Consider the following 51953-nt stretch of genomic DNA (forward strand, 5'->3'; position numbering starts at 1 on the left):
AATGCACCATCAAACCCTGGGATCAAACATCTAGGATGCGTTGATATTCAGGTGAGGCCGGCCTGACCTGAATCTCAACGCATCCTAGGTCGCGATGTTCTCAGGCCGCCAGTTTGCGCGTCGTGCCGAGCGCCTCTTCGACCGTGTCAAGGAACATCTCGGCGCAGGCTTTCCAGCTGTAGCGCATGGCGCGCTCGCGGGCCTGGGCGCGGTCGACGTTGAGCGCGGCAAGCGAGGCCTCGCGCAAATCGTTCGACACCGCGCCGCCAAAACCGTCGCCGACGATGTCGATCGGACCGGTCACCGGATAGGCGGCGACCGGCGTGCCGCTGGCCAATGCCTCGATGATGACGTTGCCGAAAGTGTCGGTGCGGCTGGGGAAGACGAAGACATCGGCCGAGGCGTAGATTTCGGCCAGTTCGTCATTGGGACGATGGCCGAGGAAATGCACCTTCGGATATTTCGCCTTCAGCTTGGCAAGCTCCGGACCTTCGCCGACGATCACCTTGCTGCCGGGCAGGTCGAGATCGAGGAAGGCGGAGAGGTTCTTTTCGATGGCGACGCGGCCGACGCAAAGGAAGACCGGGCCGGGGAAGCCGAGGTCCTTGCGCTTGTCGGGCCGGAAATGGTCGGTGTCGACGCCGCGTGTCCAGGGCCTGAGCTTGTTGAAGCCGCGCGCCGAAAGATCGTCGGCGAGCGACTGGGTGGCGACCAGCGTACCCTGGCCGGAATTGTGGAAAGCGCGCAGCCAGCGATAGGCCCAGCTCTCCGGCACCGGCAGTCGGGCGCTGAGATATTCGGGAAAGCGGGTGTGGTAGCTGGTGGTGAACGGCCGGCCGGCATTGCGGCAATAGCGTCGCGCCATGATGCCCAGCGGCCCCTCGGTGACAATGTGGATGTGGTCGGTCTTGTAGCCGTCGATCAGGCGTGCGACATGGCCAGGCGTGGTCAGCGCCAGGCGGATGTCGGGGTAGGTCGGCAAGGGCAAGGTGCGAAAGATGTTCGGGGTCAGGAATTCGACCGCGACGTCGAAGGACTTCAGGGTCTCGGTGAGCCGCTCCAGCGTGTGGACGACGCCGTTGACCTGCGGGCGCCAGGCGTCGGTGACCATCAATATGCGCATGGCGGCCCTTTGCTCCGGATGTCTGCGGTTGCCTTGAAACGATGCCGGAACGGCGACCATGCGGCCGCCCTCGCTTCGCTCCAGCGCACCCTGGCGGGCACGGGGTCAAAGTGAGGCGGCAAGGACGAATCTAGTGCGGTCGCGCGCTTCATGCGCGCTCTTGACCATGGTTTCATGACGGGCGGATGAAGCAGACCGTGATCCAGAAAAGTCGAAACCGGTTTTCAGGCAAGATCATGCTCAGATAGTCAAATAGAAATCAGGCCGGAACCTTGATCACGGCGCGCAGGCCGCCCATCGGACTGTCGTCGAGCGTGATGTCGCCGCCATGGCTGCGGGCAATGTCACGAGCGATCGACAGGCCGAGCCCGGTGCCGCTGGCGTCGAGGTTGCGGGCCTCGTCGAGCCGCACGAAGGGCTTGAATACGTCTTCGCGCCTGTCGGCCGGAATGCCTGGCCCATTATCGTCGATGGTGACCAGAAGCGAGCCGCGGCCATGGTTGGCGGTGACCTCCACGGTCCGGGCATAGCGGAAGGCATTGCCGATGACGTTGGACAGCAGCCGCGCGAAGGCGTTCGGCCGCACATGCACGGTCGCATCGCCGGAAAGCGTCGTCGACAGTCTGCATTTGCGCAAGGCAGCTTCCTCGCCGAGCTTCTGGAAATAGGCTTCGAGATCGAAACGTCCCGGATCCTCCGAGGCCTCGCCGCGGGCAAAGGAGAGATAGCCTTCCAGCATCGACTGCATGTCTTCGATGTCCTGGTCCAGCGCCGCCTTGGTCTCGGCCTTGCCGCCGGCCAGCGCCAGCTGCAGCTTGAAGCGGGTGAGGATGGTCCTGAGATCATGGCTGACACCGGTCAGCATGGCCGTGCGCTGCTCGATCTGACGCTCGATGCGCTCGCGCATCTGGATGAAGGCAAAGCCGGCGCGGCGCACCTCTTCGGCCCCGCGCGGGCGAAAATCGCGCGGCATCGGCCGGCCCTTGCCGAAGCTTTCGGCTGCCTCGGCAAGCGCCAGGATCGGCCGGATCTGATTGCGCAGGAAGGGGATGGCGATCATCAGGAGCACCAGCGAGGTGCCGACCATCCAGATCAGGAAAATGTGGGTGTTGGAGGCATAGGCTTGGCTGCGGCGCACGAAGACGCGCAGCACCTTGTTCTCGAGCTGGACGCGGACCTCGACAATGTTGGAATTGCCGACCGTGTCGATCCAGAATGGGCGGTTGATCTGGCGGGTAATTTCGGCGGAGAGAACATCGTCGAGGATCGAGAAGAACGGTTTTGGACCGGGCGGCGGCAGCGGATCGGGCGGCAGGAGATCGACCTTCAGCTGCATGCGGTCCTGCGCGATGCGGATGATGTTGGCGTAGTCGGCGTCGTGCGGGTAGGTCTCGATCAGGTCGATGATGGCAGCGATGTCGCGCACGGTGGCCTGCGACAGGCGTTGCGTCACGGTTGCCCAGTGACGCTCCATGAAATCGAAGGCGACGACCGACTGTAAAAGGATCATCGGCGCGATGACGATGATCAGCGAGCGCGCATAGAGGCGCTTGGGCATGTAAAGCGAAACGAGGCGCCAGAACCTGTTCCAGAGGCGCGACACCGCCTTGAGCGCTCGCGTGGCGCGTGCGCTCAAGCCGTCATTGTCCGGCTGTTCCAGTTCCGTGGTCGCCATTGGCTCTTTTCATCCGTCGGCGATATTAGACTAGGATGACGTTTGGCTGAATCCTCATCCTGGTCTAACTCTTTGTTGGAGCATAATCCTTTCCGAAAACCGGTTCCCACTTTTCGGGATCATGCACTTGAGCCGCCGCCGGTATTCTATTCCACGCTGAGCCGATACCCAATACCGCGCACGGTCTGCAACCAGACCGGATTGGACGGATCGCGCTCGATCTTGCGGCGCAGCCGGTTGATCTGGACGTCGATGGTGCGCTCGCCGACTTCCGAATCGTCGCCGACCAGTTCGTGGCGGGGGATGGTTTCGCCGGCGCGCGCGGCGAAGATCGCCAGGATCTCCTGTTCGCGGTCGGTCAGCTTCAGCGCTTCGCCGCCGCGCTTCAATTCGCGCCTGGCGATCTGGAAGGTGTAGGGACCGAACACCAGCTGTTCGACCTTGGGCGTCGCCGCGGGGCCGCCGCGGCGCAGGATATTGTTGATGCGCAGGATCAATTCGCGTGGGTCGAAGGGCTTTGGCAGGTAGTCGTCGGCGCCGGCTTCGAGCCCCGAGATGCGGTTGTCGGTCTCCGACAAGGCCGTCAGCATCAGGATTGGCACGTTCTTCTCGGCGCGCAGCGCCTTGGTGAGATCGACGCCGCTTTCTCCCGGCATCATGACATCGAGCACAAGCAGGTCGAAGTCGAGGCCGGCGAGCTTGCGGCGGGCCTCGCCGGCATTGCCGGCGACGGTGACGCGAAAGCCGTTTTCGGTCAGGTATTGCTTGAGAAGATTGCGGATACGGGTGTCGTCGTCGACCACGAGCAGATGCGGCGCATCGTCGTCCGGTGCGGCCGCCTGGTCGACCCTCTCAGTGCTCTCCATGGCTTTTCCCTGACATTTTTGCGGACCCAACGTCGATCTGAGCTCTCAGTTCCGGATTGACCATCGCTTCGAGGAAGCGTTCCACCAAGGTCCGTTCGGCGGCGCCGGAGTCTTCCAATGCAGCACGGATGCGGCGCGACTGTGGCCGCGCCAGCGCCAGCGCCAGCGCACGGCCCTTGGCCGTCGGATAGAGTTCGCGCTGGCGGCGGTCGCGCGGGCCCTGCAACTGCACGACGTGATCGGTGTCGATCAACTGCTTGAGCACACGCGCCAGGCTCTGCTTGGTTATCTTCAGCACATCGAGCAGTTCGGCGACGGTCAGGCCCGGCCGGCGGTTGACGAAATGCAGCACGCGGTGGTGGGCGCGGCCGAAGCCGTAGTCGGCCAGGATCTGATCGGGATCGGAAGTGAAGTCGCGATAGGCGAAGAAGAAGAGTTCGATGATGGCGAAGTCGATGCCGTCCTCGCTAGTGATCGCGGTCCTGATCGGTTTTCCTGCAGCTGGGCTTTTATCCGTCATCATTTCTCCATGGGAACGGGAGATTATGTCAGTACTATTGACGTAATTTCCCTGCAATGGTAATTTTTGACAAGCTTTTGGGCGGAATGCGAACGAAAAGGCAAGGCAGGCCGGTTTTTCCGGAACTTCCTGAGTTTGCCAGAGCGCGATTATCCGCTTACGCTTCGAGACACCGGCCGGCGTCTCCAATCACATGGCGCGGCCAAAAAGAACACGCAACGACATTGATATGCGGGCTGAGGTCCGCGGGAGGTTACCATGGCATCCGTTCCCTTCGATCAACTGGACGGCTTCATCTGGATGAATGGCGAGTTCGTCCCGTGGGGAGACGCCAAGATCCACGTGCTGACCCACGGCCTGCACTACGCCAGCGCGGTCTTCGAGGGCGAGCGCGCCTATGGCGGCGAGATCTTCAAGCTCAACGAGCATACCGAGCGCCTGCATGAATCGGCGCGCCTGCTCGGCTTCAAGATTCCCTATTCGGTGGCCGAGCTCAACGACGCCTCGACCACGCTCCTGAAGAAGCAGGGCTTCCAGGACGCTTATGTCAGGCCGATCGCCTGGCGCGGCAGCGAGCAGATGGGCGTTTCGGCGCAAAACAACCGCATCAACGTCGCCATCGCCATCTGGCAGTGGCCGAGCTATTTCGACCCGGCGCAGAAGTTGAATGGCATCCGTCTCGATGTGGCGGAATGGCGTCGGCCCGACCCGCGCACCGCGCCGTCGAAGTCGAAGGCGGCGGGCCTCTACATGATCTGCACCATGTCCAAGCATGCCGCCGAGGCCAAGGGCTACGCCGACGCCATGATGCTCGACTGGCGGGGCCAGGTCGCGGAAGCGACCGGCGCCAACATCTTCTTCGTCAAGGACGGCAAGATCCACACGCCCAAGCCCGACTGCTTCCTCGACGGCATCACCCGCCGCACGGTCATCGGCCTGGCCAGGGACCGCGGCCTGGAAGTGATCGAACGCGCCATCATGCCGGAAGAACTGGAAGGCTTCGAGCAATGCTTCCTGACCGGGACGGCGGCGGAAGTAACCCCGGTTTCGGAGATCGGCCCGTACCGATTCGAAGTCGGCGAGATCGCCAAGAATCTCATGAACGACTATTCTATGGCCGTTCAACCCAAGCATGCTATCGCCGCAGAATAACGAAAGTCACAGCTTTTCGCGCAAGCAGGGGCGGTTTTCGGGCCGCCCTTTTTATTTCAGCGTTTGTGCATTTGACTTTCGTCCAATTCGGCGTCTCATGATCGTGTCGGCCCGGGAGGCTGGCAGCTATGGAGGGACTAATCATATGGACATGAACACGCTTCTTCCGATCATCGTTCAGATCATTACAGGCATTATCGGTGGTCAAGCGGTCGGTGCGGCGATCAAGACGGCGGCGATGGGTCAGCTTCCCAAAATCCTGGGCGGCGCCATTGGCGGCGTCGGCGGTGCGGCGATCCTGGGCAGCCTGCTCGGCCACGGGGTTGATCCGGCGGCGGCCGCGGCGGCAACGAGCGGCCTGGGCAGCTCGCTCAACCTGCAGAACATCGTCGGTGGCGCCGGCGGCGGCGCGATCCTGACCGGCATTCTCGGCGCGGTCATGGGCGCCATGAAGAAATAAGCCTGCCATCTCGGGCCGGCAAATGGGCGGCTTCGGCCGCCCATTTCTTTTGCAGCGACCGACCGTTCGTCTTTGCGGGGCTGGACGCTCCAGGCCCGCGCCTCTACATCACCGCTGACACAGCGAAAGGACGATCATGGGTCAGCTCAATGCCGGCATCGTGCCGGTCACACCGTTCCAGCAGAACTGCACCATCCTGTTCGACATGGACGACAAGCATGGCGTGGTGGTCGATCCCGGCGGCGACATCGACAAGGTGCTGGCGGTGTTGAAGGACAATGCGATCACGGCCGAAGCGATCTGGATCACGCACGGCCATATCGACCATGCCGGCGGCGCCATGGAGCTGAAGGAAACGCTCGGCATCGAGATCATCGGCCCGCATGAAGCCGACAAGATGCTGCTCGACAATCTGGAGAACCAGGGCAGGCGCTACGGCATCGACGGTGTGCGCAATTGCATGCCCGATCGGTTCCTTACAGAAGGCGAGACGGTGTCATTTGGCGGCCATGTGTTCGAGGTGCTGCATTGCCCCGGCCACGCGCCTGGCCATGTCGTCTACTACAACCGCGCCGCCAAATTCGCCCATGTCGGCGACGTTTTGTTTCGCGGCTCGGTCGGCCGCACCGACCTGCCGGGCGGCGACCATGCGGCACTCATCGCCTCGATCAAGGACAAGCTGTTGCCGCTTGGCGACGACATCGGCTTCATTTGCGGCCACGGTCCGGGTGGGCGCTTTGGCGAGGAACGACGGACCAACCCGTTTTTGACCTGAAATCGGATCTGGACCGCTCCTGGGTTCCAAAGCCCAACAGGCTGATAACAAAAAGCGCCGACCTTGCGGCCGGCGCTTTTTGTTTGGGGCAGGGAAGCCTCAGTTGGCGGTGCAGAAATGCTGTTCGCCGTCACTGCCGGTGAAGGTGCCGGTGCGGGAATTGAAGGTGCGGTAGCGGTCAGAGCAGTATTCGTACCAGCCGCGGGTCCACGGTTCGGCATAACGGTCGGCGTAGACCACCTGCGGTTCCGCGTAGTAGCGGCGCACGCGCACGTCTCGACCGTAATAGCCGTCATCGTAATAACGGTCGGAATCGGGCGGCGGCCGGTCATTGGCCAATGCGCCACCGATCAGCGCGCCAGCGGCAAGGCCGAGAACGCCCGCTGCTACAGCGTCGCCATTGCCATGGCCGTGATGATGCCAACGGCGCCAGTCATCGGCATTGGCCACCGAAAAGGTCCCCAGCGTGGTGGCGACCACGGCTGCGGACAGCACGGCTGTCTTGAAAATTCGGTTCATCTTGGTCTCCTTCGTACCGGACCGTGCAGTTTTGCAGGGGATGCGGTCCGGCTTTACGAATGACTAATATGGGACCGTGGCTGAACGGGGGCTGAACGAAAATTTGACCGCACACGTTCTTTAACGGCATCAAAAGCCGCACTTCGGGGCGCGGGACCGATTTGCCGGCGCCGGCGTTGGCCTGAAGCCGGTTCAGCCGACCGACAGGTTGACGGCCTTGGGTCCCTTGCCGCGCTTGTCCGGCTCGGTGTCGAATGTCACTTTCTGCCCATCTTCGAGACCGGGAAGACCCGACGCCTGCACGGCCGAAATATGCACGAAGACATCCTTCGCGCCATCATCCGGTGTGATGAAGCCGAAGCCCTTGGCATGGTTGAAGAATTTGACGGTGCCGGTCTGCGGCATGGGAAGCTCCTTTGATCCCATAAACTCCAGTCTCGGGCCGGCAAATGCCCGAGCGGAAATTTGTCCTTTATTTTAGCGCCATCGGCAAGTGAAAGTTTTGCGGGCACTTAAAGCAGGTCGCGCTTTAAGTGCTTGTTATGATGCGCGTCATTGGCTCTCACCCGGATGAACTCTCGGGTGACAATCGTTTATGCTGCCGTTTATGCTGCGCCACGGACATGAAAAAGGCGCGGCGAAAAATGCCGCGCCTTCAAAAATCTGTTTGCCTGTCCAAGTGCTGGTCAAGCTCCTCGTTCGCCCGTCCGCCTGGGACGTGCGGCGTGCCGATCGCTCAGGCTGCGCGCAGGTTGACCGCCTTCGGGCCCTTGCCCATGCGGTCCGGCTCGACGTCGAAGGTGACCTTCTGGCCGTCGACCAGCGTGCGCAGGCCCGAGGCCTCGATCGCTGAAATATGGACGAACACGTCCTTGGCGCCGCCGTCGGGCGTGATGAAACCGAAGCCTTTGGTCGCATTGAAGAATTTAACGGTGCCGGTCTGGGCCATTGGGGAAACTCCTTCACCCGTTCAGTCTTGGTGGTCCTGCCCGCCACCTGGCGTCGAGGGCAGTTCCTGGTGGTTGCTTTCGGCAGTCATGCATTGGCGCATGGTCAAACCCCCCGCCGAAAAACGGGGCCGTCAGAGATTCACAGTATCGGGGAAAGGTCGTCCAAAACGTTCCGCTCTCCGGGTCGCAAATGCCCGAACACAGAATTTATCGCACGGAAACGTGAAGGTTGCAAGATAGCGCCGCGGGCCGCCGCACTGGGCGCATCCCGACGCAAAATCGACCGGTCAGAGCGTCGACCGGCCGCAGATAGGCTTCGTTGCCTGAGGGGTCATCGGCCCACAGCCCCGGTCATGCATGGGCCAGAGGCGGTAAATTGCCAGCGGCGCGCGGCGAGGCCCGACCGATCCCGGTGTCATTCCCAGACTGTGGCCGCGAACGGGGTTGCAATTGGCAGTGGAATGGCGAGGATCGTGCCATAGGCGACTGATTTAAATCTTGTTTTGATCGATATCATTATCAGCGAACCGCCGGCCAGTCTTGGGCGGTATGCAGCGGGACGGGGATCGAGGGAGAGACGATCATGAGGTTTCTTGCGGCAATCTTTTCACGGCGAGGTTTTACCATCCTGTTCCTGTCGGCAATTCTTGCCGCTTGTACGGTCGTCGTCGATGACGGGCCGGGGCCGCGCCCGCGTCCGCCGCGCCCTGAACCGCAATTCTGCACCAAGCAGTACGAACCGGTCTGCGCCCGGCGCGGCGGAGATCGCCAGACCTTCGCCAATGCCTGCCTTGCCGACAGGGCGGGTTACCGCATCGTGCGCGACGGCCCCTGCCGCGACGGCGGAGATGGTGGCGGCGAGCAGACCTTCTGCACCCGCGAATACGCGCCGGTGTGCGGCCGCCGGCATGGCGAGATGCGCACCTTCTCCAACGCCTGCCAGGCCCGTGCCTCGGACTACCGCATCGTCGGCGACGGGCCGTGCTGAGAAGAGTAGGAACGCCTCACCCATCCACCCCGACATAGGCCTTGCTCTTCAGCAAGGCCGCCAGATGAGCCGCATTCGACGCCGCCATCTCGACCATGCCGGCGACCGTCTTGGGGGTTTTCGGCAGGTCGACGTAATTGACGTCGCCCATGGCTTCGCCGACCCAGTAGACGCCGCCATTGGCGGGGATGGTGAAGCCAACGTCGTTCAGCGCCTGGAAGCATTCCGCGTGGCAATGGTGCGCACCGTCCTCGTTGCCGACGATCGCAACCAGTGCCACCTTACCGGCGGCCGGCATGCGGCCCTTGTCGTCGGTCTCGTCCAGAAAGGCGTCCATGCGTTCCATCACGCGCTTGGCGACGCTCGACGGCTGGCCCAGCCAGATCGGCAAGCCAAGGATGAAGATATCGGCGGCGACGATCTTTTCGCGCAGGCAAGGCCAGTCGTCTCCCTCGCCCATGTCGGAGAGCACGCCCGGCTTGATGTCGTGATCGAGGGCGCGCACGACCTCGCCCTTTACGCCATGCGGCTTCAGGGCTGAGAGCAGATCGGCGACGATCTTGTCCGTGGACGATTTCTCCTTGTCGTCCGAGACTTTGAGCGAGCAATTGATGGCGAAGGCGATGAGGGGCATTTGCGCGAACTCCTGCGTGCGGCTGTGCAGGCTAACGTCGCGATTGGCTTGTGGTTGCGCACTTTGCGGACAGTCCGGACCGTTCGCACGCCGGGCCACACTCTTGAATCTCTCCCCGGCATGGCTTAGGTCCCGCAGGCGTATAAACACGGCAGGTGTCCCATCAACAGAGATCAGAGAAGAGCAGCGGGTGCGGGAGCCAGGTCTGGCGCGGCCAAATCTGGCGCGGGAGGCCAGCCGCCGCTGGGCCTCGACCAGTATGTGCAGCAGGCGCTGCAGCTGCATCAGGCGGGGCGCCGGCAAGAAGCCGAAGCGATCTACCGGCAGGTGCTGGCGCGTCAGCCCAAACACGCGGCCGCGGCGCATTTCCTGGGGTTGCTGCTGCACCAGACCGGGCGCAGCGAAGAAGGGATGGATTTGCTGGAACAGTCGGTTCAGCTGCAGCCGACGAGCCCCGACTTCCTCAACAATCTCGGCACGGTGATGCGCGATCTGGGCCGTGTCACGGCGGCGATCGATTTCTTCCGCGGCACGGTGGATCTGCGGCCGGAGCAGCTTGCGGCGCGCGACAATCTCGGCTCGTCGCTGAAGCAGATCGGCCGGTTCGATGAGGCCGAGGACATTTATCGCGGCACGGTGCAGCGCAACCCATTCCACGTGCGTGCGCGTATCGGGCTTGCCGAAACCTTGCAGGAAACCGGACGCCTCGACGAGGCGCTGGCTGTCTTCCAGGAGGCACTGACCATTCGTCCCAAAGACGCCGACCTGCTGCACGGATTGGGCGTCGGCCTGATGGAGAAGGGCAAGCTCGACGAGGCGACCGAGCTGTTCCGGCAGGCGGTGGCGATCCAGCCCGCCATGGCCCGCGCCTGGCTGATGCTGACGCAGGTCAAGCGCCAGAAGGAGCGCGATGCCGAATTGGCCGGCATGGAGGCGCAGCACGCCAAGGCGCCTCAGGACAGCCTGGCACGCATGCAGCTGTCGTTTGGCCTCGGCAAGGCCAATGACGATCTCAAGGATTATGGCAAGGCTTTCGACTACTTCGCCGAGGGCAATGCCATCCGTCGCAAGGGCATCGACTATGACCCGGTGAAGACGCGCGCCGAATTCGAGGCGATGAAGACGGTATTCGATGCCGGCTTCTTCGAAAAACACAGACCGAGCCCGATCACCGACGATGCGCCGATCTTCGTCGTCGGCATGCCACGTTCGGGTACGACACTGGTCGAACAGATCATCGCCAGCCACAGCCAGGTCCATGGCGCGGGCGAGCTCGGCATCTTGAAGACGGCGGTCGGCAAGCAATTCCCGTCGAACATGCCGGGCGGCTTCCCCTGGGGCCTGGCCGACACCGACGATGCGGATTTCGCCGAGGCAGGCCAAGCCTATCTCGACATGCTCCATGCCCGCTATCCGCATATGCGCCACGTCACCGACAAGATGCCGGGCAACTTCCTGCTCGTCGGCTTCATCCACATGATGCTGCCGAAGGCCAAAATCATCCACTGCGCCCGCGATGCGGCGGCGACATGCCTGTCGATCTACAAGGTGCATTTCCGCGGCGACAGCCATCGCTATGGCTATGACCTCGGCGAGCTCGCCGATTTCCACAATCTCTATACCGACATCATGGCGCATTGGCACACGGTGCTGCCCGGTGTCGTGCACGATGTGCGCTACGAGGATTTCGTCGCCGACCAGGACGGGCAGAGCCGGGCGCTGATCGACTACCTCGGCCTGCCATGGGAGGATGCCGTGCTGGCGTTCCACCAGACCGACAGGCCGGTGCGCACGGCGTCGGCCGCGCAGGTGCGCCAGCCGATGTACCAGGGTTCGGTCGATTTGTGGAAGCGCTATGGCGACCGGCTGAAGCCGCTGCTCGACAAGCTGGATTAGCACACCGATAGTCGGTCGGCCCGAAGCGACTGGCCGACCTAACGAGGGTTTCGGTCGATCACAAAGGGCTGCAATCTACCCCTGCCGTTGCACCAGTTCCTCAAAGCTCAATGAACGGCTGGAAGCCGCCGAAGATCATGCGCTTACCGTCGAATGGCATGGCGGACCAGTTCATCTTGAGACGCTCGTCGGCCATCACCTTGGCCATGACCGCGTCGCGGCTCTGTCTGGACTCGTAGACGACCCAAGCGAAGATGACGACCTCGTCGTCCTTGGCCTGCACCGCGCGCGGGAACGAGGTCAACTCGCCGTAAGGCACGTCGTCGCCGACGCATTCGACATAGGCGAGCGCGCCATGCTCCATCCAGACGGCACCGCCATTCTCAGCCATTTTCTTGTACGCATCGAGATTTGCCTTCGGCACGGCAAGCACGAAGCCATCGACATAGGACATGGTGGTCTCCTGTTCGCTGAAATCGGGCGCCGGGTCGGCGGGGATACGACCCGGCGCGGTGGGGCGCATCCCGCTCGGCGAGGGGCGCGCGCTAAAAAGCTTATTCCGTCGGTGCGTTCATTGCCCAGGCGACGCCAAAGGGATCCTTCACCTGGCCCCAGCGGTCGCCCCAGAACATCACCTGCAGCGGCGTGACGATCTCGCAGCCGGCATCGACGGCGCGCTTCCACCAGGCGTCGATATCATCGTTGCCGAGATGGAGCTGCAGCGTGTAGCCTTGTGCGGCCTGGTGCGGATGGCCGTGTTCCGGATAGGCATCGCCCAGCATCAGTGTCGAGCCGTTGATGTAGAGATGGATATGCATGGTGCGGCCTTTTTCATCCGCTGGATAGGCAAAGACTTCCTCGGCCCCGAAAGCCTTCTTGTAGAACTCGGCGGCCTTGATGGCGCCGTCGACCTGCAGATAGGGGGTCAATCCGCCAAGCACCTTTGGCCGGGGTGGGGTCTGGTCGGTCATTCTCGTGTTCCTCTTCACGTTTGGTTTGGCCTTGCGGACCATAGGACGGACGAGGTGACGGCAATCCTACAGGGTCCCGACAATTTTTCGCCAAGCCGGCATCGTCGGGCAACCGGCCGGCTCGAGGGGCGAGTGCGTGGGCTGGCCGGCAACGGTCATATGACCTCCTTGGCCGAGGACGTGGCCGAGCGACGGCTGTCGCGGGCATCGAAGATTTCCGGAAAGCCGATATCCCTGCGCAGTTCGGCCGGCAGCGACAGCAGCATGCGTTCGCCGCGGTGACGGGCGCGCGCCGCGGCATACCGGGTTGCGATGCGACCGATGGATGACAGGACGGACATGACGAATTCTCCCTGGGTTGGCGCCGGCATCATCGTGTCGGCATTCCAAGGACGAGACAGCGACGGGCGATACGACAGACCCGGAGAATTTTTTAGAGGCCTCTGTCACCGGCGCGAGGCGCTTACTTCAGGCGGCAGTCTCCAATCGTTCGATCGTTTCAAGGTCGGCTCTCTTGGCCTTCCCCTCGACGGCGAGATCATAACTTGCCTGCATGTTCATCCAGAACTGCGGCGTGGTCCCAAAAAACTTCGCAAGGCGCAATGCGGTATCGGGCGTTACCGGTGTCGTCTCGCTGGCCAGGCGCTCGATGCGCGTGCGCGGCACATGCAGCTTTTTGGCCAGCGTGTAAGGCTTCAGACCAAGCGGTATGAGATACTCTTCGCGGAGAATTTCTCCGGGATGGATAGGCGGGTTGATATCAAGCATTTGGGACCTGCCTTTCAATGGTAGTCGGCTATTTCGACATCTTCTGCTTGCCCATCCACCCAACGAAAGCAGATGCGAAACTGATCGTTGATGCGGATCGAATGCTGACCGGCACGGTTGCCTTTCAACGGCTCAAGCCTGTTGCCGGGAGGCGTCTTGAGATCTGACAGTTCGGCGGCGTTGTCGATCATGTACAGCTTCCGTTGGGCCGGTCGGACAAGATCCGACGGGAAGCCTTTTGGAGCCTTGCCATTTGAAACGGCTTCGCTGGTCTTGTCCTTGAATGAACGTATCATCCGTGGGCCCCGACAGACGTACCATAACATGATACGTTCCAGGAATCAACAGTACGTCTCATGAAATGATACCAAAGGCCGACCTGTCAATTGGCAATGCATCTGTCTCCGCCACTCAGTTGGTTCCCTCAGCTACCTCGCGGAAGAAATCTTCGGGATCTTCGACCTCGGTCAGCTTCCGCTTCTCGATGAGCCAAAAGCGGTTGCCGATGGCGCGGATGAAGGAGCGGTCGTGCGAGGCGAGAACGCAACTCGCCTGGTGCTTGAGCAATTCCTCCTCCAGCGCTTCCTGGCCGTCAATGTCGAGATGGTTGGTCGGCTCGTCGAGCAGATAGAAATTGGGATTGGCGAGCCTGAGCGCCAGCATCATCAGCCGCGCTTTCTGGCCGCCGGACAGCACGCCGATCTTTCTCTCCTGCATCTCGATGACCACGCCGGCGCCGGCAAGCAGCGAGCGGGCGCGCTGTTCGCCGACATCGTAACGGCGCGAGACCATCGCCAGCGGCGTGTCGTCGCCGCTGATGCCCGACAGCGCCTGGTCGCTGTAGCCGAGCACGGTCGACGGCGTCACCTTCACATTTCGCACGGTGTCCGGTTCGACAATGGCGTTGCGGATCGAGGTGACGAAGCGCGACTTGCCGACGCCGTTGCGGCCGAGCAGCACGATACGGTCGCCCTGGCAGATGTGGCGCTTGCCCGTCTTGAACAGCAGCGTGCCGTCCGGTGTTTCCACCGCCGCGTCGTCGAGCGTGATCAGCACCTTGGCGTGCGTTCCGCGATTGGCGAGTTTGATCGCCCCCGCCGATTTTTCGCGATGCGCCGGATTGGCGGCCTCTTCGAGCTTTTCCGCGCGCTGGTTGAGCTGCTTGGTCTTGACCGTCAGCAGGTCGCTGCCCGAATTGATGCCGATGTTGTTGAGCTTGGCCGCCTGGCGGCGCAATTGCTGCGCCACCTTCATGTCGCGCTGGAATTTTCGCTCGGTCGAGGCATCGACCTCGTCCAGCGCATCCCTGGCCCACGAGTAGGGGAGGGAAAACACCGGCGACTGCTCCGGGCGCAGGAACAGCGTCCGGTTGGTGGTGGCGTCGAGGAAGGCGCGGTCGTGGCTGGCGATGATGACAGGCACCTCGCGAGGCAACGCATTCAGCCATGTCTCGAGTTGGCTGATGCGGGCGAGATCGAGATGGTTGGTCGGCTCGTCGAGCAGCAACATATCGGGATCGGTGACCCAGACGCGGGCGATCAGCGCCAGCCGCTGCCAGCCGCCGCTCAGCGCTTGTATTGGCCGCTCGCGCATCGGCTCCGGCACGTCGAGCGAATCGAGAACGACATCAACACGCCACATCTCGCTGTCGGCCTGTTCCGGCGGCAAGGCGTCCGCTACCACCTGATAAAAGGTGCGGCCGAGCAGAGCAGGGGCAACGGACTGCTCGACATGGCCGACACGCAGGCCGCGCGTGCGGGTGATGTCGCCTGTCGTCGGCTCCAACTCGCCGGTCAGGCATTTGAGCAAGGTCGACTTGCCGCGGCCGTTGGCGGCGACGATGCCAAGTCGGTCACCGCTGCCGATGCTGAGGTCGAGATTGGAGAAGAGCGGCGCACTCATGGTGACGCCGAGGGATTTGAGGCTGATCAGGGCCATTCTTGATTTCTCTGGTCTGTCCGGAAAATCCGGCTCGATGCACTTTGACGGTGCGCGTGCCGGCGATCAGGCCAGGCATTGCGGCACCACGAAGGGCAGACCAAAAATCGAAGCGGGAAAAACCCGGACCGTCCCTGGTCAGCCCTGCAAGCTGGCTTGCAGGGCAGAAATCGGGCCACGCTGACGATGGTGACGAAAAAACGTAAACACGTGAGCCCTCCTTTCAAGACAAGACGTTGAGTGTGGGGGCTGACTACACCAAAGGCGGAATAGGTGGCAAGGGGAGGGTGGTGCGGCGCCTGCCTTCTTTCCCTGAGGAAGAAGGGCGCTCTACCGTCCCGGCCTGCCTGTCTTCCCCGGCCTGCGCTTTTCTCGGCGGGCGTCGCCTGGGTCCTCGTAGGAGCCGATGCCGGAGCGCTGACGGACAATTGGTTTGTCGTCGCGATCCTTCGCGCCCCCTTCTGTCCTGCCGGACATCTCCCCCACGAGGGGGGAGATTGGCTGTGGCTTTGCCGGCACTTTTCCCTCGACTGGTTTTTCCGTGCGGCGCACCGTCATCTCGTCCAGTGAGTTCTTCTTGAACAGCGGCTTGGTGGGCTCGCCGGGAATGCCGAAGTCCGAACCATGCGCCTCCTGCGCACTCTGCTTCTTGAACAGCGAACGCGACACCGCGCCTGATGGTGTCGGCATGTCGGTACCAGGCCCCATATCGTCGAGCGATGGCTTGGCGAACAGCGGCTTCTTCACCGGCACGGCGCCGTCGGCGCCCATCTCGTCGAGATCGGGCTTGCGGAAGAGGTTGGGCCGGGAGGCCTTGGCCGCCTCCTCGGCGGCGCGTGCCTGGTCGAGCTTGCGGAAACGTTCCTGTTCCTCTGCAGTACGATGTTTGGCCACGCCCTTGTTGTGCTTGCCCTTTTCGCGGCCTGACGCCGGACTTTGGCCTTCCACCTCGCGCGCCAGCGGATCGTCGGAGATGGATAGTTCCATCTCCCGCAGCCGCTTGATCTCGTCGCGGATGCGGGCCGCCTTCTCGAAGTCGAGATTGGCGGCGGCGTCGCGCATCTGCTTGTCCAGCGCGTCGAGATGGGCCTTGAAATTGTTGCCCATCATGGCGCCCGCACTGTCGGTGAACTGCGAGATGTCGGCGCGGACATGGTCCTTCTCGTAGACCGAGTCCAGAATATCGGAGATGCGCGACTTGACCGATTCCGGCGTGATGCCGTTGGCGGCGTTCCATTCCATCTGCTTTTCGCGGCGCCGGTTGGTCTCCGCCATCGCCCGTTCCATCGAGCCGGTGACCTGGTCGGCGTAGAGGATGACCTTGCCGTCGACGTTACGGGCGGCGCGGCCGATGGTCTGGATCAGCGATGTTTCCGAACGCAGGAAACCTTCTTTGTCGGCATCGAGGATGGCAACGAAGCCGCATTCGGGAATGTCGAGGCCTTCGCGCAGCAGGTTGATGCCGACCAGCACGTCGAAGGCGCCAAGCCGCAGGTCGCGCAGGATCTCGATGCGCTCCAGCGTGTCGATGTCGGAGTGCATGTAACGAACGCGCACGCCCTGCTCGTGCAGATATTCGGTGAGGTCCTCGGCCATCCGCTTGGTCAGCACGGTGACCAGCGTGCGGTAGCCGGCGGCCGTCGTCTCGCGGATTTCGCCGACGACGTCGTCGACCTGGCTCTTGGCCGGGCGAACCTCGACCGGCGGATCGATCAGCCCGGTCGGGCGGATGACCTGCTCGGCGAAGACGCCGCCGGCCTGTTCCATTTCCCAGGCGCCCGGCGTCGCCGAGACGGCAACCGAGAGCGGCCGCATGGCGTCCCATTCCTCGAAGCGCAGCGGCCGGTTGTCCATGCAGGAGGGCAGGCGGAAGCCATACTCGGCCAATGTCGCCTTGCGCCTGAAGTCGCCGCGATACATGCCGCCGATCTGCGGCACGGTGACGTGGCTTTCGTCGATGAAGACCAGCGCGTTGTCGGGAATATATTCGAACAGCGTCGGCGGCGGATCGCCGGGCTGACGTCCGGTGAGGTAGCGCGAGTAGTTCTCGATGCCGGCGCAGGAGCCGGTGGCTTCCAGCATCTCCAGGTCGAAGCGGCAGCGCTGTTCCAGCCGCTGCGCTTCCAGCAGACGGCCGGCGCGCTCGAGTTCCACCAACCGGAGCTTGAGTTCTTCCTTGATCGACTTGATTGCCTGGTTGAGCGTCGGGCGCGGCGTCACATAGTGCGAATTGGCGTAGATCTTGACGCTTTTCAGCTCGCCGGTCTTCTGGCCGGTCAGCGGATCGAACTCGGTGATCGCCTCGATCTCGTCGCCGAACATCGAAATGCGCCAGGCGCGGTCCTCAAGGTGGGCCGGGAAGATTTCGATCGTGTCGCCGCGCACACGAAACGAGCCGCGGACGAAATTGATGTCCTGCCGCTTGTATTGCTGCGCGACGAGGTCGGCGAGCAGGGCGCGCTGGTCGAGCCGGTCGCCGATCTGCATCTGGAAGGTCATCGCCGTGTAGGTCTCGACCGAACCGATACCGTAGATGCATGATACCGAGGCGACGATGATGACGTCGTCGCGTTCGAGCAGCGAACGCGTCGCCGAATGGCGCATGCGGTCGATCTGCTCGTTGATCGAGGATTCCTTCTCGATGAAGGTGTCTGTGCGCGGAACGTAGGCTTCCGGTTGGTAGTAATCGTAATAGGAGACGAAATACTCGACCGCGTTGTCGGGGAAGAATTTCTTGAACTCGGAATAGAGTTGCGCGGCCAGCGTCTTGTTGGGCGCCAGGATCAAAGCGGGCCGCTGCGTCTCCTCGATCACCTTGGCCATGGTGAAGGTTTTGCCCGAGCCGGTGACACCAAGCAGCACCTGGGTGCGGTCATTGTTGTCGACGCCCTCGACCAGGTCCTTGATCGCGGTCGGCTGGTCACCCGCTGGCTCGAAATCCGACACCATCTTGATGGTGATGCCGCCTTCCGACTTTTCCGGCCGGGCAGGGCGGTGCGGTGTCCACAGCACGCCGTCCTTGTGCAGTGGATTGCCGGACTCGATCAGCGCCGACAGTGCGGCCACCGTGGCGGTGACGCCACTGGACGACATCGTCTCGGCTTCTTCCAGCGAGATGTCGAGCCCGGCGACCGGATTGAGGCCGGCCGCCGTCCGCTCTCTTGCCGATGCGGCGCCGCCCATCGAGGTGCCGCGCGCGGTGCGGCCCGGCGCGGCGGAGCGTTCTGGAATCTTCTTCGGCGATTTGGCGCCGCCACCTTTGCCCGTGGTGCGTCCTTCGCGTTCCGCCTCCTGTTCGATCTGCTCGGCCCAGTCCGCGATCGAACCGGACAGCGGCGTGCCCGACAGTTCGGCCTGCGGCATCTCGGCGAAGCCGCCTCTGTGCAGCGGCTCCGAGGCGTCGAGGAAGTCGGTCAGCGGGCTGCGCCGCTTCGGCGCGGCGCGGTCGTCATTCGCCGTCGGCGGCGTTCTTCTATCAGGGGATTTGGCCATGTCCCGAATATGGGAGGTCTTGGCGAAAATGGAAAGAGCGCGATGAAAGCAGGCGTGCTGCCGGCTGCGGTTCCTGACAGCAGGCTGTCAGGAGCCGGGAGGTGTCGCGCGCTTGCCCCCGGGGTCAGGCGCCGCGCGCGTTGTCCGCCACGCGGGTCGGCGATCCGTTCAAGCGCGGCACCACGACGAGCCGGGTGACCTTGCCCTTCTTGAAGGCGGCGAGGAAGCGGGAATAATCCCTGAAGACGACGCAGCCATTGGACTCGGCGCGGCCGCCGCGCAGCATGTAGGTATGCGCGAGCAGGCCGGTGCGGTTGTATTTGTTGCCGCCGCTCGTCGGGGTCAGGCGGATGGCCTCGACGCCATGGAAGCGCGATTCACGCAGCGACAGATTGTAGGTGTTGGGCGGTGTCGGGCCGCGATCCTTCACGTCGACATAGCGTGGCTGGTCGACCATGGCGCCTAGGCCGGAATGCGCCTCGAGCCGCTGGCCGTCGGGCATGTAGACTGTCTTGGCGCTGATGTCGTAGACGGCGACGCCGTGGCCAGCGCCGCTTCCGGCGCTCGGGCCGTTGAACAGGTTCCTGAACGCCTGGCCGAGGCCGCCCGAAGGCGTGTCCGGTTTGGCGTAGGCCAGCACGTCGCCACCGTCGCGGGTCCGGCCTTGCCGGGCCGGCTGCCTGGCTTGCTGCACGGGCTTCGGCTGGGGCGCCGGCTTCTGCTCCAAAGTCTTGGGCTGTGCTGCCGGCTTGTCCTCTTCCACCACCCTGGCCCGCTGTGGCGCGTCATATTGCGGGCGGCGGGTCGGCAGCGGCACATCGTCGGTGAGCGCATCTGGCAGCGAGGCGGAGTCGCCGGGCTGTTGCTGCTGGGTCTCGACCGGCGCAACCGCGACATCAGGCGAAGATTCGGTCATCGGCAGCGGCGAGGCGAAGGCTTCGTCCTCGACAGGCATCGACTCGACCAGGGCAAGCGCCAGCTGCGCGTTATCAGGCGTTTCCGACTGGGCAAAGCCCATCGGCGCCGGCGCGGTCTGCACCACCGAACCCGTATCGGCGCGGGCGAAACGTTCCGCAGCCGGAGCCGGCATGTCGTTGGACAGGCTGGCCATGACCTGGACGGACGGCACGAGGGACGCCTCGGTGATCTGCGGGGCGGCGCTGGAAATCACGGGACGGGTGCTGGCCGCGGTCGCCGGCTTTCCCGCGCCGGCGAAGGCAGCGGCGAGCTTTGTCGGCGACAGCGACGCTTCCATCAGCTCGAAGCGCTGCTGCGATTTCGACTTCGCCGGCGTTGACTTGGCCTGTGCCACTAGGCGCCCGGATTTCTCCGCATGTGAGGTTACCGCCGCCAGCTTGAAGCAGCTGGCGCCGCACTGCACGGCATGGTCGTGCAGCGCCTGCGTGCCGCCATGGGCATTGGCCATCACGAAGGGCGCGGAAGAGCTGAGGAAATGCTGTTTCAGCGGATCGGCGAGAGCCAGCGAGCCCGGCATGGACAGCGTCTGCGGCAGGCCGCTCGACGTGGCCGACAGCGAGGCGCCGACGGAACTGAGACCAACCATGGTCCCGATCAGCCACAGGCCAACGGCAGCGCTGGCGCCGGGCACCGCGACCCAGCGGACGATCCGTTCAGGGTTGAAGGATGAGGAACGTGGCGCGTCGCAGGCGGTGTCGCCCTCCCAACGCTTGTCCCCGACAATTTTTCTACTCAAGAACGCCATGCAACCAATCTTGCTCCAATCGGCTCCCACGTCCGCGGCTGTGATAGCCGCGACGACCATTCTGTGAGTGATCCCAGGTGGTCCCCGACGCGTTTGCCGCGCCTGTCGTTAGTTGCCGATTGCTTCAAAATATGGACAAAGTTGGTTAACCAATCCCTCTCAAAACCAATGGAGAGACGTGGACTTTGTGCCGAAAAAGGCTTGTCCACGACCATGCACGCGGTATTGCAGCCCTTCCAAGGCTGTTTTGCTGCCTGTTTTTGCCTGCCGAGTCAAGCAAAACAGCCTCTGCTAATCTTCGCAAAAAGACGCTTGGGGGCTTTCCGCGACAATGAGGCACGCCGACGTGCGTCGGCCGCGCCGCTGCAAACACCACCGGCGTCCGCAAATACTGTTGCCGTCCTGCCACAATTTTTCGGCCCGGAGGATCGCCCTCCCGGCGGCCGATTGACTCGTTTTGGGAGGCGGTGCACTCCGGTCAGGTGCTCGGTTTAAGATGGCAAAGGCTACTTTTGGAGGCTTTCCATGAAGCGTCGGGACGTCTTGGCGCTGTCGGCGGGAGCTGCGGCGTTTTCCATTCTTCCGGCCGCCGTCAAGGCTGCCGTACCGGTTCCCTATGACCGCAATGCGGAGGTGCCGTTCAAGGACAAGAAGTCGTTCATCGACTGGATGGTGGCCAATCGCGGCGAGGATCCGAAATTGCTTGCGGAGCGCTTCGATCGCTTCCAGATCATGGTCTACAACAAGGACGTCCTGGACGACCGCAACAAGCGCGCCTTCCTGCTGACGCCACGCGAGGAGTTCGTGCTGCCGCAGAATCTGGGCCGCGCCTATGACCATGCCTTCCTCGACATCGGTTATGGTGTGACGATTTCAGGCCCGCATCTGGTCGGGCGCATGACGACGTCCATCGACGTGCAGTTCGGCGAGTCCGTGCTCGAGATCGGCACCGGCTCGGGCTACCAGGCGGCCTATCTGGCCAACCTCACCGACAGGGTGCACACGATCGAGATCATCAATCCGCTGGCGCAGCGCACCCGCCGTACCTATGACGGGCTGATCGAACGCGGCTACGGCGAGTTCGGCTCGGTCACCAGCCGCAATGCCGACGGCTATTATGGCTGGGAGAGCGTCGGTCCGTTCGACAAGATCATCGTCACCTGCGGCATCGACCATATTCCGCCATCGCTGCTGCAGCAGCTCAAGCCCAATGGCGTCATGGTCATTCCGGTCGGTCCGCCGGGCGCCCAGCATGTGCTCAAAGTGATCAAGCAGCAGCTTGCCGACGGCACGTTCAACATCGTCCGCTCGGACATCTATAACGGCAAGGTGGTGCCTTTCGTGCCTTTCACCAAGCTGGAAGGCGACCAGATCGTCGGCACGCATAACGGCTGAGTTGCCGCGCGGCGGCACCGGCCTTGCTGAATTTCGCATCAAGGGGCCTGAATGGCAGCCGTCGTATCGATCTCTCGACCAGGCATCGCTTCGCTGGAGGCGCCAAGGCTTGCGCACTATCTCGCGGTCGGGCTGATCGCCGGCGCCATCATCGCCCTGCAGATCGCAGTCATGCGCGTGTTCGCCGTGGGCAGTTGGTCGCATTTCGGCTCGCTGGTGGTCAGCCTCGCCATGCTCGGTTTCTCCTTGTCCAGCGTCGTCATCTTTGCCGGCAAGGGCTGGTTCGACCGCCACTGGCAAGGCGCGGCAACAGTGGCCCTGTTGCTGGTCGGCCCGCTCGCCGTCGGCTCCAACCTCATCGCGCAGACGGTGCCGTTCAATGCCATCTTCCTGGTTTCCGATCCCCAGCAGAAATGGCGGCTACTCGCCAATTTCCTGCTTTATCTCCTGCCGTTCCTGGCCGGCGCCTTCTTCCTCGGCATCGTCTTCCTGAAAAGCCGCACCGCCTTCGGCCGCGTCTATTTCGCCGACCTCACCGGCTCGGGGCTTGCCGGCCTCGTCGTGCTGGTGTCGCTGTATCTGTTCGCGCCCGAAACCATCATCGTCGTTCCACTGCTGCTGTGGGCCGGCGGCTCGCTCTTGTGGTTCATCGCGTTCGGCGCGTGGAAGAGCGTTGTTGCCGGTGCCGTGGTCGCGGCGCTGTCGATATCAGGCTGCCTCATGCTGCCCGGGCTCACAGGCATACCCGACATCACCGTCTCGCAATACAAGGGCGTCGCCTATGCCCGCAATTTCCCGGACGGCAGGCGCATCTACCGCAGCGTCTCGCCGTTCGGCGACCTGCAAGTCTATGCCAGCTCCTACATGCATTTCGCGCCGGGCCTGAGCGACAATGCCGCCTTCGGCATGCCCGAGGTGCCGGCCAACACCTATGTCGGCATGTATCGCGACGGCGATGGGCCGGAAGGCATTATGCGCAACCTGGCGCCGGCCGAGCAGGTCTATTTCCGCTACCTGCCGATGCACTATCCCTATGTCATCAAGGAGAAGCCCAAGACATTCGTCGTGCAGTTCGGCGGCGGCATTTCCACGCAAGCCGCGCTCAATGCCGGTTCGACCTCGGTGACCGTCGCCGAGAGCAACCCGATGACGTTGCGGGCGTTCCGCGATCCGATCCTCAGGGATGTCACCGGCAATATACTGGCCGAGCTGCGGCTCAAGGTGGTCGACTATGACGGGCGCCTGTTCCTCGCCAACACGGCCGAGCGCTACGATGTCATCGACCTCAGCCTCGCCGACAGTGTCGGCCTGTCCAATCCCGGTGGCTTCGCCATTTCGGAGAAATACGCCTACACGCGCGAGGCGATGCTGAGCTACATGCACGCGCTCGCCGATGGCGGCGTGCTGTCGATCACCTTGTGGAACAAGGAAGAGCCGCCGAAATCAGTGCTCAAGCTCTATTCGACCGTCGCCGAGGCGGCCAAGACATTCGACCGTCAAGGTGCCGCAAACGACATTTTCGCCGTGTCGAGTTATCTCTCGACCACGACCGTGCTGTTCAAGCGCGGCGGCTTCACCGAAACTGAAATCAAGACGCTGCGCGACTACACGAAATCGATGTCCTGGGAGGAGGTCTATTATCCAGGAATGGTTTATGACGGCTCGGGGGCACAAAAAGTGCTCGATGATTACCGCGCCTCGATCTTCGGCAGCGGGCAGGATGCGGCGCTGACGCAACCCGCCGATGCGTCGGCATCCGCCGACCCGACCGCGCCGGGGAATCCCGACTGCGATCCAACCGCACCGGCCGATCCGACGCTCGATGCCTGCGCGGATGCCGGCGGCGATGCCGGTCCGCAGGTGTTGCCGACGACGGAACTGCAGCGCATGACCTGGCACGCGCTTCTGACTGGCGGCTGGGAAAAGCTCGCCAGCGATTATGTCTTCGACGCGCGTGCGCTGAGCAATGACCAACCCTATTTCGCGGCCTATGTGAAGGTCGCCGACCTGCCGCGCACGCTCGACCGGCTCGACCTGTTCCAGGACGACTGGGGCTATCTCTTGATCTGGGCGACGCTCGGCATCGCCTGCATCACGGCAGCGTCGCTGGTGCTGCTGCCGGTCATCTTCGGCTGGCGCATCGTGTTCTCGCGCTCGCGCGGCAAGCTCGGCACCATCCTCTATTTCGCTTGCCTCGGCCTAGGCTACATCATGGTCGAGGTCGGGCTGATCAGCCGATTCACCGTGGCGCTGGCCAACCCGACCGTTTCGGCCTCGGTGCTGATCTCCTCGATGCTGGTGTTTTCCGGTCTCGGCAGCCTGTTCGCCGAGCGCATCTTCGACCGCGCCAGGATGCTGCTGCCGGTGGTGCTGCTAGCAATCTGCGTGCTTTTGCTGGCCTACGGCTTCACCTTGTCGCCCGTGCTCGATCGGATCGGCGCCTATCCCTATGCCATCAGGCTGCTGCTCTGCTTCCTGCTGGTGTCGCCGCCGGCCTTCCTGATGGGCATGCCGATGGCCACCGCCATGACCTGGCTGGCGCGGCTCGGCAAGGAACATCTGTTCGTCTGGGCCTGGGGCATCAATGGCTGCTTCTCGGTCATCGGCTCGGCCGCCGTGCCGATCGTCGCAACCAGCTTCGGCCTCAGTGCCGTCCTGCAATGGGCAGCGATCGCCTATTTCGTCGCCATTCCGGCGTTCTTTGCCGTGCTCTTGCCGTCAAAGGCGCCGACTCTCCGGATGGTGTCCGCCTGATGCCGGACCGGCGCGCCATCGTCGCCGGACTGCTGGCCACGGCGGCGTTTCCGGTGGCGAGTGAGGGGGCGCGCTCGCACAAGGCGATCTCGACCATCGTGCCGTTCAAGACGTCGCCGTTTCCCTATCGCGGCAAGCTGCCCGACGGCTCCGCGGCATTTCTCGACGTCGATGCGAACGGCCGGCACGGCCACACCTCGCCACGCGGCGGTATTTACTGGGAAGACGAGACCTATTCCGACCGCTCGACGCTGCTCGCGGTGCCCAAAGGCTTTGATCCCGCCAGGTCGGCCGTTATCGTCGTGTTCTTCCATGGCAACGGCGCGACGTTGCAGCGCGACGTGGTCGGGCGCCAGCGCGTCGTCGCGCAGGTCGAGGCTTCAGGCCTCAACGCCGTGCTGGTGGCGCCGCAATTCGCCCGCGACGCGCAGGATTCCAGCGCCGGCAATTTCTGGGCGCCTGGTTTTTTTGCGGGGTTCATGGCGGAAGCAGCGCAAGGCCTGGCCAAGCTGACCGGCGCCAAGACGGCGAAATTCGAGGCGATGCCGGTGGTGTTGGTCGCCTATAGCGGCGGCTACAATCCGGCGGCCTCCGTGCTTGGGAATGGTGACATTGGCGGGCGCCTGCTCGGGGTCATCCTGCTCGACGCCGTGTTCGACGAGGCCGACATCTTCGCCGACTGGATCGCGCATCACAGGAAGAGTTTCTTCGTCAGCGCTTATGGCAAATCATCGGCCTCGGGCAATGTCGAGATCAGGCAGGCGCTGGCAGGCAAGGACATCGATGCAAGCGCCGATCCGCCGCGGCGGCTTGAAGCCGGCACCGTCGCTCTGCTGGCCAGCGACGCCGCTCACGACAGCTTCGTCACCAAGGCATTCGTGAACAATCCGCTGCAATGGCTGCTGGCCCGGCTGCACGGATTCGCGCGTTAGGACCTGTCGATATCAGGCCGGCTGAGCTGAATCCCGTGAGCCCCGCCTCTTGAAAGGTCTGGTTTTGAAGCTTAGTGCCCGGCCATGCTTCTGACCGCCATTGTCATTGCCCAGATACTGGACCCGCTCAGGATCGTGCTGGTCGCGATCGCCTATTTCCTTAGCCGGTTGGCCAGGCGGCCGGGCGCGGGCTGGCTTGGATTGGTGGTGGCGATTGTCGTGATCGCTGTCGGCTATCCCTCGGTGGTCCTTGGTCAATCCGGCGACATCGCCTGGATGAGTGGCGCGGTGGGCGCGATATCGAACGCGCTCATAGCGGTGGTTAGGCTGGGCTCCTGCGGCTCCAACGCCGGTTCTTCTGATCGTCGCGGCATGGCCCGAATCGTCTGGCTGCCGAACATGCAGGACTTGGGTTTCTTGGACCCGCTTTGTGGGAGCGAGGAGCCCAAGCCACTCTCAGTTGAACCATAGCGCGAACGTCAAAAAACCTCCGCCGCCGAACTCGCGCTGGATCTGGTCGAAATCCTCGCTGGTCAGGATCTTGCCGGTTTCGAGGTAAGGCGCGATGCCGGGGCCAGTGATCGACAGCACCAGGTCGAAGGGTTTTGGCTCATCAAAGAAACGCTTCATGTTGATGCCCTTGCCGGTGATGCGGAAGTGCGGCAGCAGCGCGCGGCCTTCGAGCAGGTCCTCGGCCATGGTCAAGGCGGCGAGCCAGGCCTGGACCTGCTCCTCGCCGACTTCGAGGCCGGTGAGCGGGTTCTCGCCCTTCTGCTGCGGGCCGGGCAGCCATTCGCGGTCATTGTCGGTCTCGGCGCGGATCGCCTTCCAGTCCTCGCGCGACAGCCGGATCATTTCGAGCAATTCCCTGCGCGCCGCCTTGCGGCGCTCCGGCTCGACCACCGGCCAATTGATGAGGTGCACCATCGAGATGAAATCGGCGATGCGCCATTCCGACGAGAAGATGCTCGTGCCCGTCTCGCTTGGCGGCGGCACGAGAATGTCCTGCAACGGCAGCTTGGCGCGCGGGAACAGCATGTGGAACGAGCCGTCGAATGTGCTCCTGAAATCGTGCGCCAGCCAGAAATCGGCCTGCGCCATCAGGAACTCGGCATAGCCCTGCAGCCAGTAGCCGTCGGCGCGGTCGAAGCGGAAGGTGAGCGCGGGTGCGGCATCGCCCTGCGAGATGCTGCCGTGCGACAGCGCGGCCATGATCGCCGCCATGCTCTCACCAGGCGCGATCGTGCCGTCCTCGTCGAGGTCGATGCCGACATGGGTGAGGTCGATGACCATGCCGATATCGGCATCGGCCGGCACCGAGCCAAGCGTGGTGGTGGATTTCTCCAGCCGGTCACGGAAGGCGACCAGGATGGCGCGGAATTCTTCATAGGTCAGCGGCTCGGGGTTGGGATTGGGCGGCACCGGCAGCTGCATCAGCGGCAGCATGAAGGATTGCGGGCTCTCGAAACCATGGCGGTGCAGGCCGCTGGCCAGCAGTTCCAGCGCGGTGAAGAATTCGCCGGCGCCTGCCGCATAGGCCGACGCTGGATCCTTCGGCGCGGCAGCTTCCAGTGTCGACAGGGCGCTGTCGCGCGCGGCGACGGTCTTTGCCTCGAACAAAGCGGTTGCCGCTTCGGGCATGGCCGCGCTGGCGGAAGACAAGGGCACAAGCACAATGAAGGCGGACGCCAGCAGGTTTGCTATTCGTGTCATCTTTTCCCTCCCATTTGTCGCCGGCGACCATACACAGATTTACGACGTCGCGCCTGTCGGCGCCGATGCGCTGTCCGCATCGTTGATCGCCGACGGCTTCAACCTGCACACAGGACAGTCTAAACAAGGCAAACGATTGGACATTGCGTGTCGAACTATCCGCTCTCCTACAAACTGTCCTGGCTGCCGCGTTTCCTGAAACCGTCGCTCTTCGGTGACGCCACAGGGTTTGCGCCGATCGCGGGGACGCTGATGGACCCGCTACCGGGAGAGACGGTGCGGCTGGCTTTCATCGGCGACATCTCGGCGGTCGCCAACCGGAGTGCGCCCGACTGCGATCCGGCGATCAAGGCGCTGCTTGGAGCAGCCGACCTGGTGATCGGCAATTGTGAAAGCCCGATCGTTGACAGGCCGAGCGCGGTACTGGGAACCAGGCTCGGCACGCATCATGCGATGAGCGAACGCTTTCTTGCGGAGGCGCTGGCGGCGGTCGGCATCGGGCGCGAAAAACTGGTGCTGTCGCTGGCCAACAATCATGTGTTCGACCAGGGTGTCGCCGGCTTCGACGCGACGGTGGCGGCGCTGAGGCGGCTCGATATCCGCACCATCGGCCTGGCCGCCAATGGTCCGGTCGAACGCTTCGCGGCCGGGCCGCTCGCTCTCGGTTTCGCCGCTTTCACGCTCTGGCGCAACGCCGACGAGGCCTTGTTTGCCGGCCGCGTCTTGATGGAAGGCGATCCGGCCCGCTGGCCGCGAGAGGCGAGCGCAGGGGTCGATCTCCTCTGCGCCGTGCCGCACTGGGACTGGGAATTCCGGCATTTTCCGCGTGCCGGAACACAGGCGTTGGCGCGGCGGCTGGCCGGGCAAGGCATCGGGCTGATCGCCGGCCATCATGCCCATGTCGTGCAGCCGGTCGAGCGGATCGGCGGGACGGTGGTTGCTTATGGGCTCGGCGATTTCCTCGGCACCGCCTTTGCCCGCCAGCCATGGCCGGGGCGGATTGGCGGGATTTTCATCGTCGACGTCAGCGCTGACGCGAAGACGCGGGGAGCTGTTGCGTCTTACCGGTTCTATCCGTTTGTTCGCCTGCGTGCGGGAGACCATGAGCGCCTGCTGCCGGTGGAAGCATTGAACGTGCCGATGCGGCAAAAAATCGAGGGCCGGCTGGCCGCGATCTTCCCTTCTCGCTCTGGAGGAGAAGGGGGCACGGCTTCGTCCGGCTAGCGTCATTCCGACAAAACTGGCTATCATGCGGCAACACTGGCGGCGGGGGATGGCGATGGAAACAGCGGATTTCATGCCGGGCGCGGCCGACATCGCGACCATCAAGAAGGACATCGAGACCTACGAAGCGAAAAGGGCCTCGGTGGCGCGCGGAGTCAGGTGGCGCGTGCCGTTGTTCGTTGGCCTTGTGGTGGTCGTCGTCGCGCTCATTGCCTGGCTGTTCAACAAGGTCGCCGATCCCCACGAGCAATGGTTCTCGCCGCCGCATGTGTTTCTCTATGTCATCGGCTTCGTGGTGGCGATCGTCCTCTATTTCAGGGCAATCAGGCCGGTAGCGCGACTGCAGCAATCGTTTCGCCAGACGCTGATGCCGATCATCTTCGGCTTCATTGGGGATCTGCGCTACCAGCACGACGTGACGCCGCATTCCTTTGACCGATTGCCGCGCGAGACGGTCGGCGGTTTCACCATGAGTCGCTTCGACGACATCATCTCGGGACGCTATGACGGATTTGCCTTCGAGCTATACGAAGCCCATCTTTGGGATGGAGGCGCCACCAGGAACAAGGCCACCACGTTCAAGGGTGTCGTCGTCGCCTTCGAAGCCATCGAGCCGTTTCCTGGAATATTGGTGGCGGCGCGACGTGCCAGTGGCGTCATCGGCTTTTTCCGCGGCATGTTCGCGGCAAAGATGCAGGAACTGCCGTCCGGCGTGCCGGAACTCGACGCCGCGTACGAGTTCCGCACCGACAATGTCGAGGCGGCGCGGCCGCTGGTGACCGGCCGGCTGGCGCAGGCGCTGAAATGGCTCGGCGAAACCTGGCCGGACGAGCCGGCGCGTGTCGCCCTCAATGGCGGCGACGGGTTCTTGCTCCTGCCGCAACCGAAGAACTTCTTCGAACTGCCCGCCATTTCGGTGCCGCTGGACTACCAGACCCATGTCGCGCCGATGATCTCGGACATAGGCGCGATGCTGGCGACGGCGGCACTGGTGAGGAAGATCGGCGCGAAGGACGTGGCGATTTGATAGGCCGAAGCAGGCTCAGCAGTCGAAGCCGTATTTGCCACGCATATAGTCCGCCTCTTCCTTGGACGTTCTCTTGAACATCACACAGACGGTGAAGCTGCCGACCTGACGGCCGTCCCTGGTGTAACCCCAGTCGGAAATATCGTCGCGCGTGAATTCGATATTCTGGCCGAGCACGACGTTGCGCACTTGCTCCGGTTCGTTCGCCAATATGCCGACAAATCCGGTCTCCGTGCGACGGAAGGGAATGAGCCAGAAGTGTTCGGTGACGTTGCCGTCCCGCACCTTGACCTTCAGCTTGAACCTGTCGGTGCCGGACGGAGGTGTTTCGGACAGGGCCAGGAATTCATCCAGGCTGGCGAGCACCCGCGCGGTCGCCGCCGCCATGTCGGGATCATCTGGAGCAAAGATCATCGTCTTGTCGTCACCCGGATCGGCGCCTTGCGCGTCGGCCAGGCCCGGCAAGATAGCCAGCATCAGGGATAGGGTGGTCCGGACGGCGATTCTCATGGAAGTCCCTCTATGCAACGCGACACCATCCCGCATTCGCTTTGACTTTGCAACCTAAGCGCGAAATTCAGCTCCGCCGGGCAGGATGCTCGATCCGCGCACGACATAAAATGTGTACCGATGAAAAATCGAAGTCCTGTTTCGTGATGCGGCCCGGAAGGGATTGCGGCGGCCGCGTGATCGCCGACGGCGCGAGCCGCAATCCGTCAAACGACTCTTTTCGCGCGGACAAAGCCTCCCATGAGGTAGGGCAAGCTGTCGGCATCGGGGGGCTCGGAGGCTATTGTGTCGGAATTAAGCCGATGATTTCCTTTGCAAAAATTCACCCAACGTGATTTGCGGACAGCGCGCTTTCCGCCCCAGTCTCGGGCCGTTCGGTGCTGCCCTCTCCCAAGGCGTACCGGAAAACCGAAACAGCACGGAGTGCTATCCATGAAGAAGACCCTCGCAACCACCGCCGCTCTGCTCGCCTTCCTCGGCACGGCCTATGCCGCGACCGTTCAGGGCACCATCCAGGCGGTCGATCCGACGACCAAGTCGGTCACACTCGACGACGGCAAGATCTACCAGTTGTCGCCCGATGCGTCGGTCGGCAAATTGAAGGTCGGCGCCAAGGTGGCGGTGACTGTCGACGACAAGACCGGCATGGTGACGTCGATCAAGAAGGCTTCGTAGAGACCTGCCGACCGGACTTTTGAGACCCTGCTCCAATTTTGGCCGGTCCCTTCGGGGATCGGCCATTTTCATAACCTCGCTCGCTCACCGCCAGGCGACAACGGTGGCGGAACACCGTTCCGGCAGCGCCGCTATGGCCTTCACTGAAAGGCCGCGCTATCCCTTGGCCTACGGGGGATCTGCATGGCTGACAAACAAAAAGGATTTCGCCTGTCGCGGCGGCTGCTGCTGGGGGCGGCTGTCTTCGGCGGCGCCGTACTGTGGGGCGGCACCACCGTGGCGCGGCTGGCGCGGGGCCCGTCAGGGCCGAAGAACACCGGACGCATCGCCGATATAGACGGCATCGCGCTGCCGCTGAAGCCGATCGCCAGCCCGCCGGCCTTCGATCCGTCGCTGCCCTGGCTGGCAAAAGGCGGCGACATCAACGATGCCAGCGGCCTGTCGAGGACACCGGTCTACGGTGTCGTCGAGGTCAGCGAGGAAGAGCACATCGCCAAGGCGCTGGCCTTCGCGCGTGCCAACGGGCTGAAAGTGTCGCTGGCGGCCATCCGCCATTCGATGGGCGGGCATGCCTTCGACGACAATGCGCTGGTTCTCGACCTCAGAACGTTCAACAAGGTCACGGTGGACGCCGCGGCCAAGACAATGACCTTGCAGCCGGGCGCGCGCTGGCACGACATCCAGACCATGCTGCATCCGCGCTTCGCGGTGAAGGCGATGCAGTCGACCGACATTTTTTCGGTCGGCGGCTCGCTGTCGGTGAACGCGCATGGCATGGACCATCAGGCGGGCTCGGTGGCCGGCTCGATCCGCTCGATGCGGGTGATGTTGGCCGACGGGTCGGTGACCACCTGCTCGCCAGCCGACAACAGCGAGCTGTTCCGCCATGTCGTCGGCGGCTACGGTCTGTTCGGCGTGGTGCTGGAGGCGACGCTCGATATCGTCGACAATGCCGTCTACCGCACCTCGCGCGAGATCATCAGATCCGACGATTTCCCGAAATTCTTCGCCGAGGTGCTGGAGCCGAACAAGGACATCGGCCTGTTCTACGGCCATCTGTCGACGGCGCCGGGCAATTTCCTCGAGGACATGATCGTCTACCGTTACGACAAGGTGGCGGAGCAGCCGCCGGCCGACCAGCCGGCACTCGGTGAACCCGATGGCGTCGGCCTGAAGCGGGTGATCATGAACATGGCCAAATGGGGCAGTGCGTTCCAGGAACTGAAATGGTTCACCGAAAAGACGCTGGAGCCGAAATTCGAGAGCTGCACGGTGCCGCGTACCTCGGCGCTTGCCGAGGGCGAGGCCTGCCTCGTCACCCGCAACAACCCGATGCACGATTCGGTGCCGTACCTGTTCAACGACCTGATGAACGAGACCGACATACTGCACGAATATTTTATTCCTCGCGCGGCCTATGTCGAGTTCATCGCGGAAGCGCGCGCGATCCTGCGCAACCAGGATCTGCCGGTGCTCAACGCTTCGGTGCGCATCGTCCACAAGGAGGACGTGGCGCTGACCTACGCGCCCGAGCCGGCCTATTCGCTGGTGCTCTATATCAACCAGCCGGCCGATGCCGATGGCAACGCCAGGATGCGGGCGCTGACGCGAGCGCTGATCGACGTGACGATCAAGCATGGCGGGCGGTTCTTCCTGCCCTACCAGTTGCACTATACGGCCAAGGAGCTGCTGGCGTCCTATCCCGAACTGCCCGCCTTCCTGGCGGCAAAGCGGCACCATGACCCGACGGAACTGTTTTCCTCGACCTTCTACCGTGCCATCAAGGCGTTGAGCGGGGTGGCTTAGCAGCCAGAGGAGAATTCCATGCGGATGGGATCAGCGGCGGCGTTGCTCGCCTTCATCGCGCTTTGCGCTGGACCGGCGGGGGCGGAAGATCTGAAGGCCTTCAGGCTGACGATCGATGGGAAGACTGTGGATATCGACGCCGGCGAGAGCGCCAACGTGACGTTGCCTGACGGCAAACAGGTCGAGGTGAAGCTCGACAAGAACGACTTCGCCACCTTTTCCGGCGGCAGTTTCTCCTTCAATCATCCGAGCGGCATTTCGGTGACCAAGACAGATCTCGGCGAGAACATCACGCAATATCTGATGGCCTCGGCGCTGGGCACGATCGTCGTGGTGCAGGAATACGGCAAGATGAACCCCGTATCGCTCAACCAGCTGATGCTGCAGGAGATGACCAGGGAATCGGTCAAGGCGGGTGCCGAGCTGACGCAGCAGCCGACGACGCGCAAGCTCGCGGACGGCAAGGCGTTGACCGGCATCACCGCCGAGGTGAAGACCCGCACCGACACCGCTTATTTCGAGATCGTCGGCTACGGTCTCGCCGACCAGGGGCTTTTGTTCATCACACGCGTCGCCGGCGAGGATGCGGCGACCGAGAAGCCGCTGATCGACAAGTTCTGGCAGAGCCTCAAGGTAAAGATGTAGCTCGGCCTAGAGCTTGCTGGGCATCAGGCCGGTCAGCCAGTTCACCGAGCGCTTTGCCGCGTCGGCGGTCGCCGATGCGGCGCGGCCAAGGTCGGTCTTGACCACGGCGTAGCCGTTCTTCGTGCGATAGAGCACGCCGGTTCCGCCATCGACCACCTGCTCATAGGCCACGGGCCGGGCAGCGGCCGCGTCCAGGGCCGTCGTCGGCGATCCGACGGGGACGCTCGGCCGATGGCTGAGCTCCGGCGGCAGCGGGCTTTCCGTTCTGGCGATCTTGCTGGTGGGCTTCAGTTCCGGGCCCGATGCGATGGCGGCCAGGTGCGATGAGGACGCCGAACCCTTGGTGCGGCAGATACCGGACACCAGCGGGTAGTTGAAATTGCGCTCGTGCAGGATCTGGCTTTTCATCGCGGCTTCGCAATCGGCGATGGTCGACCACTTTGCCGGCGTCTCGCCGATGTATTCGCACAGCTTGGCGTCGCAGTCGCAGCCGACAATGGTCATGGCGACAAGGGCGGTCTTGATCACGGTCTCGTCCCTTCGAGATGCCCCCCGGCAGCCCAGTCAGGTGCATATCGCGTTCCAGGCGAACGCAATTCTCCATTGCGCGCGAACAAGGCGGGATTTTGGCTTCGACCGTGGAATGTGCGTGGCAATGTGTGCCTATCCAGCGCCCGGTAAGGTCCGTCTGAGGAAATTGGCGATCAGCCGCACCACGTCGTGCGGGCGCTCGACCTGCGGGATGTGGTTGACGCCGTCGAGGACGGCCAGTTCGGCGTGTGGAAACAGCGAGGCGATCTCTTCGCCCTGGGCCAGCGGCGTGGTCGAATCCTCTCGTCCCCAGATGACGAGAACCGGCGGTGTGAAGGCGCGATAATTCGCCTTGTTGGCGGCAAGCGATTTCCGCTCGTCGTTGTAGAGGCCGCTGAACAGCCAATGGCCAACGGCAATGGTGGTGCCCTTGACGTTCAGCGGGCGCGTGTAGATGGCGATGCGCTCCGCCGTGACGAGATCGTCGTTCGCGATGAACCGGCGCAAACCGAACCCGGTCATCAGCGGATTGGTGAAGGTCGAGGCAGTCAGGAGCTGGCGTGGCCAGTCCCTTTTCAGGAGAGATGCGAACGGCAGGGTGGGCGCCTCGGTCTGGCCGAGCCCGATCGCCACGTCGAGCAGGATCAGCGCATCGATGCGATCCGGGGCCGAGAAGGCGGCTTCGATCACGCCGCCACCACCATAAGAGTGGACGCCGACGCTGAAATGACGAAGGCCGAGCGCATCGGCGAAGCCGAGGACACGCCTGGCGTGAGCGGCGCGCGAATAGTCCTGGTCGGCCGGTCTTTCCGAATAACCGAAGGGCGGCATGTCGACGGCGATCACGCGAAAGCGCTGTTCACCCAGCGGCGCGGCGACATCGCGGTAGGTTTCGGCCCACGACGCCGTGCCGTGGAACAGAAGCAGCGGCGGCCCGTCCGGCGGCCCCCACACCTGGTAGTGCATCTTCAGCCCGTCGACGGTAGCGAACAATGCTCCCGCCGGAGCCGCCTCCTGCGGCGACAGCGTCTCGCGCAAGGCCGCCGCGCCGCGAAAGCCGACAAACGCGACAACGATCAGCACGACCAGCATGAGCGCGAGCCAGCCGACAATCCGGATCAGTCTACGCATGGCGGGGCCGTCGTCTCAGTAGTCGTAGACGTGTTCGAGCCGGGCGCCGGCCTTGATCAGCGACGGCAGCACCAGATGCAGCTTGCGCACGGCCACGACCATGCCGGTGCGGCGCGTCGAGGGATCAGCCGGGAGCGGATAGCTGAACAGGATGCGCATGCCCTCGGGGACGGCGATCGAATCGGTCGACAGCATCGTCACCATGATCTCGTCATTGCCGCCGATCTCGACGAAGGAGACGCCCTTGTCGATCAGCCGCGGGATCATGTCGGTGAAGACCTGATAGCGCTTCGTGACGAAGACGGTGCCGTCAGTGCCGTAGTCGCGTTCCAGCAAGGTGTCGGGCTCGTTGCGGGTGGCCTCGCCGACCGGCCCCTTGGCCCAGACATGGACATCGAGGAGAGCGGGATCGGAGGTGGCGGCCAGCGCCTTTTTGATCAGGTCGGCATAGCCTTGCTTGATGGTGTCGGCGAGGCCGAAGGCGAGCTTGCGTTCGCTGGTGCGGACGGAACTGTCACCAGGCGCCGGCTGCACGGCGAACAGCCCGGCGCGCTTTTGCGCATACGGGAATTGGTACCACGGCACCTGGTCGAGAAAGCCTGCATAATCCGCCGCCACCTTGGCCTGGTAGATGTCGGCGGCGGTGCGCTTGGTCGATGCCGCCTCGGTGATGCGGCCGACCGTGTTTTCATAGGCCCATTGCAAGATATGCTCGATCGAATGACTGGTGCCGATGACGACCAGCATCTGGTGGTTGGCATAGTTGAACTTGTAGGCAGAGCTGGCCCGGATCACCGTGGCGTAATCCTGCCAGAAGCGGCCGACATAGGACCAATAGGGAAAGCCGCTCGGCTGGTCCTTGGCGACGAAACCAGCATATTCGCGCGCCGCGTAGACGATCGCCCATTCCGGATAGGTGAGGAAGGTCGATTCCTCCGGCCGCTGGTAGCCGGGGATCTCGGCGCGCACCTTGTCGGCCAGCGCCTTGGGCGGCGCGCCGTCGGCAATGCCGGGCAGCGGCGTCCTGTCGAGCGACGGCGTCGTCAGGAAGCCATAGGCGAGTCCCGCGATCGGGATCAGGATAACAACGACGATCACCCAGAGGATCGTCTTGATGACGCGCTTTATCAAGCGGAACAGGAGCATGGCCGGTCAGGCTGTGGCGAAGTGGTCGTAGATGCGCTTCGACAGCCGGAAGCCGATATAGACGGCGATGCCGCCGATGACGATATGCGGCAGGTTGGCGAAGAAGCGGGTGGGGAATTCGATGTCGTTGAGGGAGCGGAAGCCGTTGATGAAGATGCCGGCATCGAGGCAGCCGGAGCCGGTGATCAGCCCGAGTACGCCATCGAACAGATAGACCGAGCCGAAGAGCTTGAAATAGAACATCGTCTGGCGGTGCGAGATGAAGGCGGCGGCCAGCGCCCAGACGCCGGAGAAGGCGTGCAGCAGGTCGTCGTACCATTGCAGGGAGAACAGGCCGAACAGATTGCCGTCGGCATCGTTGAAGGCCGGAACGTAGCCGATGGCCACGACCGCGAAGAACAGGAACGCATAGGCGACGGCAAGCTTCTGGATCAGCGTCATGAAGTATCCCCCTTCAACTGACGCCGAACGTTAGCCGATTTTGGCGCCGGTTGCAGTCCCAACCGGAAACACCGTAAAAATTGTGTGGGATAGGAAAAGACAGTCGGCGCCGGGATTTCTCCCAGCGCCTCCCTGTCAGATCAGGACGCAGTCGCGGCGGCAACGTCCGTAAAGTCGTCGCGCCATGCCGGCCTTGATTTTGACGGTCCTGCCAGAGGCCACCCGAGGGCGGCGTCCGTTCCAGACCACGCTGGTCTTGGCCCTTGCGGGCTTTGCCCTGCGTGCCATCGAAGGTTTTTGCCGTCCCTCATGGCAGCATCGGTCCGCCGTCGGCGTTGGCACGCTTTCCGCGGCCCCGTAGGTCTCGGCTTCCGTCCCTCGAACAGGCAAGCCTGCTGTCGCTCCGGGCCGTACGGGCCTCAGGAAATCCGCCTTTCACTTCGCCTTTCGGCTTGGCGATCGGTAGCCGCCTGAGATGGGTTGAACTTACGTCCGGTAAGGGTTCCGGGGAATGGCCTTGAGCCTGTGGATAGCGGGATTAGCGGGGACCAATGCCAGAAGCCAGGGAAATTCGAGCGCGAACGCCTTAGACAGCCTGCCCGCTTTTTCGGCGAACGAACCGACGATGCCCCTTGTCCTGCCGACAGGCGCGGGTTTCAATGCCGGCAAAGGGATCGGGCCAGCAAAGGATCGGGCGCGCCTATCCGGCGCCTTCCCGGGGGAGGATGCATAGTGAAGGTCGGGGTGGTGCTCAATCCGATTGCCGGTGGCGGCCGGCTGAAACGGCATTGGCCCGATGTCGCCGCCGCGCTGAAAAAGCACTTCGGCGATTTCGAACTGCGCGAAACACAGGCCGAGGGCGACGCCGAGCGGCTGGCGCTCGATCTCGCGGCAAACGGTTTCGACCTGGTGATCGCGGCCGGCGGCGACGGTACGGCGAGCGAAGTGGCCGACGGCTTGCTGCAGGCCCGCGAGGAGGGCGGCAGGACGACCGAACTCGGCCTGCTGCCTTGCGGCGCCGGCATCGATTTCGCGCGCGGCCTCGGCCTGCCGAAGGCGATCGACGCGACGCTGAAACGGATGGCCGAAGCCAAGGCAAGAACGGTCGATGCCGGCCGAATCTGCTATGTCGACGACCATGGCGCCCTGGCCAGCCGGCATTTCATCAACATCGCCAGCCTCGGCCTGTCAGGCGCCACCGACCGAGCCGTCAACGCCGACAAGCGCAAGGGCAAGGTGTCGGCCAAGGCGCTGTTCCTGTGGCGCACCGTGGCCGAGTTCATTCGCTACCGCTTCCAGGACGTGCGGATCACCGTTGACGACAGCGACCCGGTTGAGGCCCACATGGCGCTCGTGGCGGTGGCCAACGGCAAATTCTTCGGCGGCGGCATGATGATCGCGCCCGATGCGGAACTGACCGACGGGCAGTTCGACATCGTCATCTTGCGCGCGGCGGGCAAGCTGAAGCTGATCTGGGATATCAGGCTGCTCTATGGCGGAAGGCACCGCAACCATCCGGCGATCACCATCCTGCGCGGCAGGAAAGTGGTTGTCGAACCGCTCGGCGATGTCGAGAAGAATCGTGCACTGGTCGACGTGGACGGCGAGTCGCCCGGGCGCATACCGGCGACTTTCGAGATCCTGCCCGGGGCGTTGACGCTGAGATATTGATTGAAGAAGCTGAGAGTCTGATTCAATTAGTTGATAAAGTAATTCCGGCGCGCCGATCAACGCACCGAAATCGTTCGATTAATTAACCGGCTTCAGATTTCCAGTTTGGCGGGGAAACCGGGCGCGCGCAGGTCGGAGCTGACCGTATCCTCCAACAGCTTGACGATCTGGGTCGACCACGCGCCGCCGCCATATTCCTGTTTGCCGATCTGGAATATCTCATTGACATGTGATGCCAGCTGGAGCGGCACGCCGAAATCCCTGCCCATGGTCAGCGCGAAACCAAGATCCTTCAGTGCCAGGTCCATGGTGAAGCCGATGTCGTAGGAGCCATTGAGGATGAGCTGGCTTTCGGTCTCGTGGACGAAGCTGTTGCCGGAGGAGGCCACGATGGCGTGGTAGGATTGGGCGAGATCGAGCCCGCCTTGTTTGGCAAGCATCAGCGCCTCGCCGGCGGCGACCAGATGGATGAAGGCCAGCATATTGGTGATCACCTTGATCACCGCCGCCGAGCCGACCGGGCCCATCAGGAACGACTTGGCGCACATCGCTTCGATGGCCGGGCGGTGGCGCTCGTAGAGAGTGGCATCGCCGCCGACCAGCGCGGTGATTCTTCCGACCGCCGCCAGATGCACGCCGCCGGTGACCGGGCATTCCAACGTCTCGATCCCCTTGGCCGAGGCGAGGGCGGCAAGCCGCACGATCTCGTCGCGGCCGTTGGTCGACATCTCGATCCAGGTGCCGCCCTTGGGCAGGCCTTCCAGCAACCCGCCCGGGCCGGCCAGCACCGCTTCGCTGACCTTTGGCGAGGGCAGGCAGCTTATGGCGTTGCCGGCGCGGGTGGCGGCTTCGGCCGGGCTGTTGGCGGCCGTGGCGCCGAGCGCGACAAGGCGCTCGACGGCGACGGGGTCGCGATCGTGGACCGTCACGGCAAAGCCGTTGCGGATCAGGCTGGCGGCAAGGTTGCCGCCGAGGTGACCAAGGCCGATGAAGGCGTAGCTTTCGCTCACGGCATCAACGGCGTCTGCATCATCTGCAGATGCAGGTCCTTGCCGGTGTAGGGATGGGCGTCGCAGACCGCCTCGTTGAGCTCGACGCCGAGGCCGGGCTCCTTCGAGGGGATGACATTTCCGTCCTGCCACTCGATCTTCTTCTTCAGGAGCGTGGCGTGGAAACCATCCCACTGCTTCAGCGATTCCAGGATGAGGAAGTTCGGCAGCGTCACGGCGAGCTGGATGTTGGCGGCACCTACAATCGGCCCGCAATAGCAATGCGGCGCGACCTGGATGTGGTAGGCCTCGGCCATCGCGGCGATCTTCTTGGTTTCGAGAATGCCGCCGGAGCGGCCGAGGTCGGGCTGCAAGATGGTCGCGGCGCGGTTCTCGATGACGCGGGCGAATTCTGACTTCGTCGTCAGCCGCTCGCCGGTGGCGATCGGGATCGAAGTCGCGCGGGCGACCTGCGCCATCACTTCGGGCATGTCTGGGGGCACCGGCTCCTCGAACCACAAGGGATCATAGGGTTCGATGGCGCGCGCCAGGCGCAGCGCGCCGGACGCGGTGAACTGGCCATGCGTGCCGAACAAAATGTCGGCGCGGGTGCCGACCGCCTCGCGGATCGCCTTGATCATGCGGGTGGAGACATCAATGTCGATGAGGCGCGGCTGATGGCCGTCGAAGGCGGTGTAGGGGCCGGCCGGGTCGAGCTTGACCGCATTGAAACCCTGCTCGACATATTCGAGCGCGCAGGCCGCTGCCATCTCAGGATCGTTGTAGACATTCCTGCCGTCCGGCGCGTCCTCCGAATGGACGCTGCCGGTGTGCGGATAGAGGTAGGTGTAGGAGCGCAGTGTCTCGTGCACCTGGCCGCCGAGCAATTTATAGACCGGCTTGTCGGCTTCCTTGCCGATGATGTCCCAGCAGGCCATTTCCAGTGCGGAAAAACAGCCCATGCCGGAGACGTCGGGACGCTGGGTGAAGCCTGAGGAATAGGTGCGGCGGAAGAAATTCTCGATGTCGTGCGGATCGCGGCCGATCAGATACCGCTCGGCCATGTCCTCGATCATCCTGGCCGTGACGTGGGCGGAGAAGGTGGCGTTGTAGGCCTCGCCATAGCCGACCACACCGCCGTCGGTGGTCAGCTTGACGAAGATGAAATACTTGCCGCCGATGCCGGGCGGCGGGTTGCCGACAACCCAGGTCTTGACGTCGGTGATCTTCATGTATGGTCCTCCAGAACCAGTTCGGCGCCCTTCCATCCGGTCATGACGGAGGCGGCGTTGGTGTTGCCGGTGATGTTGTCGGGAAAAATCGAAGCGTCGATAATGCGCAAGCCTTCGAGGCCATGCACCTTGAGGCGCGGATCGACGACGGAGCGCGAGGGATCAGGTCCCATGCGGCAGGTCGAAACCGGGTGATAGACGGTGCCGGAGCGTTTTCTGAAATCCGTGATCAGGTCGGCGTCGGACTGGATCGACGGGCCGGGCAACACCTCTTCGGCGATGATCTCGGCCATGGCGGGCATCGAGGCGATCTTGCGCACGAATTTCACCGCCGCCAGCATCTCGTCGACATCGGCATTGGTCGAGTAGGCGTTGGCGACGATTTTTGGATAATCCAGCGGATTGCCAGAGCGGATCATGATCTCGCCGCGGCTCGATGGCCGGCAGTTGGACAGGCCGATGGAGAAGCCGGGCCACGGATCCGGCGTCAGGATCGGACGCTCGCCGTTCTTCGGGATGAGGGTCGAGAAGGCCTGGAAATAGAGCTGCATGTTGGGTCGGGAAAACGCAGGGTCGGTGCGGAAGAAGCCGCCGCCATGATTCATCGACAGCGACAGCGGGCCGGTGCGGGTGAGGACATATTGCATGCCGACCAGCAGCTTGCCCCACCAGGGACGCAGGATCTGGTTGAGCGTCGGCAGCTTGCCCTTGAAGGTGTAGTTGATGCCGACATGGTCCTGCAGATTGGCGCCGACATTCTCGTTGGCGTGCACGACCGGGATGCCCAATCCTTTGAGCAATGCCGCGGGGCCGACGCCGGAGAGCTGCATGAGCTGCGGCGAGTTGATCGAACCCGAGGACAGGATGACCTCGCGGCCGGCACGGGCCGTCTTGGTCTCGCCGTTCTGCAGATATTCGACGCCGACGGCACGCTTGCCCTCGAACAGGATCCGGCTTGCCAGCGCGTTGGTCTCGACACGCACATTCGCGCGCTTCATCGCCGGGCGCAGGAAGGCGCGGGCGGCCGACATGCGGCGGCCGTTTTTGGTCGAGATCTGATAGATGCCGACGCCTTCCTGGGCGGCGCCGTTGAAATCGGGATTGAGCGGCAGGCCGGCCTGCTGGCCGGCGGCGAGATAGCGTTTCGTCAGCGGATGGACGGCAGCAGATGTATCGCTGATATGCAGCGGGCCGCCAGTGCCGCGCCATCTGTCGGCGCCGGCCTCGTTGTCCTCGAGCGCCTTGAAGGCCGGCAGCAAATCGTCATAGCCCCAGCCGGGATTGCCGGCGTCGCGCCAGTCGTCGAAATCCTCGCGCGCGCCCCTGATCCAGACCATGGCGTTGATCGAACTCGACCCGCCGAGCAGCTTGCCGCGTGGCCAGTGGTCGACATTGCCGCCAAGGCCGGGATCCGGCTCGGCCTTATAGTTCCAGTTCACCGTAGGATCGAAGAAGGTTTTGCCGTAGCCGAGCGGCATCTGCACGTAGAAGCGGCGGTCGCTGCCGCCGGCTTCCAGCACCAGGACCGAGAAACGGCCCGAAGCCGACAGTTTGTCGGCCAGAACCGAGCCGGCCGAGCCTGAGCCGACGATGATGAAGTCATAGGTCTGCATGATGGAAATGAACGGCTCCGGAAATCTTGGCCGCAGCCTAGACGCGCCGGGTTCGCTTCGTCGCCGCGCCTTCCGGCATCGGCTGTGAAAAAAGCGACTGGTATATCCGGCCGGGTTGCGGGGAATACCGACAATCGCGCTTGATATGCACGGGGTCGACGGACTATGCGAGGGCATCGGCCACTCTGCACAAGGCAGGAGAACCCATGCGTGTCCTGTCGGATGCTTTCATTCCCGAACTGCCGGGTTATTACCGGGGCAAGGTCCGCGAAAATTACGACCTGGCCGACGGCAGGCGCATCATCATCGCCACCGACCGTCTCAGCGCCTTCGACATCATCCTGACCTCGATCCCGTTCAAGGGAGAGATCCTCACCCAGACGGCGCGGTACTGGTTCGAGGAAACGGCCGACATCTGTCCGAACCATGTGCTGGAATACCCCGACCCCAACGTCGTCGTCGGCACAAGGCTCGACATCCTGCCGGTCGAGATCGTCGTGCGCGGCTATTTGGCCGGGACCACCAGCACCTCGATCCTGACCCGTTACCGGCGCGGCGAGCGGGAGATGTACGGGATGCGCCTCCCGGACGGCCTGCGCGACAATGAGAAGCTGGCCGAGCCGGTCATCACGCCGACGAGCAAGGCCGCGGATGGCGGCCATGACGAGCCGCTGTCGAGGGCCGAGATCCTGGAGCAGGACCTGCTCACGCCGACACAGTGGGATACCGTTTCGAGCTACGCCCTGAAGCTGTTCGCCCGCGGCCAGGCGCGCGCCGCCGAGCGTGGCCTGATCCTCGCCGACACGAAGTACGAGTTCGGCACCGACAAGGACGGGACGATCATTCTCGCCGACGAAATCCACACGCCCGACAGCAGCCGCTACTGGATCGCGGCGAGCTACGAACAGGCGCTGGCCGATGGTACGCGGCCGGAGAGCTTCGACAAGGACTTCATCCGGTCATGGGTGACGGCGCGCTGCGATCCCTACAAGGACCCGGTCCCGAAGATTCCGGACGAGATCGTCGAGCAGGCCTCGCGTGTCTATGCCCAGGCCTACGAGGCGATCACGGGCACGGCATTCGTTCCCGATCTTTCCGCGGATACGGTTCTCGACCGCATCCGCGCGAACCTTGCGGGTTATTTTTGAGAGGTGCGATCTCTCGGGAACGGCGTTCCCCGGCGATTGGGAGAAACCCTCTCTGACACCCGAAAGCCGCCAAAAATCAGGCACAACCCGGCGAGCACCAATTCCGCGTAGAGCGGTCGACCCCCACTCCGTCGCCGCTTCGCGGCGCCACCTCTCCCCCGATCGACGGGGTAGAGGAAGGGCGCTAGCCTTGCCCTGCCAGGCTCCCTTCCTCTCCCTCCGGAGGGGGGAGAGGTGGCGCCGCGAAGCGGCGACGGAGTGGGGGAAGCCCGTTCCAAAACCCGAAGCCGCTGAAAATCAGGCACAACCAGGGTTAGAGGAAACAGCGGCTGCGGCGCGTTGACCTGTTCCTGCAGCGGCGATACGGGATCTATGATCATCACCTCACAAGGATTCGGCCCATGGTGCAGTACGCGGATGGACGGCCGATCGGCGATTTGACCTTGCGCACGCTGGCCATGCCTTCGGACGCCAACGCCGCCGGCGACATTTTCGGCGGCTGGGTGATGGCGCAGATGGACCTTGCCTGCGGCATCCGCGCCGCCGAGCGCGCCAGGGGTCGCGTGGTGACGGCGGCGGTCAAGGAGATGTCCTTCGCCAAGCCGATGAAGATCGGCGACACGCTGTGCATCTATACCCATGTCGAACGCGTCGGCCGCACCTCGATGACGCTCAAGGTCGAGGCCTGGGCGCAGCGCTATCTCTCCGACCTGATGGAAAAGGTGACGCACGCCGATTTCGTCATGGTGGCGCTGGACGGCGAGGGCAAGCCAAAGGCCGTTCCAGCCGAGAGCTGATTCGATACGCCGATCCGGGACATTTGTAACAGCGCCCGCGCGGGGCGATGCGGTCAGCGACATCCTGCCGTTGCCTCCACGCCCAATTCTGCGGGCGTCGGAGGAAGACAATGCGTCAACACCTATTGAACGGCTGGCTTGCGGCGGCTCTCGCCGCCCCTGGCCTGCCTGCTCGGCATAACTGCTTATGCCGAAGTCAAACAGGACCTTGGGCGCACCGCCTGTTTGCATGACACGACTGGTGTGAAGGAGCCGGCAGCGGCGTGCACGATCTGCGGTCCGACGCCTTGCGGGGCCATGGCGCCAAGAGCCTGATTGGCTGCTTTCGGAATGCGATCACCGTCGCTGCGGGCCGAGCACGCGTTGGACCGGCATCGAGCGCCAAGACAAAAATCCAGGTCTCTTTCAGGGAACCAAGACTTCTGGTTCAGGGAACCATGCCTTCGCCTTCAAGCAGGCCGCGCCACTCAGTGCGAAATTCCGAAGCCCTTGCCGTGCAAGGGTTTCACGCATGCATGTCGTCGAATCTGGCGCGCGCCGACTGGACGCGCTGGGTGTTCTTGCGCGCCCATTCGCCAAGCGCGCCGACCGGGACGAGCAGCTCGTGGCCGAGTTCGGTGAGCTCGTAATCGACGCGCGGCGGGATGGTCGGAAACACCTTGCGGGTGACGAAGCCGTCGCGCTCCAGGCCGCGCAAGGTGGTCGTCAGCATCTTCTGCGAGATGCCGCCAACAGCCGCGCGCAGTTCGTTGAAACGCAGCGGTCCACCGCCCAGTTTGCCGACCACGAGCACGGTCCATTTGTCGCCGACGCGCTGCAAAATCTCCGACACGGCCCGGCAGTCCTCGGTGTTATGCGGGTGCCTCAGTAACAAAAACGTGCCTCCTTGCGTGCCAGCTTGTCAGTATCACATATAGCGCCGGTATCCAAACGATACCAAAAATTCCCGCAAGGAGAGCCCTTATGTCCAAGCCCAAAATCGCCATTGTCGTCGGTTCGACGCGCGCCGCCCGTTTCGCCGACGTGCCGACGCAGTGGATCGCCAAGATCGCCAAGGCACATGCCGATATCGATGTCGAAATTGTCGATCTGCGCGACTTTCCGCTGCCCTTCTTCGACGAGGTCGCGTCTTCCGCCTGGGCGCCGTCGCAGAACGAAATCGCACAGCGCTGGCAGAAGAAGGTCGCCGGATTCGACGGCTTCATCTTCACCGCCGCCGAATACAATCACGGCCCGACTGCCGTGCTGAAGAACGCCATCGATTACGCCGCCAACGAGTGGAACAAGAAGCCGGCTGGCTTTGTCGGCTATGGCAGCGTCGGTGGCGCCCGCGCCGTCGAACAGCTTCGTCTCCACGCCGTCGAATTGCAGATGGCGCCGGTCAAGTCGGCCGTCCATATCGCGTGGGGCGATTTCCTCGCCGTCCGCCAGGGCGAGAAGAAGCTCGAAGATCTCGAGCACCTGAACCAGGCCGCCACCGCGCTGGTCAACGACGTCGCCTGGTGGGCCAAGGTCCTGAAGGCCGCTCGTGCCGCCGATGCCGTCGCCGGGGAAGCCCAGGCGGCCTGATCCGCCAGATCGGATTGTCCTCCCAAGGATACGGGCGGCGCTTGCGCCGCCCATTTTTTGTTGGCGGGGTTCTTGCAAAAAAGTGGCGGCTGGGCCTGAAACTGCTTGAAACGCCGCATCTGCCAAACCGCTTGGCGCGGCGGCGAACGGCCAGCTAAAGGTCGCGATCGGCGGCCGCCGTGGCGCGGGCGAGCAGCAGCGCGCGTTCCCTGTCGTTGCCGGTCAATTGGGCGGCCTGGCGGAACGCGGCACTGGCTTCCGCCTGGTGGCCGAGCTTCTCCAGGAGATCGCCGCGCACCGTGGGAAGGAGATGAGAGTCCTTCAGGCGCGGTTCGTCCTTCAGCGCCTCGACGATGGCGAGGCCTTGCGCCGGGCCGAACGCCATGCCGACCGCCACGGCGCGGTTGATTTCGACGATGGGTGAGGGGGCCGAGAGCGCAAGCGCCTGATAGTAGGCCGATATCGCGATCCAGTCAGTGTCGGCTGATGTCACCGCGCGGGCGTGGCAGGCCGCGATCATCGCCTGCAGCAGATAGGGGCCAGGCGCTGATGTCAGGGCCATGGCGCGGTTCAGGCCGTCGAGGCCGCTCCGGATGAGTGACCAGTTCCACCGGCCGCGGTCCTGGTCGAGCAGCAGGATCGGGTCGCCCGTTGCGCTGGTGCGGGCCGCGAAGCGCGAGGCGTTGAATTCCATCAGCGACACCAGCCCGTGCACCTCGGGCTCATCAGGCATCAGCGCCGCCAATGAGCGGCCGAGGCGCAGTGCTTCGCCGCACAGATCGGCGCGCAGCCAGTCCGGTCCGGCGGTCGCCACATAGCCCTCGTTGAATATGAGATAAACCACCTCCAGCACGGCGGCGAGGCGGTCGTGCCGCTCTTCCGCGCGTGGCGTCTCGAACGGGATGGCGGCATCGCGAAGGGTTCGCTTGGCGCGCACGATGCGCTGTGCGGCGGTGGCTTCGGGCACCAGGAAGGCGCGGGCGATCTGCGGCGTCGACAGTCCGCCCAAGAGCCGCAGGGCCAGTGCGGCGCGCTGCTCGGCTGGCAATACCGGATGGCAAGCGGTGAAGATCAATCGCAGCAGATCGTCGTCGATATCCTCGTCAAGCGCTGCCTCGATGTCGGGCATCTCGCGCTCCAGTTCGGTAAGGTCGATGGCGAGTTCGCGATGCTTGCCGTCGATCATGGTGGTGCGGCGCAGCCGGTCGAGCGCGCGGTTCCTGGCGACTTCGGTCAGCCAAGCGGCCCGATTGCGCGGGATGCCGTCGCGAGGCCAGCGCTCCAGCGCCTGCACGAAGGCATCCTGCGCGATTTCCTCGGCCAGCCCGACATCCCGGAGAGTGCGGGCGAGCCTGGCGGTGAGCTTCGGCTGCTCGATCCGCCAGACCGCTTCCATGGTGGCTGTGGCCGTCAATCTGTCAGCTCGCCGAAGCTTTCCACCACCTTCTGGACGTCCTCGGGAAATTCGCTCATTTCAAAGACCTGGCGGATTTCGATCACGTCATTCTCCCCGGCGGGGCAGCGGCGGGCCCATTCGATGGCCTCCTCGCGCGAGCGCACATCGATCACCCAATAGCCGCCAAGAACTTCCTTGACCTCCGCAAAGGGACCGTCCGTGACGACGGGCTTGCCGCCCTTGTAGCTGACCCGCGCCCCGGCGGACGGCGGATGCAGTCCGTCGAGCGCCAGCAGCACGCCGGCTTTCTTCAGCTCTTGATTGTATTTCATCATCCCTTCCACCGCCTCGGCGCCGGGCATGACATCGGGCGCCGCCTCCGCGTAGCCGCCGGGGATCATCAGCATCATGAACCGCATGGTCTTTCTCCTTGGTTGGGTTGGTTCGATCATATGACGAACGGGCGATGGCGGAATCGACATGCACGGCAAAAAAGTTCAGGTCGCCAGCAGTTCAGGTCCCCAGTGATACAGGTCCTCGGTCATGCCACAAGCCGGCATGGTTGGACCGCCATATCGGCGGGGCTGCCATCTGGCCCCGCCGGTCCGCCCTGATATATCCGGCTGCGATCCATCACATGAGGGGCCTCGTGAAGTCATCCAGCCTGGCAGGCGCCGTTTCTCCCATGGTCCCGGTGCTTGTCTGCGGGCTCGGCATCTTCCTTCTGTCGGGCATGGACGCGGCGATGAAGGTCCTGGTCCTGGCGGTCGGCGTCTACAACACGGTGCTGTGGCGCAGCATGCTCGCGACCGTGGTTGCGGGCGCCGGCTGGTCGGCGGGGCCGCGGACGCTGCCCGCGCCTTCCGTGCTCAGGCTGCATGCACTGCGTGCCGTGGTCGTCGGCTTTGTCCTGCTGTCCTTCTTCTGGGGGCTCGCCAGGCTGCCGCTGGCGGAGGCGATCGGGCTCAGTTTCGTAGCACCGCTGTTTGCCCTGCTGCTGGCCGCGCTGCTGCTGGGCGAACGGATACAGCGTCAGGCTATCTGGGCCTCATTGGCCGGCATAGCGGGTGTCGCAATCATCGTGGGTGGCCAGTTCGGGCAGGCGAGCCATGCCAGGGATGCCGTGCTCGGCACGGCGGCGGTGCTGGTATCGACGGTGTTCTACGCCTACAACCTGATCCTTGCGCGGCAGCAGGCGCTGGTGGCCAAACCGATCGAGATCATGCTGTTCCAGAACCTTTGCGTGGCGGTCATCCTCGGTCTCGCCGCACCCTGGCTTGCCATTGCCCTGCCAAGCGAGCTCTGGCTTCCGCTCGCCGGGGTGACGGCGCTGTCGCTCGCCGGCCAGTTCCTGATGAGCTGGGCCTACGCGCGTGCCGAGGCGCAATATCTGATCCCCACCGAATACTCAGCCTTCATCTGGGCGATCGCGCTTGGCTTCCTCTTCTTCGACGAGGCGGTGACCTGGACCACGCTGGCGGGAGCGGGCCTTATCGTAACGAGTTGCCTGATCGCGGCGCGTTCAAATCCCAGGCTTGCCGAACCGATCGAGGCCGCTGTCTGAGGGCAGCGTCCGCTGCAAACAGTCAGCCCGCCACTTCGCGGTGGCCGCTGGACGGGCAGGCGGCGATCAGCTTTGTCGACACCGCGGCCGACGAGATCGACGACCTCGAAGCGCCAAGCGGCGGGTCGACGCGTTATTTCCGGAGCATTGCACGGCTTCGCCAGAAAGCAGAGAGCGCTCTGGGTGACCTGAAAACAGGGATGGTCGCAAGTATATTTTCCCGTATTATGAAATTTTTATTAAATATTTTTCCAGCCTTGTTACGATTTGTGGACCATTTTTCGGTCTGTTGTGCTGTCCGTTAAGAAAATATCACGGAATGGCCGATGCAATGGCAGACTATATGGCAAGTTCCTGGAACGATATCGAGCATGGCAACGTTGGTCGGGGTGCGGCCGGCCGGAAGTCGTGTCGAAGGATCAAAGCAGGCCAGGCATCACGAGAAGGGTTTATCCGATGAGCTTCTTCGTCAACGCCGTAGGTGCTCCTCTTCCCTATAGCGGCGCTTCCAACCATTGGTTCTCGGCGTCAGGGTCCGGGCCGGACTTGTACGGCAGCGCGGGAAACGACTCGTTCTATGGAGTAGGCAGTGTCAACGTCACCATGCATGGTGGCACGGGCGATGACATCTATTACCTCTATGGAGCGGGCAACAAGGTTGCCGAGGCCGCCGGGGCGGGGATCGACACGATCAGCACATGGATGAGCTACAAGCTCCCCGACAACGTCGAGAACCTCATCGTTACAAACCCCAATAACTACGCCTTCGGAAATGGGTTGGACAACATCATCACCGCCAAGGCCGGGCACCAGACGTTGGACGGCGGCCGGGGAAATGACGTTCTGATCGACGGCGGCGGCGGTTACGACACGTTCATCGTCTCGAAAGGCAATGGAAGCGACCTGATCGCGAATTTTGCCGCCACCGACACGGTCCGACTCAATGGCTATGGGTTTACGTCGTTCGACGCCATCCATTCCAACATGATCCAGGCGGGATCGAACGTGCTGTTGAACCTTGGATCCGGCGAGATCCTCGAGTTCAAGGACACGACCATCGACAAGATGCAGCCCGGCCAGTTCGAATTGCCGATCGACATGTCCGCAATGAAGCTGTCCTTCAGCGACGACTTCAACACGCTAAATCTTCACAATGCCCAAGGCGGCACATGGGACACCAATTTCGCATGGGGAGCGCCGAACGGCAGCACGTTGAGCGACAATGCCGAGCTGCAATGGTATATCAACGCCAATTACGCACCGACGAGTTCCGTCCACCCATTCAGCGTCGGTAACGGCGTGCTCACCATCACCGCGGCGCAGGCGCCGGCGGACATCAAGCCTCTCATCAACAATTACGAATACACGTCCGGCGTCCTGACGACGCATGACTCGTTCTCGCAGACCTATGGCTATTTCGAAATGCGGGCCGACCTGCCCGAGAACGCCGGCGCCTGGCCGGCCTTCTGGCTGCTGCCGGAAGACGGCTCGTGGCCGCCGGAACTGGATGTGGTGGAAACGCGCGGGCAGGACCCGAACTCGTTGATCATGACGGCGCACTCGAATCAAACGGGAACGCATACCAAGGTGTCGTCGACGGTGAATACCATGGACACCGCGGGCTTCCACACATATGGCGTGCTGTGGACGCCGGAAAAGCTCGTCTGGACTTATGATGGTGTTCAGGTCGCGGAAGCGGCGACGCCGTCCGACATGAACAAGCCCATGTACATGCTGGTCAATCTCGCGGTCGGCGGTTTCGCTGGCTCGCCGCCCGATCATCTGGCCACGCCGGCCGAGATGAAGATCGACTACATCCGCGCCTACACGCTGGACAACGCGCCGGCGAGCGCTCTGCACATCACAAGCAGCACCGCCACGCACAGCATCGCCAATAGCACGCTGCACAACGGCTCCGAATTCGGAGGCCACGCGTAAGGTTCCGGGATCATGCAGCGGTGGGGAAAGCGGCAATGACTGGACCGTCGGGCCTGCGTCCGGTCTTCATGCGCGCCATCGCCGATGTCGGTGTCTTCTCGCTATTGATCAACATCCTGCTGTTGGTGCTTCCGCTCTACCTGCTGCAGGTCTATGACCGCGTGCTGCCGTCCTCCAGCGTCGAGACGCTCGTCTATCTTTCGGGCATCGCGGTTCTCGCGCTCGCCTTTCTCGGCCTGCTGGACGCGATCCGGGCCGTTTACACGCAGCGCGTCGCGGCGACCGTCGACCGGAAGCTGGGCGCCAGCACCTTCGCCATTTCGCTCGGCGCAAAATATGCCGGCGGCCTGTCGCCGCTGCGCGACCTCGCTTCTGTCTGCGCCTTCATCAGGTCGCGCGGCGTGGCGGTGCTGTTCGACCTGCCCTTCGCGCCGGTCTTCCTCGCCTTGCTCTATCTAATCCATCCGGTGCTGTTCTGGGTGACGGTCGCCGGCGCGGTGCTTCTGCTATTCCTGGTCGTGGCCAACCAGCTTGCCATCGGCAGGAACGACGCCTTGTCCACGGAGCGTTCGGCTCTGGCCAGCCAGGCGGAACAGGCCTTTACCCGCAATGCGGAGACGCTGCACGCCATGGGCATGGTGGACAACGCTTCGCGGGTCTGGGGACGGCATGTGGCGGCGGCGCTCACCTTCCATGACCGTTCCTCGAGCGCCAATGCGATTTTCAGCGGCGCCTCGCGGGCGTTGCGCATGATGCTGCAACTGGCGATCCTTGGCGCTGGCGCATGGCTGGTGCTTCAGGGGCAGATGACGGCCGGCATGATCTTCGCCTCGTCGCTGGTATCGTCGCGTGCGCTGCAGCCGCTCGACCAGCTGATCGGCGCATGGCGGCAGATCGCCGACGCCAGGCGAGCGTGGGCACGGCTGGAAAAAGCGCTTGCGGCGCGTCCGGCCGAGGCGCGGAAATTGATCCTGCCCGATCCGGCAGGCGCGATTTCCGCGCAGGACGTTTTCTTTATGCCGCCGAATGCCCGGCCCGGCACGGAGCCTATCCTCAAGCGGCTGACCTTTGCCATCGGCGCCGGCGAAGCGTTGGCCATCGTCGGCCCCAGTGGCGCCGGCAAATCGACGCTGGCGCGATTGCTTGTGGGCGCTGCCCAACCGACCGGCGGCTCGATCAGGATCGACGGCGCCGACCTCGGGAGCTGGGACGAAAGCCAGCTCGGAAAGCATGTCGGCTATCTCGCGCAGGAGGTCGAGCTCTTTCCGGGATCGATCGCGCAAAACGTCGCCCGCTTCGACCCGGAGGCGGACGATGCCGCGATCGTCGAGGCGGCAAGGCGCGCCCAGGCGCATGAGCTGATCCTGGCGCAGCGCGACGGCTACCAGACCATGATCGGCCCGTCGGACAGGGCGCTGTCGGGCGGCGAGCGCCAGCGAATCGGGTTGGCGCGCGCCTTCTACGGCAATCCGCGGTTCCTGGTGCTCGACGAGCCCAGCTCCCACCTCGACGGTAGCGGCGAGGCCGCGCTCGAGGCGGTGCTTTCGGCCGCACGGGCGGCCGGCGTCACGGTCATCGTGATCACCCATCAGCCCTCGATCGCCGCCGCTTGCGACCGCGTCATGCTTTTGCGCGGCGGCATGATCGAAGCCTTCG

General features: G+C 63.5%; 49 protein-coding genes. 21 read left to right on the forward strand and 28 right to left on the reverse strand.

What is annotated here, in order from left to right; genetic code table 11:
* Positions 1–100 precede the first annotated feature (100 nt).
* From C7I87_RS25550 to C7I87_RS25565, 4 genes are all read right to left on the reverse strand, one after another.
* Positions 101–1123, reverse strand: a complete 1023-nt coding sequence (locus C7I87_RS25550) for a glycosyltransferase family 4 protein (RefSeq protein ID WP_149906827.1) — start codon at positions 1121–1123, stop codon at positions 101–103.
* A 259-nt stretch (positions 1124–1382) separates the two neighbouring features.
* The gene (locus tag C7I87_RS25555; RefSeq protein ID WP_149906828.1) at positions 1383–2798 is read right to left on the reverse strand and encodes an ATP-binding protein; all 1416 of its coding nucleotides are present in this window, start codon (positions 2796–2798) and stop codon (positions 1383–1385) included.
* Positions 2799–2944: 146 nt separating this feature from the next.
* On the reverse strand, positions 2945–3664 hold the full coding sequence (locus C7I87_RS25560) for a response regulator (protein WP_149906829.1): 720 nt from the start codon (positions 3662–3664) through the stop codon (positions 2945–2947).
* A complete protein-coding gene (locus C7I87_RS25565; protein ID WP_188393995.1) occupies positions 3651–4184 on the reverse strand; it encodes a MarR family winged helix-turn-helix transcriptional regulator in 534 nt (177 codons plus the stop codon). The genes C7I87_RS25560 and C7I87_RS25565 overlap by 14 nt, the downstream gene beginning before the upstream one ends.
* Before the next feature lie 258 nt (positions 4185–4442).
* On the opposite strand from C7I87_RS25565, the gene C7I87_RS25570 reads away from it, so the two are divergent.
* The 3 genes from C7I87_RS25570 to C7I87_RS25580 all read left to right on the forward strand — a co-directional run bounded on the left by C7I87_RS25570 (position 4443) and on the right by C7I87_RS25580 (position 6571).
* On the forward strand, positions 4443–5336 hold the full coding sequence (locus C7I87_RS25570) for a branched-chain amino acid aminotransferase (protein WP_149906830.1): 894 nt from the start codon (positions 4443–4445) through the stop codon (positions 5334–5336).
* 145 nt (positions 5337–5481) lie between these two features.
* Positions 5482–5796 carry a hypothetical protein gene (locus tag C7I87_RS25575; RefSeq protein ID WP_149906867.1) on the forward strand — a complete coding sequence of 105 codons (315 nt, stop codon included), beginning with the start codon at positions 5482–5484 and terminating at the stop codon, positions 5794–5796.
* A 136-nt stretch (positions 5797–5932) separates the two neighbouring features.
* A complete protein-coding gene (locus tag C7I87_RS25580) occupies positions 5933–6571 on the forward strand; it encodes an MBL fold metallo-hydrolase (protein ID WP_149906831.1) in 639 nt (212 codons plus the stop codon).
* A gap of 99 nt (positions 6572–6670) precedes the next feature.
* Here C7I87_RS25580 and C7I87_RS25585 read toward each other — a convergent pair whose 3' ends face one another.
* The 3 genes from C7I87_RS25585 to C7I87_RS25595 form a co-directional block, all read right to left on the reverse strand.
* The gene (locus C7I87_RS25585) at positions 6671–7090 is read right to left on the reverse strand and encodes a BA14K family protein (RefSeq protein ID WP_149906832.1); all 420 of its coding nucleotides are present in this window, start codon (positions 7088–7090) and stop codon (positions 6671–6673) included.
* A 192-nt stretch (positions 7091–7282) separates the two neighbouring features.
* The gene (locus C7I87_RS25590) at positions 7283–7495 is read right to left on the reverse strand and encodes a cold-shock protein (protein WP_008877668.1); all 213 of its coding nucleotides are present in this window, start codon (positions 7493–7495) and stop codon (positions 7283–7285) included.
* Positions 7496–7826: 331 nt separating this feature from the next.
* Positions 7827–8039 carry a cold-shock protein gene (locus C7I87_RS25595; protein ID WP_006202520.1) on the reverse strand — a complete coding sequence of 71 codons (213 nt, stop codon included), beginning with the start codon at positions 8037–8039 and terminating at the stop codon, positions 7827–7829.
* A 584-nt stretch (positions 8040–8623) separates the two neighbouring features.
* Here C7I87_RS25595 and C7I87_RS25600 point away from each other — a divergent pair.
* Complete coding sequence (locus tag C7I87_RS25600; RefSeq protein WP_149906833.1) at positions 8624–9028, forward strand: Kazal-type serine protease inhibitor family protein; 405 nt, start codon at positions 8624–8626, stop codon at positions 9026–9028.
* A gap of 16 nt (positions 9029–9044) precedes the next feature.
* Here the strand turns inward: C7I87_RS25600 and C7I87_RS25605 are convergent, their stop codons facing one another.
* Positions 9045–9662 carry a flavodoxin family protein gene (locus C7I87_RS25605; RefSeq protein WP_149906834.1) on the reverse strand — a complete coding sequence of 206 codons (618 nt, stop codon included), beginning with the start codon at positions 9660–9662 and terminating at the stop codon, positions 9045–9047.
* A gap of 261 nt (positions 9663–9923) precedes the next feature.
* Here C7I87_RS25605 and C7I87_RS25610 point away from each other — a divergent pair, with 261 nt between their 5' ends.
* Positions 9924–11558 (forward strand): tetratricopeptide repeat-containing sulfotransferase family protein, encoded by a 1635-nt coding sequence (locus C7I87_RS25610; protein WP_149906835.1) that lies wholly within the window; start codon positions 9924–9926, stop codon positions 11556–11558.
* Between the two features lie 100 nt (positions 11559–11658).
* Here the strand turns inward: C7I87_RS25610 and C7I87_RS25615 are convergent, their stop codons facing one another.
* From C7I87_RS25615 to C7I87_RS25650, 8 genes are all read right to left on the reverse strand, one after another.
* Positions 11659–12012 (reverse strand): DUF1428 domain-containing protein, encoded by a 354-nt coding sequence (locus C7I87_RS25615; RefSeq protein ID WP_149906836.1) that lies wholly within the window; start codon positions 12010–12012, stop codon positions 11659–11661.
* Positions 12013–12112: 100 nt separating this feature from the next.
* A complete protein-coding gene (locus C7I87_RS25620; protein WP_149906837.1) occupies positions 12113–12529 on the reverse strand; it encodes a VOC family protein in 417 nt (138 codons plus the stop codon).
* A 155-nt stretch (positions 12530–12684) separates the two neighbouring features.
* Complete coding sequence (locus C7I87_RS25625) at positions 12685–12870, reverse strand: hypothetical protein (protein WP_149906838.1); 186 nt, start codon at positions 12868–12870, stop codon at positions 12685–12687.
* Positions 12871–12997: 127 nt separating this feature from the next.
* Positions 12998–13297, reverse strand: coding sequence for a HigA family addiction module antitoxin (locus tag C7I87_RS25630; protein ID WP_127278412.1), 300 nt, complete (start codon positions 13295–13297; stop codon positions 12998–13000).
* A 14-nt stretch (positions 13298–13311) separates the two neighbouring features.
* On the reverse strand, positions 13312–13593 hold the full coding sequence (locus C7I87_RS25635) for a type II toxin-antitoxin system RelE/ParE family toxin (RefSeq protein WP_149906868.1): 282 nt from the start codon (positions 13591–13593) through the stop codon (positions 13312–13314).
* 115 nt (positions 13594–13708) lie between these two features.
* A complete protein-coding gene (locus C7I87_RS25640) occupies positions 13709–15235 on the reverse strand; it encodes an ABC-F family ATP-binding cassette domain-containing protein (RefSeq protein WP_149906839.1) in 1527 nt (508 codons plus the stop codon).
* A 330-nt stretch (positions 15236–15565) separates the two neighbouring features.
* Entirely contained in the window at positions 15566–18727 is a 3162-nt protein-coding gene (gene uvrB / locus C7I87_RS25645; RefSeq protein WP_149906840.1) for an excinuclease ABC subunit UvrB, read from the reverse strand.
* Between the two features lie 124 nt (positions 18728–18851).
* Positions 18852–20450, reverse strand: a complete 1599-nt coding sequence (locus C7I87_RS25650; protein WP_149906841.1) for a DUF2778 domain-containing protein — start codon at positions 20448–20450, stop codon at positions 18852–18854.
* Between the two features lie 525 nt (positions 20451–20975).
* On the opposite strand from C7I87_RS25650, the gene C7I87_RS25655 reads away from it, so the two are divergent.
* The 4 genes from C7I87_RS25655 (at position 20976) to C7I87_RS25670 (ending at position 26002) form a co-directional block, all read left to right on the forward strand.
* On the forward strand, positions 20976–21845 hold the full coding sequence (locus C7I87_RS25655; RefSeq protein ID WP_149906842.1) for a protein-L-isoaspartate O-methyltransferase family protein: 870 nt from the start codon (positions 20976–20978) through the stop codon (positions 21843–21845).
* Between the two features lie 51 nt (positions 21846–21896).
* Complete coding sequence (locus C7I87_RS25660; protein ID WP_149906843.1) at positions 21897–24599, forward strand: MFS transporter; 2703 nt, start codon at positions 21897–21899, stop codon at positions 24597–24599.
* Positions 24599–25531, forward strand: a complete 933-nt coding sequence (locus C7I87_RS25665; RefSeq protein ID WP_149906844.1) for a hypothetical protein — start codon at positions 24599–24601, stop codon at positions 25529–25531. The genes C7I87_RS25660 and C7I87_RS25665 overlap by 1 nt, the downstream gene beginning before the upstream one ends.
* Before the next feature lie 84 nt (positions 25532–25615).
* A complete protein-coding gene (locus C7I87_RS25670; protein WP_246696408.1) occupies positions 25616–26002 on the forward strand; it encodes a hypothetical protein in 387 nt (128 codons plus the stop codon).
* Here the strand turns inward: C7I87_RS25670 and C7I87_RS25675 are convergent.
* The gene (locus C7I87_RS25675) at positions 25988–27244 is read right to left on the reverse strand and encodes a hypothetical protein (protein WP_149906845.1); all 1257 of its coding nucleotides are present in this window, start codon (positions 27242–27244) and stop codon (positions 25988–25990) included. The genes C7I87_RS25670 and C7I87_RS25675 overlap by 15 nt on opposite strands.
* 147 nt (positions 27245–27391) lie before the next feature.
* Between C7I87_RS25675 and C7I87_RS25680 the strand changes: the two genes are divergently transcribed.
* Positions 27392–28468, forward strand: a complete 1077-nt coding sequence (locus C7I87_RS25680; RefSeq protein WP_149906846.1) for a CapA family protein — start codon at positions 27392–27394, stop codon at positions 28466–28468.
* Positions 28469–28523: 55 nt separating this feature from the next.
* Complete coding sequence (locus tag C7I87_RS25685) at positions 28524–29495, forward strand: DUF3137 domain-containing protein (protein WP_149906847.1); 972 nt, start codon at positions 28524–28526, stop codon at positions 29493–29495.
* 15 nt (positions 29496–29510) lie between these two features.
* Here C7I87_RS25685 and C7I87_RS25690 read toward each other — a convergent pair whose 3' ends face one another.
* Complete coding sequence (locus C7I87_RS25690) at positions 29511–30005, reverse strand: YegJ family protein (RefSeq protein ID WP_149906848.1); 495 nt, start codon at positions 30003–30005, stop codon at positions 29511–29513.
* 432 nt (positions 30006–30437) lie between these two features.
* On the opposite strand from C7I87_RS25690, the gene C7I87_RS25695 reads away from it, so the two are divergent.
* The 3 genes from C7I87_RS25695 to C7I87_RS25705 all read left to right on the forward strand — a co-directional run bounded on the left by C7I87_RS25695 (position 30438) and on the right by C7I87_RS25705 (position 33131).
* The gene (locus C7I87_RS25695; RefSeq protein ID WP_015316128.1) at positions 30438–30680 is read left to right on the forward strand and encodes a DUF1344 domain-containing protein; all 243 of its coding nucleotides are present in this window, start codon (positions 30438–30440) and stop codon (positions 30678–30680) included.
* A gap of 183 nt (positions 30681–30863) precedes the next feature.
* A complete protein-coding gene (locus tag C7I87_RS25700) occupies positions 30864–32486 on the forward strand; it encodes an FAD-binding oxidoreductase (RefSeq protein WP_149906849.1) in 1623 nt (540 codons plus the stop codon).
* A gap of 18 nt (positions 32487–32504) precedes the next feature.
* Positions 32505–33131, forward strand: coding sequence for a hypothetical protein (locus tag C7I87_RS25705; RefSeq protein ID WP_149906850.1), 627 nt, complete (start codon positions 32505–32507; stop codon positions 33129–33131).
* Between the two features lie 6 nt (positions 33132–33137).
* On the opposite strand, the gene C7I87_RS25710 is transcribed toward C7I87_RS25705, so the two are convergent.
* From C7I87_RS25710 to C7I87_RS25725, 4 genes are all read right to left on the reverse strand, one after another.
* A complete protein-coding gene (locus C7I87_RS25710) occupies positions 33138–33659 on the reverse strand; it encodes a hypothetical protein (RefSeq protein ID WP_149906851.1) in 522 nt (173 codons plus the stop codon).
* A 135-nt stretch (positions 33660–33794) separates the two neighbouring features.
* On the reverse strand, positions 33795–34793 hold the full coding sequence (locus C7I87_RS25715) for an alpha/beta fold hydrolase (RefSeq protein ID WP_149906852.1): 999 nt from the start codon (positions 34791–34793) through the stop codon (positions 33795–33797).
* 15 nt (positions 34794–34808) lie between these two features.
* Positions 34809–35939 (reverse strand): hypothetical protein, encoded by a 1131-nt coding sequence (locus C7I87_RS25720; RefSeq protein WP_149906853.1) that lies wholly within the window; start codon positions 35937–35939, stop codon positions 34809–34811.
* 6 nt (positions 35940–35945) lie between these two features.
* Entirely contained in the window at positions 35946–36380 is a 435-nt protein-coding gene (locus C7I87_RS25725; RefSeq protein WP_149906854.1) for a hypothetical protein, read from the reverse strand.
* A gap of 732 nt (positions 36381–37112) precedes the next feature.
* On the opposite strand from C7I87_RS25725, the gene C7I87_RS25730 reads away from it, so the two are divergent.
* Positions 37113–38051, forward strand: coding sequence for a diacylglycerol/lipid kinase family protein (locus tag C7I87_RS25730; protein ID WP_149906855.1), 939 nt, complete (start codon positions 37113–37115; stop codon positions 38049–38051).
* Between the two features lie 92 nt (positions 38052–38143).
* Here the strand turns inward: C7I87_RS25730 and C7I87_RS25735 are convergent, their stop codons facing one another.
* The 3 genes from C7I87_RS25735 to C7I87_RS25745 are packed head-to-tail and all read right to left on the reverse strand — an operon-like array spanning position 38144 to position 41885.
* Positions 38144–39061: an NAD(P)-dependent oxidoreductase gene (locus tag C7I87_RS25735; RefSeq protein WP_149906856.1), complete on the reverse strand. Its 918-nt coding sequence runs from the start codon at positions 39059–39061 to the stop codon at positions 38144–38146.
* Positions 39058–40272, reverse strand: a complete 1215-nt coding sequence (locus C7I87_RS25740; RefSeq protein ID WP_149906857.1) for a mandelate racemase/muconate lactonizing enzyme family protein — start codon at positions 40270–40272, stop codon at positions 39058–39060. Before C7I87_RS25740 ends, C7I87_RS25735 begins: the two co-directional genes overlap by 4 nt.
* The gene (locus tag C7I87_RS25745) at positions 40269–41885 is read right to left on the reverse strand and encodes a GMC family oxidoreductase (RefSeq protein ID WP_149906858.1); all 1617 of its coding nucleotides are present in this window, start codon (positions 41883–41885) and stop codon (positions 40269–40271) included. Before C7I87_RS25745 ends, C7I87_RS25740 begins: the two co-directional genes overlap by 4 nt.
* A 206-nt stretch (positions 41886–42091) precedes the next feature.
* Between C7I87_RS25745 and C7I87_RS25750 the strand changes: the two genes are divergently transcribed.
* Together C7I87_RS25750 and C7I87_RS25755 are read left to right on the forward strand one after the other, a co-directional pair.
* Complete coding sequence (locus tag C7I87_RS25750) at positions 42092–43033, forward strand: phosphoribosylaminoimidazolesuccinocarboxamide synthase (protein WP_149906859.1); 942 nt, start codon at positions 42092–42094, stop codon at positions 43031–43033.
* A gap of 401 nt (positions 43034–43434) precedes the next feature.
* Positions 43435–43830, forward strand: coding sequence for an acyl-CoA thioesterase (locus tag C7I87_RS25755; protein ID WP_013893544.1), 396 nt, complete (start codon positions 43435–43437; stop codon positions 43828–43830).
* A 505-nt stretch (positions 43831–44335) separates the two neighbouring features.
* On the opposite strand, the gene C7I87_RS25765 is transcribed toward C7I87_RS25755, so the two are convergent.
* Complete coding sequence (locus tag C7I87_RS25765) at positions 44336–44704, reverse strand: winged helix-turn-helix transcriptional regulator (RefSeq protein WP_023770230.1); 369 nt, start codon at positions 44702–44704, stop codon at positions 44336–44338.
* An 89-nt stretch (positions 44705–44793) separates the two neighbouring features.
* Between C7I87_RS25765 and C7I87_RS25770 the strand changes: the two genes are divergently transcribed.
* Positions 44794–45399 (forward strand): NADPH-dependent FMN reductase, encoded by a 606-nt coding sequence (locus tag C7I87_RS25770; RefSeq protein WP_149906860.1) that lies wholly within the window; start codon positions 44794–44796, stop codon positions 45397–45399.
* Between the two features lie 154 nt (positions 45400–45553).
* Here the strand turns inward: C7I87_RS25770 and C7I87_RS25775 are convergent, their stop codons facing one another.
* Positions 45554–46795: an RNA polymerase sigma factor gene (locus C7I87_RS25775; protein WP_373424775.1), complete on the reverse strand. Its 1242-nt coding sequence runs from the start codon at positions 46793–46795 to the stop codon at positions 45554–45556.
* Positions 46796–46809: 14 nt separating this feature from the next.
* Positions 46810–47214 (reverse strand): YciI family protein, encoded by a 405-nt coding sequence (locus C7I87_RS25780; RefSeq protein WP_149906862.1) that lies wholly within the window; start codon positions 47212–47214, stop codon positions 46810–46812.
* Between the two features lie 218 nt (positions 47215–47432).
* Here C7I87_RS25780 and C7I87_RS25785 point away from each other — a divergent pair, with 218 nt between their 5' ends.
* The 3 genes from C7I87_RS25785 to C7I87_RS25795 all read left to right on the forward strand — a co-directional run.
* A complete protein-coding gene (locus tag C7I87_RS25785) occupies positions 47433–48359 on the forward strand; it encodes a DMT family transporter (protein WP_149906863.1) in 927 nt (308 codons plus the stop codon).
* A gap of 456 nt (positions 48360–48815) precedes the next feature.
* The gene (locus C7I87_RS25790) at positions 48816–50297 is read left to right on the forward strand and encodes an endo-1,3-1,4-beta-glycanase EglC (RefSeq protein ID WP_149906864.1); all 1482 of its coding nucleotides are present in this window, start codon (positions 48816–48818) and stop codon (positions 50295–50297) included.
* A gap of 35 nt (positions 50298–50332) precedes the next feature.
* A partial coding sequence (locus C7I87_RS25795; RefSeq protein WP_149906865.1) for a type I secretion system permease/ATPase occupies positions 50333–51953 on the forward strand: 1621 nt, incomplete at its 3' end.

It is taken from the genome of Mesorhizobium sp. SARCC-RB16n (assembly GCF_008520305.1).
Lineage (GTDB): Bacteria > Pseudomonadota > Alphaproteobacteria > Rhizobiales > Rhizobiaceae > Mesorhizobium.

Excerpts from the sequence above, each read along its gene's own strand:
- C7I87_RS25685 (WP_149906847.1), top strand. The coding sequence starts at position 28,524 with ATGGAAACAGCGGATTTCATGCCGGGCGCGGCCGACATCGCGACCATC.
- C7I87_RS25550 (WP_149906827.1), bottom strand. The coding sequence starts at position 1,123 with ATGCGCATATTGATGGTCACCGACGCCTGGCGCCCGCAGGTCAACGGC.
- C7I87_RS25595 (WP_006202520.1), bottom strand. The coding sequence starts at position 8,039 with ATGGCCCAGACCGGCACCGTTAAATTCTTCAATGCGACCAAAGGCTTC.
- C7I87_RS25575 (WP_149906867.1), top strand. The coding sequence starts at position 5,482 with ATGGACATGAACACGCTTCTTCCGATCATCGTTCAGATCATTACAGGC.
- C7I87_RS25755 (WP_013893544.1), top strand. The coding sequence starts at position 43,435 with ATGGTGCAGTACGCGGATGGACGGCCGATCGGCGATTTGACCTTGCGC.
- uvrB (WP_149906840.1), bottom strand. The coding sequence starts at position 18,727 with ATGGCCAAATCCCCTGATAGAAGAACGCCGCCGACGGCGAATGACGAC.
- C7I87_RS25555 (WP_149906828.1), bottom strand. The coding sequence starts at position 2,798 with ATGGCGACCACGGAACTGGAACAGCCGGACAATGACGGCTTGAGCGCA.
- C7I87_RS25630 (WP_127278412.1), bottom strand. The coding sequence starts at position 13,297 with ATGCTTGATATCAACCCGCCTATCCATCCCGGAGAAATTCTCCGCGAA.
- C7I87_RS25640 (WP_149906839.1), bottom strand. The coding sequence starts at position 15,235 with ATGGCCCTGATCAGCCTCAAATCCCTCGGCGTCACCATGAGTGCGCCG.
- C7I87_RS25675 (WP_149906845.1), bottom strand. The coding sequence starts at position 27,244 with ATGACACGAATAGCAAACCTGCTGGCGTCCGCCTTCATTGTGCTTGTG.
- C7I87_RS25705 (WP_149906850.1), top strand. The coding sequence starts at position 32,505 with ATGCGGATGGGATCAGCGGCGGCGTTGCTCGCCTTCATCGCGCTTTGC.
- C7I87_RS25695 (WP_015316128.1), top strand. The coding sequence starts at position 30,438 with ATGAAGAAGACCCTCGCAACCACCGCCGCTCTGCTCGCCTTCCTCGGC.
- C7I87_RS25690 (WP_149906848.1), bottom strand. The coding sequence starts at position 30,005 with ATGAGAATCGCCGTCCGGACCACCCTATCCCTGATGCTGGCTATCTTG.
- C7I87_RS25775 (WP_373424775.1), bottom strand. The coding sequence starts at position 46,795 with ATGGAAGCGGTCTGGCGGATCGAGCAGCCGAAGCTCACCGCCAGGCTC.
- C7I87_RS25615 (WP_149906836.1), bottom strand. The coding sequence starts at position 12,012 with ATGTCCTATGTCGATGGCTTCGTGCTTGCCGTGCCGAAGGCAAATCTC.
- C7I87_RS25770 (WP_149906860.1), top strand. The coding sequence starts at position 44,794 with ATGTCCAAGCCCAAAATCGCCATTGTCGTCGGTTCGACGCGCGCCGCC.
- C7I87_RS25565 (WP_188393995.1), bottom strand. The coding sequence starts at position 4,184 with ATGACGGATAAAAGCCCAGCTGCAGGAAAACCGATCAGGACCGCGATC.
- C7I87_RS25750 (WP_149906859.1), top strand. The coding sequence starts at position 42,092 with ATGCGTGTCCTGTCGGATGCTTTCATTCCCGAACTGCCGGGTTATTAC.
- C7I87_RS25635 (WP_149906868.1), bottom strand. The coding sequence starts at position 13,593 with ATGATACGTTCATTCAAGGACAAGACCAGCGAAGCCGTTTCAAATGGC.
- C7I87_RS25590 (WP_008877668.1), bottom strand. The coding sequence starts at position 7,495 with ATGCCGCAGACCGGCACCGTCAAATTCTTCAACCATGCCAAGGGCTTC.
- C7I87_RS25580 (WP_149906831.1), top strand. The coding sequence starts at position 5,933 with ATGGGTCAGCTCAATGCCGGCATCGTGCCGGTCACACCGTTCCAGCAG.
- C7I87_RS25720 (WP_149906853.1), bottom strand. The coding sequence starts at position 35,939 with ATGCTCCTGTTCCGCTTGATAAAGCGCGTCATCAAGACGATCCTCTGG.
- C7I87_RS25560 (WP_149906829.1), bottom strand. The coding sequence starts at position 3,664 with ATGGAGAGCACTGAGAGGGTCGACCAGGCGGCCGCACCGGACGACGAT.
- C7I87_RS25585 (WP_149906832.1), bottom strand. The coding sequence starts at position 7,090 with ATGAACCGAATTTTCAAGACAGCCGTGCTGTCCGCAGCCGTGGTCGCC.
- C7I87_RS25740 (WP_149906857.1), bottom strand. The coding sequence starts at position 40,272 with ATGAAGATCACCGACGTCAAGACCTGGGTTGTCGGCAACCCGCCGCCC.
- C7I87_RS25725 (WP_149906854.1), bottom strand. The coding sequence starts at position 36,380 with ATGACGCTGATCCAGAAGCTTGCCGTCGCCTATGCGTTCCTGTTCTTC.
- C7I87_RS25670 (WP_246696408.1), top strand. The coding sequence starts at position 25,616 with ATGCTTCTGACCGCCATTGTCATTGCCCAGATACTGGACCCGCTCAGG.
- C7I87_RS25665 (WP_149906844.1), top strand. The coding sequence starts at position 24,599 with ATGCCGGACCGGCGCGCCATCGTCGCCGGACTGCTGGCCACGGCGGCG.
- C7I87_RS25780 (WP_149906862.1), bottom strand. The coding sequence starts at position 47,214 with ATGCGGTTCATGATGCTGATGATCCCCGGCGGCTACGCGGAGGCGGCG.
- C7I87_RS25655 (WP_149906842.1), top strand. The coding sequence starts at position 20,976 with ATGAAGCGTCGGGACGTCTTGGCGCTGTCGGCGGGAGCTGCGGCGTTT.
- C7I87_RS25650 (WP_149906841.1), bottom strand. The coding sequence starts at position 20,450 with ATGGCGTTCTTGAGTAGAAAAATTGTCGGGGACAAGCGTTGGGAGGGC.
- C7I87_RS25605 (WP_149906834.1), bottom strand. The coding sequence starts at position 9,662 with ATGCCCCTCATCGCCTTCGCCATCAATTGCTCGCTCAAAGTCTCGGAC.
- C7I87_RS25700 (WP_149906849.1), top strand. The coding sequence starts at position 30,864 with ATGGCTGACAAACAAAAAGGATTTCGCCTGTCGCGGCGGCTGCTGCTG.
- C7I87_RS25715 (WP_149906852.1), bottom strand. The coding sequence starts at position 34,793 with ATGCGTAGACTGATCCGGATTGTCGGCTGGCTCGCGCTCATGCTGGTC.
- C7I87_RS25600 (WP_149906833.1), top strand. The coding sequence starts at position 8,624 with ATGAGGTTTCTTGCGGCAATCTTTTCACGGCGAGGTTTTACCATCCTG.
- C7I87_RS25660 (WP_149906843.1), top strand. The coding sequence starts at position 21,897 with ATGGCAGCCGTCGTATCGATCTCTCGACCAGGCATCGCTTCGCTGGAG.
- C7I87_RS25620 (WP_149906837.1), bottom strand. The coding sequence starts at position 12,529 with ATGACCGACCAGACCCCACCCCGGCCAAAGGTGCTTGGCGGATTGACC.
- C7I87_RS25785 (WP_149906863.1), top strand. The coding sequence starts at position 47,433 with ATGAGGGGCCTCGTGAAGTCATCCAGCCTGGCAGGCGCCGTTTCTCCC.
- C7I87_RS25745 (WP_149906858.1), bottom strand. The coding sequence starts at position 41,885 with ATGCAGACCTATGACTTCATCATCGTCGGCTCAGGCTCGGCCGGCTCG.
- C7I87_RS25625 (WP_149906838.1), bottom strand. The coding sequence starts at position 12,870 with ATGTCCGTCCTGTCATCCATCGGTCGCATCGCAACCCGGTATGCCGCG.
- C7I87_RS25570 (WP_149906830.1), top strand. The coding sequence starts at position 4,443 with ATGGCATCCGTTCCCTTCGATCAACTGGACGGCTTCATCTGGATGAAT.
- C7I87_RS25790 (WP_149906864.1), top strand. The coding sequence starts at position 48,816 with ATGAGCTTCTTCGTCAACGCCGTAGGTGCTCCTCTTCCCTATAGCGGC.